We start from the raw sequence: 56,522 nt of genomic DNA, 5'->3' as shown, positions 1-56,522 counted from the left end.
CACAGCCCGAGCACGAAGTACGGCAGGAACTGCAACACCCGTTGCAGATCAAGGTCGTTGCCGATGGAGGGGGACAGCGTCGCCAGCATCGCGATCACCAGCGCCACCGGCAGAGGGTGGCGCACGTGCTTCCAGATCGGCGTGGTCAGCCGCCAGGCGAAGAGCGCCGCCAGGAACCACGTCAGGTACAGCGGGTCCAACAGGCTGATGGCGCGGTCGGGTTGGTGGTCCGTCCAGCGCGTGTACAGCGTGTACGCCGTCTCGAAGACGACGTACGGCACGACAACTCCCCCCAGCAGCCGCCGAATTTGCGGCGGAGTCGCGCGGAAGCTCCGCGAGAAGTACCCGGAGATCACGATGAACGCCGGCATGTGCACGGCGTACACGAGCGTGTACAACGCGGTGACGCTACGGCTGCCGGAGCGCAGCGGCTCCCAGGAGTGGCCGATCGCCACCAGCACGATCGCCAGGTACTTGGCGTTGTCGAAGAAGGGGTCGCGTTGCTTTCCGGGGCCGCGCACCGACGCGGTGGGCTCCGCCGTGGGGGCGGTGGTCGGGGTCGGCCGGGTGGAGCCGGGGGTCTCGGCGGAGGCGGTGGGAGAAGCACGCATTCGGCTCGCCTCACCGCTCCGCGGCGGTTCAAACATCTGGCGCACCACTTTTTTCTCACCCTCTTCTCGCCCTCTCCTTGCCTCCTGCGGGCAGCCTGGCCTGCCACAACACTGCCGGAGAACGCACAAGCGCCCGCCGCGTCGGCCGAGGCACCGTTCAGGGCATGACCGAAGTCGGTGAGGTGACCTGCCGTCCCGGGGCGCGCCGCGCCCTGTGGTTCTTCGTCGCGTTCGGGGCGGCTGGGGCGGTTGTCGCCGGGGCGTGGACGACGTACCGGGGCCCGGACCCGCCGGCGCTGGCCCTCGGCTCGTCGCTCGCGTTCATCGCCTTCGTGGCGCTCCACGCGGTCACCGCCCGGGTGGACGCCGACGCCCGCGGCCTGCGGTCCCGGACGTTGCTACGGCGCTGGAGCCTGCCCTGGTACGAGGTCGCCGACCTGCAGATCCGGCTGAGACACAGAAGCTCGCGGAGCAGTGAGTTCTGCCGGGTGAGTGTGCTGCTGCGGAACGGACACCGACGGACCCTGCCCCTGCCGGTCGGCCGGGCCGCCGAACTCGCCGAATTCCACGACCGGTTGACGGCCCTGCGCGCACTGCACCAGCGCTACGGAACCGACGTCCCGGAGCCCGCCCGCATCCGTGTCGTCTCGGACCGCACCGCCGGGAGCGTCCCGGTGTGGGCGGTCGCCTGGTGCGCGACGCTGCTGATCTGCGCGGGCATGGCGGCGGGGTTCGTGTCGGACGTCGCGGCGGACCAGCGGGCCTGGGAGGCGGCCGTTCCGTGCACGGCCGCGACACCGGTCGCACAGCGCTCGGAGTGCCTGACCTACACCTCGGCCGTGATCGCCCGGACCGACCCCAACCGGCCCAGGACCGACAGCTGGCTGTACTTCACCGACAACCGGCCGTTCGAGCGCCTGCGGGTCCCGGTCGAGGCCGCCGACGGGTTCCGCGCCGGTGACAAGGTCCAACTCACCTTCTGGCGCCACGAGGTGAGGACGATCACCGGTTCGCGCTACGTCTGGCACCAGCACGTCCAGTCCGCCGCGGTGCTGGCCGCCATCGCCGCCGTCGCCGCTCTCGCCGCGGGCTACCCCGGCGCCCAGATCCTGCAGAGCCTGCGCGGCCGCCGCCTCCCCGGCGACGAAGTCCTGCCCTCCGCCTTGCCGTTCACGCTGGTGCTGGCCGGTACGGCGGTGTGGCTGGTCCCCCTCTGCTACCTCCACCCCACGACCCTGTTCGCCTCCGCCACGACGATCACGTGGGCGGCGGCGGGCACGCTCGGCACGGCCGCACTCTTCGGCTGGGCCTGGCGCGCGACCCGCGTCCGCGCACCCCGACCGGCCGAAGTGACCGCGGAACTCCCCGAGTTGGACGGCGAGGTGTTCCTGCCCGCGCGCTTCCTGGAGCACACCGACTACAACCCGTACGGCTTCGGCACCCACATCGCCCTCGGCACCGGCCCGCCCGCGGTGACCCCGGGCCCGGGCCGGTTCGCGGCACGCCGGATACCGGTGGAACGGCTCACCGTGCGGACGGTACGGCGGGTGCGGGGCGGTGACGGAGAGACCGTGCCCAGCGGGTGGCACATCGCCGAACTCGACGACGGGGGGCGGCTGGTGAGGCTGGCTGCGGCGCCGGATGACTTGGCGGTGGTGCTGCGGGAGTTGGGGGTGGCTGTGCGTGAGCCGTCGTAGAGGAGGAGGACGGTCGTGCGTGAGCCGTCGTAGAAGAGGAGGACGTCGTGCACGATCCGTCGTGGACAAGGACGGTCGTGCACGAGCCGCTTCAGACGTGCAGACGCCCTAGCCCTCCTTGGGCCCCGCCTGCTGCACCACCTCGAACGTCCACAGCGTCGCGTCCGTGGCGGCGGGCCTCGGCCGCTCACCCTGAGGGGAACCCTCGGCGGATCCCTGCGCGCCGCCCTCCTGGGACGCACCCCGGTGGGCGGCCTGCCCCATCCCCGACATCCAGTTCTGGAAGTCCTCCTCGGCGCGCCAGCGCGTGTACACGAGGTAGGTGTCGGTGCCCTCGACGGGACGCAGCAGCTCGAACCACTCGAACCCGTCCGAGCTGTCCACCGTCCCGGCCCGGTTCGCGAACCGCTTCTCCAGCGTCTCGCGCTGCTCCTCGGGGACGGTGAGTACGTTGATCTTGACGATGCTCATGGGGTCATTCTCCCAGTCGGCGCCGGGCCGGTTCCGTCGTGGGTCACCCGGCGCACCAGGTCCGCCCAGGTGGCCTGGAGCCGGAGGGGCCGGATCAGGCGGGTGCCGGCCGACTGATCATCCGTAGGTGCCCTGCTCCCTGTTGAGGTGTCTACGGCTCCCGTCTTTTGACCATCCGCCAGAGGGACCGGGCCTGGGGGCACATGGCCTTCACGCACGCCTGGCACGACTGCCCGTGGTCAAGAAGCCTGCGGTACGCGGCAACGTCGTACGACGCCGACGACGTCACCTTGCCGACCGGCGCGCTCACAGCCCACTCCGGCTGCGGGCGTTGGCCACGGCCACGCCCGCCGACAGCCGCTCGGCATCGGTGGGCGGCCGGATCGGCCCTTCGGCGTCCCACTCGCGGCCCCCGCCGACCGGCCGCAGCTGCCAGTGCCGCCCCTCGTGTCCCATGGCCTGGCCGACCTTGCCGGTCGCCACGTCGTACACAAGATCTCCGATTTCCGGAATGAACACGTTCATGCGCACCCACTCCCCTGATGCGTCCGCATTTCGATGTTGAGGTCCGTGACCTTGGACAGGTCGCCGTCCCGACGTGCCGTCTCCCGGTTCCGCGCGAGCACCGCGCAGACGTCGCAGTCGTCGGCCGGCACCGGCTCAGGGTCTGGCAGTCCCAGGTGGACGGGGCCGGTCTCCGTCGTCTTCGTGATCATGATCTTTCGCTCCCCTCGCAGGTCACCCACCCTTACGGCGGACGCCGGCCGTTCCCATCCCGCGGCCCTATAGGAGCGCCCTATATTCGATCCATGGAGAACATGCGCCCCGATCTGTGGACGCATCCGCAGCTCATCGCAGCCGTCGCGGCCGGGGACTGGGGTGCTGTCCTCCGCACCTACCGGAAGCTGACCGGCCTGTCGCAGACCAAGATCGGGGAACGGATCGGCCTGGTGCAGCCGGACGTGTCCGAGATCGAGCGGGGCCGCCGCAGGGTGACGTCCGCCGAGGTGCGGCAGCGGATCGCAGCCGGGCTCGGAATTCCGGCCGACCTCATCCGTGCGGGGTCCATGGCCCCGGCTCAGGCGGTCGCCGGTCTGGTCCTCCCGGGGCCGGGCCCTGACGATGATCTGCTGACCCGGGTGACGACCGTTGTCGGCAACGGCAACAAGGTCGACGCCCCCACTCTCGACTGGCTGGACCGACTCCTGGCCGAACACCGCAGGGCGGAGGACGAGATCGGATCGCGCCCGCTCGTCGGGATCATGCGGCAGCAGCTCGGCACGGTGGTCGACCTGTACGCGAGCGCCCGTGGCCCACTGGCCGACCGAGTTGTCCGGCTGGCTTCCGAACACGCGCAGTTCCTCGCATGGATGGCGCAGGACCAGGGGCAGACGGCCGCCGCGCTGGCGTGGTACGACCGCAGCCACGAATGGGCGCTGGAGGCCGGGGACGCCAACATGGCCGCGACCACGCTGTCCATGAAGGCCCACATGGCGTGGTCCGGCGGTCGCGGAGACCGGGCCGTCCGGCTGGCCGACGCGGCGCGTTGGTCGGCCCCTGGCACGTCCCTGGGGATTCAGGGCATGGCCGCTCAGATGGCCGCCCGGGGGCACGCCCTCAACGGCGACGGCGACGACGCGGAACGCCTCCTGGACGAGGCGCAGGACATGATCAGCCGGGCGGCCGAACACCCGGAGGACGAACCGCCGTGGATGTACTTCTACGGCGAGACATGGTTCACGCTGCAACGCGGCATGGCCGCCATGCACTTGCGAGACTGGCAGACGGCCGTCGATCACCTGACGGTCGGTCTGGCCGCTCTGCCCGACGACTACCGGCGCGACCGGACCTGGTACAAAACGTGCCTCGCGCACGCCTTGGCCGGGGCAGGTGAAGCCGCTCAGGCCCTCGCGGTAGCCGCGGAAGCGGTGCCGGACGCCGACGCCATCGGCCGTCCTCACGCCTGGAACGAACTCCACACGACGGCCGCCGTGTTACTGCGCCGTGGGGCGCAGGAGGGGCGCCAACTCGTCACCATGCTCGGCGAGTTCGACTGACGCTCCACACGCCTGCCGGGATGGTTCAGGGCCATCGTGGTTTTCTGGACGCTGATCGACAAGGCGAATTCCAAGAGGTCGCCCAGTGCTACGGCGGGAGCAGGGCGATCCTCCATCCGGCCCTCGGCCGCATCACCGTCGACGCCCAGGTCCTGTTCACGGAGAACCGCACCCGAACTGCCTTGACCATTAAGCCCGTTGGCGCCCCGCCGACATCGCGGCCGCCCACGCCCACGCCAGCCGTCACGAACTGACATGACCCCATGGGCGGTTGTGCGTCGAACGGCCGCCTCCAAGCGCCCTCTTTCGGGTGATCTGCGAGCTACATAACAGACGTAACGTTTCCTCACTTCGTGCTCTGAGCTGCGCTTATGTCGAAAACGGGCCCGAACTGGTCACGCGTTCGAATCGCGTCACGCCCCCGCCCGGATCTTGATCCGATCTACAGTCGTGCACGCTCGTCCAAGATCACTTCCCCATCGAGGCGTGTGTGACCTTCCGACTGCCCAGCGCAGCCCCGCTCTTGAGAACGCCGCAGACGGCGGTCCTCGAGGGCATCGCCGGTTTCGTCCCCCCGGACGCGGTGCCGAACCACGCCCTGCCCGCCGCGTGGGACGTCGACGACGCCTGGGTCCGCCGCCGCACCGGCATCGGCGAACGCCGCCGCGCGGCACCGGGCGTGACCACCGGCGACCTCGCGCTGGAGGCGGCCGGCCGCGCGCTCGCGGTCGCCGGCGGCCCCCTGGTCGACGCCGTGATCGTCGCCACCTCGACCTCGGACCGACCGATGCCCGCCATGGCGCCCCGACTGGCCACCCGCCTCGGCCTCGGCGAGATCGCCGCGTGGGACGTCTCCGCCGCGTGCAGCGGTTTCGTCTACGGCCTTGCCGCCGCCGTCGGCGCTCTGACCTCGGGATGCGCCGACCGGGTCCTGCTGGTCGCGGCCGAGGTGTACTCGACGCTGCTGGACCCGCAGGATCGTTCCGCCGGAATCCTGTTCGGCGACGGCGCGGGGGCGGTGGTCCTACGGCGCGGTGAGCGCGACGAGCCGGGTGCCGTGCTGGCGCTGGACCTCGGCGGCGACGGTTCGGGCGAGGAGCTGATCCAGGTGCCCGGCGGTGGTGCGCGCGAGCGTTCCCGGCCCGGTGAATTCGGCCCGGACGACCGTTACTTCCGTATGCGGGGGCGTGAGGTGTACCAGCATGCGGTGACCCGTATGACCCAGTCCGCCCACGCCGTGCTCAAGCGCGCGGACTGGGCGGCCGAGGATGTGGACCGGTTCTGCGCCCATCAGGCCAACGCCCGCATCCTGTCCGCCGTCGGCGACCGCATCCCGGTCCCCGGCGAACGGCACGTCACCAACATCGCGCGCGTCGGCAACACCGGCGCCGCGTCCATCCCGCTGGCCCTGGCCGACGCCGCCGCGCGGGGTGAACTCCGCTCCGGGGAAAGGGTGTTGCTGACCGCCTTCGGCGCCGGACTCACCTGGGGCTCGGCGGCCCTGGTGTGGCCGGAACTGCCGCCCGTGCCGCACGTCGACACAGCCGGCGCGGATGCCGAGGTCGTACCCGTACCCGTACCCGTACCCGCTGCCGACCTGGCCGACCCGGCCACCGACCTGGCCGAAGATATCGACCCGGCTACCCAGGCGGCTACCGACCCGGCCGACCCGGTTACCGACGTGGCCGACCCCGCCACCGACCCGGCCCCGCGGACCCAGATCGCCTGAGACCAGCCTCACCCAACATCAACCTCGCCTCACATCAACCTCGTCTGACATCAGCCCCGTTCGAGACCGACCTCACCTCAGACCAACCCCGCCCGTCCCCGCGTACGCCCGCCGCTCGCCCCCCTCGGCGTCCGCACCGCAAAAAACAGGTCGGACGCCTCGGTTCCGGAACGCCTCTCGCCCTGGAACACCGCTCGCCCCACCGAAAGGACCCCCATGTCCCCCGCCCAGACCGCCGTGACCGCCGTACTCACCGAGAAGTTCGAGGTCAGCGCCGAGAGCATCCGGCCGGAGGCCACCCTGGAGAGCCTCGACCTAGACTCCCTCGCGCTGGCCGAACTCGCCCTCGCGCTCCAGGAGCAGCTCGGGGTTCCGGTCGCGGAGGAAGAGGCCGCCAAGCACAGCACCGTGGGTGAGCTCGTCGCCGCGCTGAACGCCAAGCGGGAGCGATGAAGGCGGCGTCCGCGCCCGTGTCCGTCACCGGCCTGGGGCTCATCACCCCGGCCGGGGTCGGCCGCGAGGAGACCTGGAAGGGGGTCCTGAGCGGGCGGTCAACCGGTGCCACCGACCCCGAACTCAAGGGCTGCGCCGTGGACTTGTCCTGCCGTATCCCGCTGATGACCCCGGAGCAGGCGCGGATCGGCGGCGGAAAGGCCTGGCGGATGGGCCGGTTCAGCCAACTCGCCCTGCTCGCGGCACGCGAGGCCGTCGCCGACGCCGGGCTCGACCCGGCCGGGTGGGACGGGACGCGGGTCGCCGTGGTGATCGGCTCGGGGCTGGCCGGGGCCGCGCATCTGGAGGACCAGACGATCCGCCATCACCAGGGCGGACCCGAGCTGGTGTCACCCGCGCTCGTGCCCATGCTGATCTCCAACATGGCCGCCGGGGAAGTGTCGTTGGACCTCGGCGCGCACGGCCCGTCCCTGGCGACCGAGACCGCGTGCGCGTCCGGGGCCAGTGCCCTGGCCGTCGCACGGGGGCTGCTGCTCGCCGGGTTGTGCGACATCGCGGTGGCGGGCGGCGCGGAGGCGGCCGTCACCCCGGTGATCGCCTCCGGCTTCCAGCGGATGGGCGCGCTGTCGTCCCGGGTCGACGAACCCGCCGCCGCCTCACGGCCGTTCGCGGTGGACCGGGACGGGTTCGTGATCTCCGAGGGCGCCGCGGTCCTCGTCCTCGAACGCGAGGCGGACGCGCGGGCGCGTGGAGTGCGGCGGTACGCCCGGCTCGCGGGCGCCGGTCAGACCTCCGACGCGCATCACCCGACTGCCCCCGCGCCGGGGGGAGTTCACGCCGAGGCCGCGCTGCGGGCGGCGCTCGCGGAGGCGGGGCTGCGCCCGGCCGACGTCGATCACGTCAACGCGCACGGGACCTCGACACCGCTGAACGACCTGACCGAGGCGGAGTTGATCGCGCGGGTGCTGCCGCACCGGCCAAGTGTCACCGCCGCCAAGGGAGTTCTGGGCCACAGCCTCGGCGCGGCCGGTGCGATCGAAGCGGCGCTCACCGCCCTCACCATCCACCGCTCCACCGTCCCGCCGATCGCCAACCTCACCCCGGACAACCTCCCCTTCGACCTGGACTGCGTCACGGGCGAGCCCCGCGGCCAGCGCGTCCGGGCCGCCGTCAGCCACTCCTTCGGGTTCGGCGGGCACAACGTCGTGCTCCTCCTCACCGCCGGGGACTGAGCCGGGGCCCGAGCCCAGACCGACGACCGAGGAGGGACCAATGACCGTTCACAGCACCATCGTTCACGCCACCGTCCACATCCCCGAGGGACGCCAGACCGTGGCCGCCGTCGAGGACCGGTTCCGGGCGGGCAGCCCCGCCGTACCGCTCTCGCGCGGGGTGCTCCAGCGCATGTACGGCCTGGCCGAGCGCACCGTGGCCGACGACCTGGAGCAGCCCTCCGACCTGGCCGCGCACGCGGCCCGGCGCCTGTTCGAGGACACCGGCACCGAACCTGGCGCCGTCGACCTGCTCCTCTACGCCGGGATCCTCGCCGACATGGAGGAGCCGGCCACCGCCCATGTCGTCGCCGACAAACTCGGCCTGGGCTGCCCGGTGTTCGACCTGAAGAACGCCTGCAACGGAGTCCTCAACGCCCTTGAGGTCGCCGACGCGTTCATCCGGAGCGGGCAGTACCGGCGGGTGATGGTGACCACCGCCGAGGTCAGCACCCGGGAGAGCCGGTGGCAACTGGACGACCCCGCCGACCTGTTGACCGCGCTACCCAGCCTCAGCACCGGCGACATGGGCTCGGCCCTGCTGGTGGAGGCGGGTGACCGGCCCGGCATCCTCGGCTCGCGCTTCTTCGCCAACTCCTGGGGCTGGCGCGCGGCGACCCTGCCCAACCCGTACGCGCAGCACCGCACACTCGGCCATCTCCGCATCGACTCCGCCGAGTTGGTGGGGTCGTTCGACGGGCTGCCCGACAAAGTGCGGGGCGCGCTGCGGGAGTTGGGCGTCACGGGCGACGACCTCGACCTCGTCTGTGTGCACCAGCCGTCGGTGCCGTTCACCAAGGTCGTCTGCGACTGGGTGGGCGTGGACCAGAGCCGCATCCTGGCGACCTTCCCCACCCATGGCAACGTCGCCACCAACACCATCCCCCTCCAACTCGCCGCTGCCCTCGACAGCGGCCGCCTCCAACGCGGCGACCTGGTCGGCATGTTCGGCTTCGCGAGCGGGGCGAGCGCGGGGGTGGTCGTGTGCCGCTGGTGAACGTCGCCGGCCCATCACGACAACTCCCCAGCCCCCGACACCGTACGAACGCGAAGGCACAAGGCGCCATGACCCCGACCCGCACCCCCCACACTCCCCGAATCCCACCCCTCCCGCCCGCCCAATGGCCCCCGGTCCTCCGGTCGTTGCTCGCCGACTCCCGGCAGGACGGCCCCGGCCGGGAGAACCTGTTCGGCACCCTCGCCCACCACCCGGTCCTCGCGCACGCCTGGCTCTCCCTCGCCCGGGTCCTCACCCACGAGGGCACACTCGGCCACCGCAGACGGGAGTTGATCGTGCTGCGGGTGGCCCACCGCCTCGACGCGCCCTACGTCCACGGTCGGCACCGCACCCGGGCCGAGGATGCCGGACTGACGGCCGTGGAGATCGACGCGACGGCTGCCGACCTGGCCGTCCACCCCTGGCAGCCCGAGGACCGCGCCCTCCTGGAGGCGGCCGACCTGCTGTCCGTCAACTCCTCCATCCCCGAGGGACTTTGGGACCGCCTCGCCCGCGCCCTCACCCCCGAGCAACTCGTCGAACTCCTGGTCCTGGCCGGTCAGACCGCCACCATGTGCACGACGCTCAACACCCTCCGCACCCCCTCCGACCGGCAGCCCTCGCTCACCGTGCTCCTGGAACGGAACCGCTGTTGCAGCGCGGGCCAGTGCGTGGGTGTGGCGCCCGAGGTGTTCGAGCAGGACGAGGCGGACGGCCGGGTGGCGCTGCTCGTGCCGGAGCCGGACGCGCGGTACGCCGACGAGGTGCGCTTCGCCGCCGACCTGTGCCCCAGCGGGGCCATCACGCTCGTCGACCACGAGGAGACAGCCCACCCATGACAGCGACCGCCACTGCCCTCAACCTCCCGGCCCCCTATGGCAGTTGCCCTTTCGACCCGCCGCCCGCCTACACCGCCGCCGCCCGCGAGGCCGCCGTCACCCGGGCCACGCTCCCGGACGGCACCGCGTGCTGGCTGGTCACCGGGTACGACGAGGTACGGGCCGTGCTGGCAGACGCCCGCTTCAGCGCGGACGCGCGCACACTGGGGTTCCCGTTCCTGTCCGCCGGGCAGCGTGAACTGGCCACCGCCAAGCCGAGTTTCATCCGCATGGACGACCCCGAGCACGCCCGCCTGCGCCGGATGGTCACCAAGGACTTTCTGGTCAAGCGGATCGAGGAACTGCGCCCGGGCATCCAGGACATCGTCGACCGGGCCGTGGACCGCATGACCGAGGACCGCACCGAGGCCGACCTGGTAGCGGACTTCGCGCTGCCGATCCCGTCGCTGGTCATCTGTCTGATGCTCGGGGTGCCGTACGAGGACCACGACCTGTTCCAGTCCCTCAGCCGTACCCTCCTCGACAACCGCACCACCCGCCCGGAGGCGGAGCGGGCGCACGCTCAACTCATGGGCTATCTGGCGGAGTTGGCGGAGCGCAAGCGTCGCGAGCCCGGTGACGACATCCTCAGCCGCCTCGCCGCCCGCGACGACCTGACCGACCAGGAGACCGCGTCACTCGGCTTCCTCCTCCTGGTCACCGGGCACGAGTCCACCGCCAACATGACCGCCGTCAGCGTGCTCGCCCTGCTGCGCCGCCCCGACCAGGCGGAACTCCTGCGCGAGCAACCGGAGTTGGTGCGAGGCGCCGTGGAAGAACTCCTGCGGCACCTCACGATCATCCACCTCGGCCTCGGCCGGGCGGCGACCGAGACCGTGCGGGTGGGCGAGGTGACGATCCCGGCGGGCGAGGGCGTGATCTGCATGCTGTCCACCGCCAACCGGGACGAGCAACTCTTCGCGTCCGGCGACGACTTCGACCTCACCCGCGACGCCCGCCGCCATGTCGCCTTCGGCTACGGCATCCACCAGTGCCTGGGCCAGACCCTGGCCCGCGTGGAACTCCAGATCATCCTCACGACGCTGCTACGCCGCCTGCCCACCCTGCGCCTCGCCGTCCCCGCCGACCAACTCACCTACAACCAGGACAACATCGTGTACGGCCTGCGGGAACTCCCGGTGACCTGGGCGCCGTAGCCCTGTGGTCAGAACACCCGCCCGAGGTCCTGCTGCACGATCGTCCGCATGCTGTGTTCCGCCAGCGCGGCGATCGTCATCGACGGGTTGCAGGCGCCGGTGGAGCCGGGGATGCGGGCGCCGTCGAGGACGTAGAGACCCTTGTGGCCCAGCACGCGGCCGGTGAGGTCGACGGCGTCGCCGAACGGGACTCCGCCCAACGAGTGCCAGGTGGAGGGGGCTTGGGCGTTGGTGTCGATCATCAGGCCGCCGCCCGCGGTGGCGATGTCCTGCATCTTGCCGGCGATCAGCGTCTGCAACTCGGCGTCCGTGTCCGTCGGCCAGGTGAGGACGGCGTCGTCGGTCGAGGCGTCGTAGGCCCAGGTGCCCGCGCCGTCGACGATGCCGAAGCCGACGACGGTCAGGGCCGTAACTCCCGTCTGCTGTATGGGAGATCCGGCGTGCACGACCGTCAGCGGGATCGCGCTGCTCGGGTCGCGGCCGCCGACGCAGGCCGGGCCGCCCTGTTGGGTGCCCGCGTCGCCGGTCGGGTTGATCCAGGCCCAGATGCGGTCGCCGTTGTTGCCCCAGCCGGTGCCGATGGCGTCGGGCAGGTCCGGAATCAGGTTCTTGGCACGGGACTTGACCAGGAGACGGGTGGTCCCGGGCGAGCCCGCGTTGAGGAAGACCGCGTCCGCCGTGATCCGGATCTGCTCCTGGACGGTGCCCGCCGTGTCGATGCGGTCGACGGACAGCACCCACTTCTTGTTCGCGTCCATCGCGAGGTCGCGGACGATGTGGAGGGGCGCCACCTGCACGAGTCCGGTCGACTCCGCCTGCGCGAGATAGGTGACGTCGATGGAGTGCTTGCCGCCGTTGTTGACGCCGAAGGCGATGTCGCTGGTGGTGTACGTCGGGTCGTACAGACCCGCCAACTCCCCCCGCGCGTAGGCCCAGTCGATGGGCAGCGGGACCTTGAACGGGGTCAGGCCCGCCTTAGGCGCGATGTCCTGGAAGAGCCGGGACGACTTGTAGGGGTCGGAGGCGAGCACGTCGTAGGGGATGGTGGAGATGCCCAGCATCCGGGCGACGGTCGGGTAGGCCCAGAGGTCGAGGTCGTCGTAGAGGCCGGCCGCCTGGGGGATGGACGTGGCGAAGTCGGCCTTCGTGGGCTGCAGGGTCATGCCGTGGTACATGATCGATCCGCCGCCGACGGCCGCGCCGCACATGGCGGTCATGCCGTTTCCTACGACGGCTTCGAGGACGCCCGTGTAGGGGGTCCAGGTCTGGGTGCCGCCGCCGACGATGGCGTGGTCGGTGAGCCAGGCGGAGCGGTTGTCCATGTTCGCGAAGCGGCAGAACGTCGTCGCGTTCGGGCCGGTCGGCCAGCGCCTTCCGCGCTCCAACACGAGGGTGGAGACGCCGGCTTGGGCCAGCCGTAACGCGGTGACTCCGCCGCCGAAACCGGTGCCGACGACGACGGCCCGTTCGCGGAGTTCGGTGACGGCGGGCGCGGTCGCCGCGTGTGCCTTGGTGGTGCCGGCCAGGGTGGCCGCCGCGCCGATCGCCGTCGCGGCGAGCAGGCTGCGGCGGCTGAGGGTGGGGTGGGGGGAGATGCGTTCGGGCATGGGGGGACTCCGGCAACCGTAGGGGGAGTGCGAGTCGCCGGGAGCGTAGCGCGATCGGACATGTCATTGTCAACAAACGGAAATGCAATTCTCTTGAGAGAGAGGGTAGTTGCCGTCGCGTGGTGTGGCGGTTCGGGGTGGGTCCGTCCGAAGTCCGGTGAATCCGATCACCCCCAAGTGCCCGGTCTGTACACTCCGTTACCCGTCAGAACCGTGAGTGAGTGCATACGTGCGTGAGGGCGAGGGGTGGGACGGTGTCGGTGACGCCAGCGGCCGGGGACAGGATCGACGGCCGGTATCTCCTGCACGAGCCCATCGGCACCGGCGGCATGGGCGTCGTCTGGCGGGCGTGGGACGAACGGCTGCAGCGCTGGGTCGCGGTCAAGTGCGCACGCCTGGACGACGATCGGGCCACCCGGCGGCTCATGGACGAGGCGCGCAACGCGGGACGGCTGCACCACCCGAACATCGTGGCCGTCTTCGACTACATCGACGAGGGCACCACCTGCTGGATCGTCATGGAGTACGTCCCCTCCCGCAGCCTCGCCCAACTCATGGCGGAACGCGGCCCGTTGGCGCCGGAGGAGGCCGGGTCGATCGGCTGCCAGATCGCGGACGCGCTGGTGAAGTCGCATCGCGCGGGCGTGGTGCACGGCGATGTGACCCCGGAGAACATCCTCGTCACCGACGAAGGCATCGCCAGACTCACCGACTTCGGGATCTCCCGGGCCCTGGGCAACGACGTCACCCAGAGTGCGACGGGCAGTGTGCGCGGCAAACCCCGGTATCTGGCCCCCGAGGTGGCCAAGGGGCAGCCGGTCGGCCAGAAGGCGGACGTGTTCTCCCTGGGCGCCTCGCTGTTCACGGCGGTCGAGGGGCAGTCGCCGTACGGCGAGGCCGAGCACCTGATGACGTATCTGGCCCGGGCGGTCGAGGGACGCATCGAGCCCACCACCCGGGCCGGCCAACTGACCGGACCACTCGGTGAGTTGCTGGAGGTGGAGCCCCGGGACAGGCCCGACGCCGCGCGGGCGCTCAAGCTGCTGCGGAGCGCCACCCCGCCACCCGCGGACGTCCAGGACCGGATCGACCGCGGCACCCTCGCGCTCACCTCCCCGACCATCCGGCTGGGCCAGGCCCTGCGCCGTACCCGGGACGCCGTCACGGTCCCGACCAGGCGCCCGCGCGCCCTGGTGATCACGGCCGCGGCGGTGGTCACGGCCGGTGCGCTCGCGGCCGGGCTGGTGTTCCTCGCCCCCTGGGACTCGAAGGGCTCGGACGGCACGGACACCGCCCGGACCGACGCGAAGCCCTCGGCCCCGGCGCGGGCCGGCACCATCGGCGACGAGCGCACGGCCGACCCCTGCGGGCTGATCGACGCCGCCTCGCTGAGCCGGTTCGGGGACACCGTGCTGGACCCGGACTACGGCGAGATCGACCGGTGCGACGTCATCGTGCTCAACAACAGCGGTGACGACAACGCGGATGTGCAGGTCGACCTCGACTCCGACCGCGACACCTTCGACAACATCCAGAGCACCCATCTGGTGCCCGGCACCCAGCTCACGGTCGTGACGCTCAAGCGGGACAAGGAGTTCTGTGAACGGGCCGTGCTGACCCCGGACGGCAGACAAGTCAAGGTCAGCGGGCACCAGTTGGGCGACCCGGCACCCGACCCCTGCCAATTGGCCGACACGGCCACCGATCACGTGGTCGGCGTGCTGGCCCACGGCCCGGTACCCCGGCGTACGGTGGCGCCGGCCGCGAAGTCCCTGGTCGGCCTCGACGCCTGCACGCTGCTCGACGCCGCCGAACTCAAGCGGCTGCCCGGCGTTCGATCCGCCAACCAGGACCGAGGTTTCGGCTCTTGGGAGTGCGACTGGTCCAGCGACGGGAACGGCGACCGCGAGGTGCAGATCCAGTTCAGCCGGGACAACTCGCTGGACGGCGACGACGGAACGCTGGTGAACGTCGCCGGCACCAAGAGCTACTACACCGCGAACGACGTCGAGGACGACAGCTGCACCGTACGCACCCCGCACCGCACCTACACGGACTCCGCCGGCGAACGCACCACGGAGATCGTCCAGTTGACGGTCTACGCCCCGGAGTCGACCCGCCAACTGTGCGACAGCGCGGCGGAGTTCGCGTCGGTCGTCGTGCACAACATCGCGAGGAGACTGGCGGACCGGTGACTGTCAGGGCTGTACCGGCATGGTCCAGCAGTTGGAGGCGGTGGGCCTGCCCGCGAGGCGGTCGGTGAGCCAGGAGATCGCGTCGCCCTGGTCGGTGAGCAGCGGCGCGAAGTGGTTGAGGAGCGCGCTGCCGACACTGGGCAGGACGACGGCCTTGTACGTGACGTCGCCGCCCAACGCGCACCAGTCGAGGGCGAGTCGGCGGGCCTGCGCGTGCGGGACGAGGTTGTCGCTGACGCCGGTGGCGAGGCGGACGGGCCCGGACGGTTTCAGCGTCCCGATGCGCTGCTCGTCAAGGAACTTCTGGAGCGCGGGAGTCGAGGCGATGATGTCGCTGACGGACTCCCCGTCGGTGGTCCAACTGCTGCTCCGGGTATAGCCGTAGCCGAGGAGCGCGTCCCCGACGCACATCGTCGACAGATCGGTGAGCGCGGCCTTCCCGCCGTCGTTGAGATGCGCTTCCGCAAGGGGCTTCAGGTCCGGGTCGGACTGGAGGAACCCGTTGAGCGACCAGCCGAGCGCGCCCGCGAGTTCGCTGCCGTCGATGGCCTTGGTGACGGAGGTCAGGTCGGCGGGCGGGGCACCGGCGTACGTTCCGGAGAGGGTGACGTCGGGGGCGTAGGAGGACTGGAGTTCGGCGGCGGCCGCGGTCGCCCCGCCGCCCTGGCTGTAGCCGTAGAGCCCAACTGGTGAGGCGGCGCCGACAGTTGCCCCGTCGAGGGAGCGCGCGGCGCGCACGGCGTCCAGCACCGCGTGTGCCTCGTCGATCCGGTTGACGTAGGTGTGCAGCCGGTCGGTGGCACCCAGCCCCACGTAGTCGGTGACGACGACGGCGACACCCTCGGCGAGGAGCCGGTAGATCGCCAGATCCTCGTAACCGACCGACACCGTCTGGCTGTTGAGGGACAGCGGGTGCTCCAGCCCCATGGACGCGGAGCACTGGTCGCCCTGTCCCAGGGTGCCGGGGGCGACGGCGACGAGGGGGCGCGGGCCGGTGCCGGACCAGTCGGCGGAGGGTTCGACGTAGGCGCCGGTGACGGCGACGGGCCGGCCGTTCGAGTCGGTGGACTTGTACATCAGGCGGGTCGCGGTGCCGGGCAGGGTGCTGCCGTCGAGGCCGGGCAGGCTCAGGGCGAGGGGGAGGGGCTCGCTGCGGACGACGGTGCCGTCGGCGGCGGGCAGGGTGGTGGGTGGGTTGTAGAACTCGGGGATGGTGACGCCTCTGGACACGACCTCGTCCGAGGCGCTGGCGGTGGTGAGGGCGAGGCACTGGGCGGTGAGGCAGGCGGCGGCGGTGATCGCGGCGGCGAGCAGGTCTCGTGTGCGGGCGGGCATGCGTGCGGGCATGGCGAACCTCCTGTGGAGCGGCCGTCCGGAGAATGGTTCGCCTGGAACTTACCTGTGGGTAAGTTACTCGTGATACCCGCCGGTAGGTTACGTTTCGGTAATGTGACTGACGGTCAGCTGTTTCTGTGAGCGGGTTACCGGCCGGCGGTCATGCCGCCGCCACCAGCTCCAGGAACCCGGCCACGGCCTGCGGTTCGCTCACCATCAGATCGTGACCGGTGTCGATGTCCCACAACCGCCCGGCGGCGCGCGCCGGTTGGAGATCCGCCGGGTCGCGGTACGGCAGCGTCGACGTGCATACGATCTGGGACTGCGGAAGCGCCCGCACGCCCGCCTCGTCGTGGAGCCGCAGCGGCTGGTCGAAGCACTTCCACGGATGCGGGGTGATCTTCGGCGCCAGCCAGGCGATGTCGTCCGGATCGGTCAACCCGTAGTGGGGCATGGGCCCTTCACCGGGGAAGTTGACGAGTTCCACCCCGTCGACCACCCGTCCCATGGCCCGCGAAGCGCCCATCAACTCCGGTGCCAGTTCGGCGAGGGACTGCCCGTTCGCCGGGGTGGCCGCGTCCAGGTAGACGAGGTGGCCGACGCGGTCGAGGGCGCGGTCGGCGACACCGGTGATGACCATGCTGCCATAACTGTGCCCGACGAGAATGGCGTCGAACAGCCCCTCATACACGAGGAGTTGAACGACATCGGTGATGTGGGTGTCGAGATCGACCCCGGACGTGAGCAGATGGGCCCGCTCGCCGAGCCCGGTGAGCGTCGGGGCGTAGACGTCGTGCCCGCTCGCCCGCAGGATCCGCGCGACGCGCTGATAGCACCAACCACCGTGACTGCCGCCGTGCACGAGAACGAACGTGGCCATGGGGGGACTCCTATCCAACAACTGTCGGATAACCAGCAGATGTTGGGGAGAATACTGTTACGGCATGCCAGCGCAACCCCCTGAACGCCACGGCCTCCCCGACCGCCGGGTCCTCCGCTCCCGCGCCGCCCTGGAATCCGCTCTCCGCGACCTGATCACCGAGCGCGAACTGCGCCAGATATCCGTCGCGGACCTCACCAAACGCGCCGGCGTCAACCGCTCGACGTTCTACGAGCACTACGCCGACGTCCACGACCTGGCGGTGGCGGCCTGCACGTCGACGTACGACGAGTTGGTGGCCGTAGCCCCGATCCCGCACGGCCAACTGACCCCGGACGGCGCGCCGTTGCCGAACCCCCTGCCGGCCCTGTTCACCCATGTCGCCACCAACGCCGCCCTGTACCGGGCCCTCCTCTGCGACGAGGGCAGCGCCCGCATGATCAACCACCTCCTCCACCGGATCACACTGGCGGCCCGCATCAGCCGCGGCCTGGACGCCGATGAGGAATCCGCCGCGGAAGACTTCCCGCACGACCCGGTCTCCGCCTTCCTGGCGGGCGCGGTACTGGGCACGATCATGGATTGGCTACGGCGGGACTGTCCGGGGACGCCGGAGGAGATCGGGGCGGCGATATGGCCTTATGCGGTGGCTTGTGCGGAGGTGTTGGCGGGGGTGGGGGGACCCGGGGGACGGGCGAGGTGAGCGGGAGCACTGGGAGCTGCCGCGCGAAGTCGCACTGGACGCGGTCACGGGCCCGCAGATGTTGCTCGTGGCTGGAATCGCAGTACTGCCGCGACCGCCTACCGCTCGAAGGCGCCTAGGTATTGGCCCCGGGTCGGGGTCGCTGTCCCGCGCCGTCCGCCGACAGCCGCCGCGTGATCCGGTCGAACAGCTCCGACAACGGCTCGCCGACCTCCCGGCCGAACTCGGTCAGCCCGTACGTGACTTGGGGCGGTGTCGTCGGTTCGACCTCGCGCCAGAGGAGGCCGTCCTGGACCAGGGTGCGGAGGGTCTGGGCGAGCATCTTCTCGCTGATGCCCTGGATGCTCTCGCGGAGTTCGTAGAAGCGGAGGCTGGTGCCGCGCAGGGCGATCAGCACCCAGACGCCCCATCTGCTGGTCACGTGGTCGACCAGGTCGCGGGCGAGGCAGTCGGTGTGAAACACCTCATACCGCGGACCCGGCTCGACCCTTCTCTCCTGCACGCCTTCCGTCATGTTATGAGCTTACCTCGGGGTATGTCCTTACCAAAAGTTAGCCCAGCTCCTAGCGTGACGGCCGTAGAAGTACAGGCGACAAGGGAGCTGAACATGATCGTGGTGACCGGGGCTACCGGGAACATTGGCCGGCCGTTGACGCGGGCGTTGGCGGCGGCGGGGCAGCAGGTGACGGCGGTGTCGCGGCACGCGCCGACGCCTACGGCGCCGTTGCCGGACGGCGTCCGCCATGTGGCCGCCGATCTCGCCCAACCGGCAGGCCTCAAGCCCGAGTTGACCGGAGCGAAGGCGCTGTTCCTGCTGCTCTCCGGCGACCTGCACGCCACCGGGGCCAACCCGGCCGACATCATCGGCGTGGCCGAGGCCGCCGGGGTCCGCAGGGTCGTCCTGCTCTCCACCCAGGGCGTCTCGACCAGGCCGTTCGGCGCGACGCGGGTCGCGATGCGCGCGCTGGAGGACGTACTGCGGGAGTCCGGCCTGGAGTGGGCGATCCTGCGGCCGGGCGGCTTCGCCTCCAACGCGCTGTGGTGGGCCGAGTCCATCCGCACGCGAGGGACCGTAGCCGCGCCCTTCGGTGACATCGGGCTGCCGATCGTCGACCCCGCGGACATCGCCGAGGTCGCGGCGGCCTGTCTGCTGGACGGCCAACACACCGGTGGGGTCTACGAGTTGACCGGCCCCGAGGTGATCACCCCGCGTGGGCAGGCGGAGGCCATCGCCGCCGCGCTGGGCTCGCCGGTACGGTTCCACGACCTCACCCGCGAGGAGGCCAAGGCCGCCATGTCCCAGAGCATGCCGGCGGAACTCGCCGAGGACACCCTGACCATCCTCGGTTCCCCCAGCCCGGCCGAACTGCGCATCAGCCCCGACGTCGAACGGGTCCTCGGCCGCGCCCCGCGCCCGTTCGCGGACTGGGCCGCGCGCCATGTGGACGCGTTCCGCTGATACGGGCCCGGGGCGTGCCCTGAGCGCGTTCATCGATCACGCTGGGGTCGGGTAGAGGGGGTGCCAAGGCGGCGCGGCGGTGCGGCGGCGAGGTCCGCCGGTTTGTCAGTGGCGTCCAATACGTTGTCGGACATGAGTAGTTGGATCCGCTACGGCGTCATGGCGTGGATGGACGAAGACTGGTCCGGAGACGACGAAACCGTCCTGGTCTACTTCAAGGGAATCGCCCCGGCCGCCCTCGCCGAAGGACTGTCCGCACAACACCGCCCGCCGTTCGCCTACGGCAAGGCCCCGGCACCCGGCGACTGGGGTGTGATCGTGCACCACATGTTCAACCCCGCCCGCAACGACTACGAGGGCGTCAACTACCGCGAACTGTGCTCTCAGGGCGTGGAGTTGACGGTGTTCGTCCCCAACCCGTCCATCGCCAAGGGCCACGGACCCCACGCGTACCACTACAAGGACGGCCAGGCCTCGTCCTGCGTCGACTACGAGGATCCCGACTACGCCGGGGCGTACTGGCCCAACAAGCTGGCCCCCCTCATCACGGCGGCCGGACTGGACCACAGGAGCGAGACCTACGAGGAGCAGTTGACCCAGCTGATCTGTGACCACCTGGGGCTGCCCGCGCTGGACCGCGCCACCATCACGGTGGACCGCGGCCTGAGGGACTCCTACCTCTAGCCCGGCCGGATCGGACCGTCACACGGCGAGCGCACACACCACCGACGCCACGGCGACCACCGCCGCCCCCGCCTCCACCAACGACCCGTCCCCCGCAACCCCCAACACCGCGACAGTCCCGCTGTGTTGGTTGGCCACCAGCAGACACCCCGGCGCCGCGGTCAGCCCCCGAGGCCAGCTACCCCCGCTCGGAACCTCACCGAGCGGCGCGAGCTCCGAACCCGTGATCCGGAACGCCGCCACCGTGTCCGCACCCCGATTGGTGACCCAGACGTATCGCCCGCAGTCCGAAGTTACGATCCCACCCGGCTGGTTGGGGATATCCTCTACGGCCGTCGCCGGCACCCGCGACAACTCGTGCAGGGTGCCCGTCTCGGCGTCGTAGCGGTGGCAGGTCACCGTCGAGGAGAGTTCGTCGGCGCTGAGGACCAGGTCGCCGCTCGGGGCGAAGGCGAGGTGGCGGGGGCCGGAACCCGGGCGGAGTTGGGAGGCGGACACCAGCTTCAACTTGCCCGCGTTGGTGTCCAGTTCGTACGTGAACACCGTGTCCGCGCCGAGGTCGGTCGCCAGGACGTAGCGGCCCGCCGGGTCGACGACGACCTGGTGGGCATGCGTGCCCTCCTGGCGGCCGGTCACCGGGCCCGAACCCTTGTGCTCGACCACGTCCGTCAGGTCCACGAGCCTGCCGTCGGCGTCCAGGCGGTGGACCGCCACCGTGCTGGGGAGCGTGTCCGTGCCGTAGTTGGCGGTGAGGAGGTACTCGCCGCCCGGGTGGACGGTCAGGTGGCACGGGTTCGCGCCGCCGCTGGTCAGGGGTGCTCCCAGCGGTACCGGTGCCGCGTCCTCCCGCAGACCGAACGCGCTCACCGCACCCGCCGTCGACTCGTGCGTCGTATAGACGACGGGCAGGGTCGGGTGCGCCGCCAGGTACGACGCACCGCTCGCCGCCACCGCGTCCACCACACTCAGAGCGCCGTCCCCTGGCGTGAAGCGCAGGGCCGTCACGCCGACGCCCTCACCACCCGTGTCGGGTGTGTACGAACCGGTCAGGACAACAACTACCCCTGTTCCAGCCATGATTGATGCATCGTCAACTGTCTCTCGTGACATATGAGTTCAGTCCCTCAGCGGAGTACGTCGTCGTGGTGATCCAGCAGAGCGAGTTCGGCCCGGCGCGGCAGACCCTCCCAGTCGCCCTCCGTGCCGACCGCGAACGCGCCCAGCCGGGCCGCCGTGTCCAGCCGGATTTCAGGACCGGCGCCCGCCAGCAGCTCGGCCAAGTAGCCCGCCACAAAGGCATCTCCGGCACCGACCGAGTCGTAGACCCGTGCAGGCAGCGCGGGTTGGCGGTACGGCCGGCCGTCGACGAGCGCGAAAGCTCCCTCCGCGCCCAGTTTGATCACCGCACCCGACGGGCCCAAGTCGCAGATCCCCTTGGCCAGTTCCTCGGGTTCGTGGCGGTCCGGTACCGCCAGCCGCGCCTCGTGCGGGCCCGCGAACACCAGGTCGCTGTCCCGGAGGAGGGGCAGGACCGCCTCCCTCGCCTCGGCCTCGTTCCAGAGCAGGGAACGGAAGTTGATGTCGAGCGACACCAACACCCCTGCGCCCCTTGCCACATCCACCGCACGGCGGACCGCCCGCGCCGGACCGTCCCCCAACGCCGGTGTGATGCCGGTGATGTGGAGGGCCGCCGCCCCCGCCACCACCTCCTCCGGGATGTCCTCGGGTGACAGGCGGACACCTGCCGTCGCGGTCCGGTAGTACCGCATCCGGTGCTGCGTACTCGTCCGTTTCTCCTTGAGGAGCAGGGAAGTTGGCGCCGGATCGCGGACCGCCAGCGCCGTGACGCCCTCGGCCCGCAGCTCTCGTAGGACCAGTTCACCCAGTTCGTCGTCGCTCACCCGGCCGATCCATGTCGCCCGGCCGCCCAGGCGGCTGACGCCGACCGCCACGTTCGACTCCGCGCCGGCGATGCCGAGGCGCAGGGTGGTGCCCAGGGCGAGCGGGCCGGGCCCGGCGGCGGACAGGACGCCCAGGGTCTCGCCCACGGTGACGAGGTAGGGCTCGTCACTCTCAACAGGCTTACGGGTGTTCACAGATGCTTCTCCTCGGCCCCGGTGTCGGGCCTGACCGTCTTCAGCAGTGCGCGTGCCCGTGCCGTGAGAGCGCTCAGCGCCTCGGGTGCGGGGTCCCGGTCGGCGCCGTGCAGCAGCGGGGAGCCGACGCCCACGGCGAGCGCCCCCGCGGCCATGTACCGACCCGCCGCTTCGAGGTCCACGCCGCCTACCGCCATGAGCGGTATCTCCGGTAGCGGGGCGCGGAGTTGGGCGAGGTGGGTCGGGCCGCCCGTGCATGCCGGGAAGAGTTTCACGGCCGCCGCGCCCGCCCGCCACGCGGTGATCACCTCGGTCGCCGTCCAAGCCCCTGGATAGAAGGGGACGTTGAGATCCGCGGCGGCCCGGATGACGTCCGGTTCGACGTTGGGCGCGACCAGGAACTCTGCGCCCGCCGCCAGCGCGTCCCGGGTGTCGGCCGCGGTGAGGACCGTACCGGCGCCCACCGAGACGGAGGCGCCGAGTTCGTCCTTGATACGGGCGATCGCGTCCAGCGCGCCCCCGGTGGTGAGGGTGACCTCCAGGCAGGTGACCCCGCCGGCCGCGAGCGCACGGGCCGCGGCGGGCAGCCCGGCCGCGTCGGTCGACCTGAGGATGGCCATGACGCGGGTGCCAGTCAACTGGGGTGTGACAACGGGCCGTTCGAGAATGTGATGCTCCGTCATTTCACTGCTCCCGCCGACATCCCGGCGACCATCTGGCGCTGGAAGAAGATGAAGATGACGAAGAGGGGCAGCACGCCCAACAGGGCCGCGGGGAAGAGGGTGGTCGGCTGCACGGTGTGCGGGTCGATGAAGGAGTACGCGTTCACCATGACCGTGCGCTTGCCCGGGTCCTGGAGGAATACGAGCGGGACCAGCAGGTCGTTCCAGATCTGGAGCGAGATGAACGTCAACAGGGTGCTGGTGACCGGCCGTAGCAGCGGCAGGATGATGACGAAGAACGTGCGCAGCGCGCCGCAGCCGTCGAGGGCCGCGGCCTCCTCCAGGTCGGTCGGGATCTGGCGGATGAAACTGGTGTAGAAGAACACGGCCAACGGCAGGTTGAGCGCGGTGTAGATGAAGACGACGCCCGCGTAGGTGTCCAGCAGGTTCAGGTCGCGCATCAGCAGGTACAGGGGGGCGACGACGACGAACACCGGGATCGACGTGCCGAGGATGAACAGCCGGTACACCGCCGTCGACCAGCCCGCGGTGATCCGAGCCAGCGGGTAGCCCGCGAGCGCGCCCAGCACCGTGATCAACGCGCACGAAAGCCCGGTGATCAGAAGGGTGTTGAGGGTGCTGGTGCCGTAGTGGATCTGGCTGAAGGCCTGCGTGAAGTTCTTCAGCGTGAAGGAGTGCGGCACGCCCAGCGGGGAGCGTGCCACGTCCGCCGCCGTGCGCAGCGAGGTGACGATCGTGAACACGAACGGCAGCACGAAGAGGACCGTGCCGAGACAGAGCACCGCGGTGCCGAGCCCGGCGGCGAGCCTGCGCGGGGTCCATGGCTCGGCGGTGCGGGGCCGGGGCGCGTCACGTTTCCCGGTGGGGCGGCCAACTTCGGTCGCGGGGACCGTGGTTGAGAGGGGTGAGGTCATGGGGTGATCCGTCCGATTCCAACGGTGCCGACGGGGTGCGTACGTCCTTGGAGGCGTCCGTACGGCGTCACACGCGCCGTTCGCGCAGTCTGAGCAGGGAGTTGGTCGCGCTGGACAGGACGACCACGGTCATGAGGAGCAGCACCGCGAGGGCGACGCCGTAGGCGAACTTCCCGCCGCCGAAGATGTTCCGGTACACGAGCAGGGTCAGGGTGTCGGTGGCGCCGGCCGGGCCGCCGTTGGTCAGGACGAGCGGGAACTCGAAGACCTTGAGCGAACCGATCAGGCTGAGCGTCACGTTGACCGTCAACGCCGGTGCCAGCAGCGGCCATTCGATGCTGCGGAAGCGCCGCCAGCCGCTCGCGCCGTCGAGGGCGGCGGCCTCCAGGAGTTCGGTCGGCATGCTCATATAGCTGGCGAGGAAGATCGCGCACGAGTAGCCGGTGAACATCCAGATGTTGACCGTCGCCACCGAGTACAGCGCGGTGGACGGGTCGCCGAGCCAGACGTGCTTGAGCACGCCGAGGCCGACCCCGTCGAGCAGCGCGTTGAGGCCGCCGTTCGGTGCGAAGAGGTACGACCAGATGAACGCGGCCATCAGCGGCGAGATCAGCGTCGGGGTCAACAGGACGACGTTCAGGGCCTTTCGGACCCTCGGGCGGCGGAACAGCATCGACGCGAAGAGCAGCCCGAGGCCGTTCTGCACGACGACGACCACGACGGCGTAGAGGACCGTGTGCCACAGGGCCGCGGAGACCTGTGAGTCGTCCGCCATCGCCTTGTACTGGTCCGTGCCGACGAAGTGGGAGATCGGGCCGCCGACGCTGTCGGTGAAGCTCAAGTACACGCCCTTGAACAGCGGATACAGGATGAAGAGTGCGTACACGGCGATCGCGGGGAGCAGGAAGGCGGCCATGGTGGCACGCCGTCGGTGGAACACGGGGGATCAACCTCCTTGGCCGACAGGCCCCTTGGGGGAGTGGGCGTAACGGGGGTGAGCGAGACGGGAGTTGGCGGGCCGCGGCGGTCCCGTACGACCGGCCGGTTCGATGACCCCGCCGGTCTGGCCACCCGGCCGTTGTTCGACTGGCCGGGCAGCCCAACGTCCGTACAGATGCGGCTACTTGGCGGACGCGGCGGTCTGGATGTCCTTCAGCGTCTTCGCCGCGTCGGACTGGCCCAGCAGGAACGACTGGATCTTGGAGCCGGTGTCGGTCTCCGCCTGGGTGCCGTACCAGGTGTTGGAGGGGAGGACGCGGTAACGGCCCTCGTTGAAGGCGGTGTTGAAGATCGTCGTCTCCGTCGAGTCGGGCGTGGTGCCGCCCGTGAACGGGGACTCGGCGTGCTCGGCGTCCAGGTACTTCGCCAGATTCGCGCTCTGCGACCAGAACTTGACGTACTCCTTCGCCGCGTCCGCGTGCTGCGACTGGGAGTTGACGCCCCACGCCGTACCGGAGAACAGCATCGCGTTCGGCTTGGTGCCCGCGGCGCCGCCCGGCCAGGGCGCGAACGAGACCGGGAAACCGGCCTTCTTGATGTTGGAGACCTGCCAGGCACCCTGGTACCAGAACGCGCTCTTGCCGGCGCTGAAGTCCTGTGGGCCCTGGGACCACTCGTCGACGCCGAGTTCGTTCTTCCAGTTCACATACCCCTTGTCACCAAGGGACTTGAGCTGGTCGAGCGGCTCCTTCCAGTCCGAGCCGAAGGACGCCTTGCCGGCCAGGAAGTCCGCGTCCCACTGCTTGTTCTTCTGGTAGACGGTCGTCGAACCGCTCGCCTGGAAGATGGAGCTGCCGGTCCAACCCGCCTTGTCCGGCAGCGAGATGGGCGTGATCCCGGCCTTCTTGAGCTTCGCGAGGTCGGCGAGGAACGTCGGCCAGTCGGCGGGGACCTCGGTGATCCCGGCCTTCTTCAGCAGGTCCATGTTGGCGTAGAGCCCGATGCCGATCAGCTCCATCGGCATGGCCAGCGTCTTGCCGTCGCTCCGCGTGAACGGCTTCGCCGCCGAGGATATGGAGCTGACCCACGACTCGTTCGAGAGGTCCGCGAGGTAGCCGGAGGCGCCCCACTTCTTCATCTTGTCCGCGTCGACCATGATGACGTCGCCGGCCTTGCCGCCCAGCAGCTCGGGCTGCAGCTTCTGTGTGTAGGTCGGGTCCGCGGTGGTGTACTTGAAGTCGATCTTGATCTTCGGGTGCGCCTTCTCGAAGGCCTTGTTGATCTCCGCGATGTTCGCCGGCTCCGCGCCGCCGCCCTTCCACGCCTCCACGTGGAGCGTGACCGTCCCGTCCGCCGAGGTCGAGCCCGACCCGCCGCCACAGGCGGCGAGCGACGTCGCCAGGGCGGCGACCGTGGTGGCGACCGCGAGCAGTCTCCCGGAGCGCTTCATTGCACACCTCACCCATCATCGGCGCATGCCGATTTCGTCGTGCTTGCAGGGGTTTGTGAAGAAAGTTGACGGTCCGCGATGCTCGCCGAGTCCCGTCGGCTGTGCGTGGACCGTGCTGTTTTGCCGGGCCTGAATGGATATATCACTGAAATCCATCCAAGGAAACCGGTTGACCAACGACTTCGGCGAACGCTAGGTTGCGGCGCCAGAAGGTGTCAAGAGGTCAAACGCAACACCGCATGCCGAACGCCACACCCCCGGCGAATACGGCAGCCGGGGACGATTCGCACAGCTGGCAGAGTGGTCGACAACGTCGTTGACAGGGAGGGTTCGCGTGGCTGAACAGCCCCTACGGGCACGGCTGGTGGACGTCGCACGGGAGGCGGGAGTCTCCAAGGCGACGGTGTCCAAGGTGCTCAACGGACGGCAGGACCTGTCCGTCCGCCCCGAGACCAGACAGCGCGTCCACGAGGTCGCCGAAGCCCTGGGCTACCGCCCGCACTCCGGGGCCCGCGCCCTGGCCGGGGCCAGCACCCACGCCCTGGCCCTGCTGGTGCCGGCCCTCAACAACCCTACGTACGTGACCATTTCGCGCGGTGCCTACCAACGCGCCCGTGAACTGGGCTATCTCTCCCTGCTCGCCGAGGACTTCGACGGCCAGGAGGCCGACGACACCTTCAACGACCTGGTCAAGGAGGGCCGGGTGGACGGCCTGCTGATCGCCTCCGCCCGCCCGAACCATCCCCTACTGGAGACCCTGAGCCGCAACCCGGTTCCGCACGTCTTCCTCAACCGCGCCGTCAAGGACTCGGGCCGCAACGTCACGATGGACGTGGCGCGTTCGAGCGTCACCGCGCTGGACCACCTCCACGCACTCGGTCACCGGGTGATCGGCCACATCGCCGGCCCCTCGGGGATCACCCCCAGCGAGGACCGCCGGGACGCGTTCCTACGGCACGCCGCCGTACTGGGACTCGTCGCGGCACCGGTCGCCTCCGGCGACTTCACCGAGGAGGGCGGCGCGGGTGCCGCCCGCGAACTCCTGACTCCGGTCGAGGGCCGACCGCAGGTCACCGCGCTGTACACCAGCTCGCTGGCCCAGGCCATCGGGGCGATGCGCGCCATCCACGAGCGCGGCCTGCGCATCCCCGAGGACATCTCCCTGGTCGGCAACGACGACCTCCCGGTCGCCGGTTACCTGACCCCGCCGCTGACGACGGTCGCGATGCCGCTGCACGAACTGGGCACGGCGGCGGTCGACGCGCTGGTCGCGGAGATCCGGGGGGAGTCGCCGGGGGATGTGGTGGTGCCGACCGAGCCGCGGTTGGTGTTGCGGGGGTCCACGGCGGGGCCGATGGCCGCCGGGGGGAGCTGACCCGTAGTACCCGTAGTACCCGTACGACCTGGGTGCGCGACTGCGGCCTGACCCGTACGACCCGTAGTACCCGCACGACCTGACCGGACCGGTCGGCCCGAGCCGTAGGCCGACCCGGAAGGGCACGCCCGTAGGACGTACGACGGATGACCGGACGGGCCGGTCACGCCGAGAGGAACGCCATGAGCCGCACCATCCCCGAGAGCCACGCCGACAGTCACCCCGGCCACCGCCCCGCCCGCTTCACCGGCCGTACCGCTCTCCTCACCGCCGCCGCCTCCGGCATCGGTGCCGCCACCGTCCGCCGTCTCGCCGAGGAGGGCGCGTCCGTGCTGGTCACGGACGTGGACGCGGCCGGTGCGGAGAAGGTGGCCGACGAGGTCCGCGCGAAGGGCGGCCGAGCCCGTCACCTAGGGCTCGACGTCACGAACCCCGAGGCCTGGCCCGAGGCGATCCGGACGGTCGAGGAGTGGACCGGCCGCCTCGACCTCCTCCACCTCAACGCCGGCCGCAACCTCCCCGGCGCGATCCACGAACTCGACGACACCTCCTGGCACGACCACCTCCGCCTCGCCCTCGACTCCGTCTTCTACGGCGTCCGGGCGGCCGTACCACTGCTCACCGCATCCGGGGCCGGCGCGGTCGTCGTCACCGGCTCCGTGCACGCGGTGCTCGGGTTCAGCGGCTTCCCGGCGTACGCGGCTGCGAAGGGCGGAGTCAGCGCGCTGGTACGGCAGTTGGCGGTCGAGTACGCGGGCCGGATCAGGTTCAACGCGGTGGTGCCAGGTGCCGTGGAGACCGGTCTGTGGATCGACGCGCCGGACGAGTACCGCGCCCAGACGGCGGCCCGTACCCCGGTCGGGCGGCTCGGCGAACCCGAGGACATCGCCGCCGCCGTCGCCTTCCTCGGCTCCGACGACGCGTCGTTCATCACCGGCCAGAACCTGGTCGTGGACGGCGGGCGCAGCATCAGCTCGCAGGAGTGACACCGGGTCCGCTGCCAGGGAGAGCCGCTCCCCGGACCCGTAGGACCCGTAGGACCCGTAGGACCCGTAAGACCCGTAAGGGCGCGGCCAGTTCGCCGTGCCCGCAGGTCCGGTACCCGTAGACCCCGTACCCGTAGACCCCGTACCCATAGGCCCCGTAGGACCCGGAGGTCCGCAGCATGAAAATCACCGGATACGAGCTGTTCCTCGTCGAACCGCGCTGGCTCTTCCTGCGCGTCGACACCGACGAGGGCATATCCGGCTGGGGCGAGCCCATTGTGGAGGGCAAGGCCCACACCACGGCCCGGGCGGTCGAGGAGATGTTCGACTACCTGACCGGCCAGGACCCCGCCCGCATCGAGGAACACTGGCAGATGCTCGCCAAGGGCGGTTTCTACCGCGGCGGCCCGGTCCTCAGCAGCGCCCTCGCCGGTATCGACCAGGCCCTGTGGGACATCGCGGGCAAGACCCACGGCGTCCCCGTGCACCAACTCCTCGGCGGCCACGTCCGCGACCGCGTCCGCATCTACGGCTGGCTCTACGGCGAGAGTCCCGAGGAACTCGCGGAATCGGCGGCAGGCCAGGTCGCCAAGGGCCTGACCGCCGTGAAGATGAACCCCTGCGCGCAACTTGAGCCGCTCGCCACCCCCGCGGCGATCGACGCGATCGTGGCCCGGGTGAGCGCCGTACGCGAAGCCATCGGCCCCGACCGCGACCTGGCGCTGGACTTCCACGGCCGCTTCAGCGGAGCGATGTCGAGGCGCGTACTCCCTTACCTGGAACCGCTGTTGCCGATGTTCGTGGAGGAACCGGTCCTCCCGGAGTTCACCCGCGACCTCGGCGACGTCGTCCGCGCCACCTCCATCCCCATCGCGACCGGCGAACGCCTCTTCTCCCGCTGGGACTTCAGGGAGGTCCTCGGCGCCGGCATCGCGGTGGCGCAGCCCGACATCAGCCACGCGGGCGGCATCTCGGAGACCCGCCGCATCGCCGCGATGGCCGAGGCCTACGACGTACTCGTCGCCCCGCACTGCCCGCTCGGCCCCATCGCACTCGCCGCCAGCCTCCAACTCGACTTCGCCGTACCGAACTTCCTCATCCAGGAACAGTCCCTCGGCATCGGCTACGGCGACAGCAGCGGCCTGCTCGGCTACCTCGCGGACGCCTCGCCGTTCGAGGTCCAGGACGGTTACATCCACCGCCTGACGGCACCCGGCCTCGGCATCACCGTCGACGAGGACAAGGTCCGCTCCGCCGCCGAACGCGGCCACCGCTGGCGCAATCCGGTGTGGCGCAACGCGGACGGCTCACTGGCGAGTTGGTAGCCGAAGGCCGGTAAAGGGCCTGATTTCAGGGGGACTTGGCACAGCGCTGCCCCGACGCCGTCGAATCCGGCGTCGGGACAGCACCACACGCTCCAGGCGCACCGGCGGCAACCGGTCAACGCGCCTGGTGAAGAGGGGAATCTCGCCGCACGCAGCGGCAAGGGACACATCCACCCATCCAAGGAGCGCGCAATGAAGCGTCGCAGATTCGGTTCTCCCGACAGACCACTTCCCGCCAACCCCCGCACAAGGCGGCGGACTTCAAAGATCCTGGCCCTGCTGGCCGCAGTGACGGGCGCCCTGCTCGTCCCGGTCACCGCGACCAACGCGGCGGCAGCGGGCACGAGTTACTACGTCGACTGCTCGGCCTCGTCCAACGGCACCGGCACCAGCGCCAGCCCCTGGAACTCGGTGACGGCGGTCAACAGCACGACCTTCACCGCAGGCGACAACATCCTCTTCAAGGCCGGCACCACCTGCACCGGCCAACTCGCCCCAGGCGGTTCAGGCTCCTCCGGCAGCAACATCTCGATGGCGTCGTACGGTTCGGGCGCGAAGCCGGTCATCGACGCGGCGGGCGCGACGGGCGCGGTCATCCACCTCCTCAACCAGCAGTACTGGGACATCGGCGGCCTGGAGCTGATCGACAACTCCTCGTCCCCCGCGTACCGTTCGGGCGTCCTGGCCGAGAACAGCTCCGGCGGCGTCCTGAACCACATCCGCGTCCACGACATGTACATCCACAACATCGCGGGCTACGGCGGCGGTTGGTACGCGACGAACGCCGGCGTCGGCGTCCAGACCGACCACACCACCCCCGTCTCCACCTGGAACGACGTGGTGGTCGAGAACAACACGTTCGACCACGTGGACCGCATAGCGGTGGCGGTGACACCGGACGCGGACGGCCAGGGCACGGGCCTCACCACCGGCACCGTCATCCGCAACAACACGATGACGTACGACGGCGCGGACGACATCCTCGTCGTCAAGAACGACGGCGCCCTGATCGACGGCAACAAGGCGGGCTACGGCGGCGCCAAGTCGACCTGCCCGCCGTCCGGTCAGTACTGCAACGGCGCCTCCGCCGGCATCTGGATGTCCGGCAGCAGCAACACCGTCGTCCAGAACAACGAGGTCTACTGCCACGTCAACGGCGCCGACGGCACCGGCTTCGACGTGGACTGGGGCAACCACAACACCACGTTCCAGTACAACTACAGCCACCAGAACCTCGGCGGCTTCCTCCTGGTGATGCCCCCCTTCACCATCGCCAACGAGCCCACGTCGACGGTCCCCAGCGACGGCACGGTCGTCCGCTACAACATCAGCGAGAACGACGGCAGCAACTCGGGCTGCCCGACGTCGGGCACCCAGACCCACGGCGGCGGAGTCCTCCACTTCGTGGGCGGAGTCCCGAACCAGAGCGGCAGTTCGTCCGCGATCCCGCTCTTCTACAACAACACGTTCTCGGTGCGGGACGGCCTGAGCACGCCGATCCTGTACTCCCGCGCGGGCACCTCGATCAGCGGCGCGCTCTCCTTCCAGAACAACGCGATCTTCAACTACGGCTCCGGCAATTACTTCACCACCACCGGCAGTTCGACGTTCTCCAACAACCTCTTCTACGGCAACCACCCGTCCCGCGAACCCGCGGACGCGGCCAAGGTGACGTCGGACCCGGAGTTCCGCAACGCGGGCAACACGAACACGTCGTCGTCGTACACGGGCAAGAACGCGTACCAGGTCCACCCGTCGTCCCCGGTGATCCGGGCGGGCGCGGTCATCGCGTCAAACGGCGGCTACGACGCCTACGGCAACGCGGTGTCGGCTACGGCGGCCCCCAACATCGGCGCGTACAACGGCACCGGCGGCAACCTGCTCTCCAACGCGGGCTTCGAGACAGGCGCGTTGTCCCCGTGGACCCAGGCGAGCGGCACGGCGTCCTCGGTGACGGCGTCCAACTCCCGTACGGGAGCTGACGCGTTGACCACAGCGGCAAGCGGCAGCGGCGCGAACCAGTCCCTGACCGGCCTCTCGCCTTCCACCACGTACCTGCTGACGGGCTGGGGCAAGGTGGCGACGGCGGGCGAAACCCTGGCGATCGGAGTGAAGAGCTTCGGCGGCACGGAGACGTACACCAACGTGGCCTCGACGTCGTACTCCCAGGCGGCGATCGTCTTCACCACGGGCTCGTCGTCGACCTCGGCGACGGTCTACTGCTGGAAGAACGCGGGCGGCACGGGGGCGGGTTACTGCGACGACCTGGCCGTAGAACCACTGTCGTCGGCTACGAACGCGGTCACCAACCCGGGTTTCGAAACAGGCGCGTTGACCCCGTGGACCCAGAGCACGGGCACGGCGTCGAGTGTCGTCGCGTCCAACTCCCGTACCGGAACGTACGCGTTGCAGACGGCGGCGAGCGCGAGCGGAGCCATCCAGACGGTCACCGGTCTTACGTCCGGGGGCAGTTACCTGCTGGCGGCGTGGGCGAAGGTGGGCACCGCGGGTGAGGAAGTCGCGGTCGGCGTCAAGAGCTTCGGCGGCACGGAGACGTACCTGCGGGGCTCGACAACGACGTACGCACAGGAGCCGATCTTCTTCACGACGGGCGTCTCCAGCACCTCGGCGTCGGTGTACTGCTACAAGAACTCCGGTTCGGCGGCGGGGTATTGCGACGACTTCACGGTGGTGAAGCTGCCCTGATCAAGCCCTTTTGATCGCCACCCGCACGACGCACCCCCAGGTCTGTGATCCGGGGGTGCGTCGCACGGCGGGGGAGGCGTTCACTCGTACCAAAGTCCCGGAAGGGGACCGCGCTTGGTCCTCGCCGGGACTCCGGGTATGACGTCGCCCTGGTCGAGGTCGCCCCGGATGTGCAGGTACAGACTGGGAGTTGGCAGGCCGATGGTCTGGATCCACCCTTTGCCGTGCACGTGCCCCGCCGCGGTCAACTCGGCTTCCTGGCCGTCCGGGGCGATCGTCTTCGCGTAGCTCTGGCAGAGCGTCTCGCCACTGTCGGCGAAGGCGTAGCGAGCTGCGTAGGCGTAGCCCTCGTGGAGCCAGACGTACAGCACGATCGGCTTGTCGAGGACGGTGCGGAACCAGTCGGCTGCTGCCTGGGCGAGTTGGTCCGTCGTTCCGGTGGCGTCAAGTGCCCATGCGTGGGGCCGATCCGGCAGCGTGTACAACTGATTGTGCAGACGATCGCCCCGGACACGGTCACCGACCAGGCGCACACCCAGATCGACCAGGCTCAGGTGCTGAGGGTGTGCCTGGTCGGACAGGCTGACCCAGGCGAGCAGCGCCTCCCAGTCCTCGGGACGCCCGACTTCCCCGGTCACATCGGCCGGCGCCCAGGCCGCGCAGTGCCCGCTCAGCGCCGAGGCGAAGGCTCTCTCGTCGTCGGTGAACTCGCATTCGTCGTCCGGGTCGTCGACCTCGAACCAGGGATGTCTCGGCATGGGATGGACCCTATGACGGCGACCGGGCGTGCCCTCAACGAGTTTCGGGCGAGGGTGAGTTGCAACCGACCCAGGATTCCCTGACTCGGATTCCCCGGCCGACCTGGTGCCGTGCTGGCCTTCGGCCAGGCGAGGTTGGGGATCCCCTGCCGTGCGCTGATCCGGTACCTGCTGCTCCTCGCCGCTTCCCGCGCAACCTGCTACGACTCATTCGTCGTCGCACCTTTCCAGAACGAGGCTCGCGGACCCGGCTTCGAGGCCGTTGTGCTCCTCCAGGTGGAGATGCGCGCCGTCCGGTGTGCCGTCCTGGGCGAGCGTGAGGAGGTGGCCGGCCAGGGTCTTCAGCCCGGCGGAGTTGGCCTCGATGACGATCTCCCGGCCGAGGTTGCGGACCTCGATGCGGGCGCCTTCCTCCCACGTGAAGACTGTGGCGACTCCGTCGGTGAACGCGGTGACTTGAGTGCTGGTCGAGGGAGCGGGGCTGGGTCCGGGGGGCATGCTCAAGGGTCGCTCACCCCAAGGGGCCATGTGGCGTTGGGGGCGCACATTTTCCAAAGGCGCCGTCCTTGTTGAACGGACGTGAACGGGGCTGGATGAGACGGAAACTGAGACGGCGGCGCGGGCCGCCTACGGGCACGACAGGTCGTGAGGCAGGTCGCAGGCGTCGTCGCGGATGTGCAGCCTGCGGAGGTCCTGGACGAGTGCGACGGGGTAGGGATGCATGGCCCACTTGCCGAGATAGCCGGCCTCGCCGTGCTCCTTCAGCACAGTGTGGGCCGCTTCCAAAACGGCGTGGGCGAAGGCCGAACGCGGATAGGTCGCCTGCCACATCACCGTGCCGTGGGAGTCCGGAAGGTCGAGGCTGACGGAGATGTCGGGGAACTGGTGGATGGTCACGTTGACCGCGTCATCCGTCGTGCGGAGCACCCAGCGAAGCTCCTGCGGCTCGGCGTCGAAGAAGAACCGGGCTGAGCGCTGCTGCCCGTACAACTCGCCTGCTCCCGCTACAAGGTCCGCCAACGCGTCAGTGCAGTAGCTGGCGATCACCGATGCCGTACGGGAGTCATCGGACAGGTGGCACCTCGCCCAACCATGCCCCGAGAGTTCCCACTTCAGCTGAAGGGCACCGGCTGACCCTTGATCCATCGACACGGGTTCAGGCTAGTGGCATCGACTGGCCCTGGGGTTGGGGAGCTGAGGGTATCTGCGGCTCGTTCTGGGGCTGACCTGCGGTGAAGCAGCATAGGGGTTTGGTGGGCGGTCGGCTGGTGCCCGGCGTTCCCCGTGATTCTCCGCGCGATCTGGCACACGTCTGGCACGTGGCCTGTCACCGACCACATCGTGATGTCACTGCTGTCGGACACAACGCGCGCCACGAGCGACCACTACGAAGTTGTCTTCTCCTCCTTCCTGCGCGACGACACACCGGCCCCGGTTCTGGCAGCCCTGCGCTGGCATCTGGGCTCTGCGGGTTCGTCCTGGAGGGCCGCCTCGAACGCTCGAAGAGCCGCTAGTAGTAACTGCTGTGTACGGCCCAGACATCGATGACAACCATCGTCAGGACCCACAGGGCCGCGACACCGAAGACGGAGCGTTTGACCAGCCGGGTCCGGTGCCGCACCACGGTGGTGAGCTGTTCTGTGTCCCTGCCGTCAGGTCGTGGGTAATCCCGCCATCGGCCTGTTCCTATCCAGACTGCCGCCAAGGCCAGGGCGATCCAGACGGTCCACTCTCCCAGCCGTTCACCGAGTTGGTACAGCGTCATCGGTAGACCCCCCTATCCCCAGGACAGAAGGACCCTACTGCGGCCGCGGGACAACAATTCGGCGGGGGTCGACAGCCGAAGAGGACGTAGGCAGTGGCCTGTGGTGTGGGTCGGCGTTGGGCGCTGCCGGTTGCTGGACTTCGTCGGTGTACAGCAGGATCGAAGGATGTCCCGATCAGCAGGCGCGCACACTGCCGATCCGTGCCCGCGCTGCCGCGTTGAAGCGGTCCGTCCGGGCAAGCCGATGACTGTTGGGGGACGCGATGCGGTTGGCTACCACTGCGATCACTGTGCGCATGCGTGGACTCGGCAGGTCGAGGATGACCTGGACGTCTACGACATCGTCAGGGTGGACCTCCCCGACACCACGCTCTACGGCATCGTCTGGCAGGTGGACGCCGATCGCGTCCAGGTGCGCGGTGCGGGCGGTGATTGGCTGCATGGACGGCCGTCTCGCGGGGGGAGCCTGGCTGGTCCTCGCGGGGCGGGGGAGGCGTCTCAATTCTCCCCAGGTGGGCTGAGGCGGTCAGCGCTCCCGGGATCGTCCACGTGGTTGTGGGCGTCGACGGTGATCGGGGTTGCTCGTCCCTTGGATGTGACCAGCCAGGCAAGCACTTGCTCGGTCAGTGGGCCGTTGTCCGGTCCCTCGTCCTTCCAGTACGCGTGCCATCCACCTCCTGAGATGGTGCCGCGCTTGGGGGTCGACGACAGGTGCTACGTGACGCACGCGGTCGTCGTCCATGACAGCGGTCGGCCTCGATGAGGCCTTGACCAACTTCGGCGCGCTGACGGGACCTCGCCTTGGGAGGCTCAGGCGTTGTGTCATGACCGAGTTGTTGCTCGGCTCGTCCAGTTTGTGGTGCGCCCCGCCCCGTGGCCCAGACATCAAAGAATCTCCAGGCCAACGACCCGGGGGGTTTCTCCTGGAGCGGGTGGCGAGAATCGAACTCGCGCTCTCAGCTTGGGAAGTGAGGACGAGTTCCGGGCTGTACGGCTTCGAAAAACGCTGGGCAGGCCCTGTGCGCGAACGGAGCTCGCGCATCGTTCGGGTGGTGGGACGTTCCGCTCGAGGAATCCTTCGCGCGACGCGATGTGGAAGGTGTTGCCTTGTCCGCGGTCGGCTGCCGTCAGCGGAGAGGGCGGCGACTGCGCCGGGACAGCCGTACGGCTGCGAAGGCCACGTCGGCCGCCAGGACCGCGATGCCGATGGCCAGCAGATAGCCCAGGCCTTCGGCTGCCGTGCCGATGATTCCCAGGACGACGGCCACGAGGACCAGCAGCAGGAAAAGCACCACGACTCCGACACCTCCCTTGGGCCCGACCTGGTCGTTCAGTGGCGCGCGAGGTGCTGCTCGCCGCCGGCGCCCGGTTCGTAGGCCATACTGCCGTGCCCCAGTCCGAGGGCCGCTTCGAGCGTGTCGACTCTGCGCCCCCTCCGGATCGGCGACGTAGTCGCCCGCGCAGACGGCCCCGCAACGACTCCGGCGTGTACAGGCCGGAGTCGCCCTTCCGGGACGTTGCACGTGAGAGCGCACCAATCCGCGATCAATATTACAAGGGTCGAGGCCATTCAGCCCATTATGTATTTCTATGCATTTTGCGAATTGCTTGCCGATTCCAGTGAAGTCACTCGAATGAATCGTGACTCGATTCTATTCCTGCGTAATATGCCAGTGACAGATAGCAGGAGATTCCTCGCGACCGAGAACCACCAAACAGGCACCATCCCCTGATAGGAATTGGCCCCTCGATGACGCTGAATATCCCTGACGCTCCACTACGGCGCACCATGTCGGTCTGGCTCGCGGCGCTGACGGCCGTGGTGATCGCCGCTGTCGTGCTCGCGATGACGCCGACACGCGCAAGTGCCGTTGCCACACCCGTACCTCTCGGTACGGCGACCAGCTTCGCCGTACTGGCCGGTTCGCAGGTCACCAACACCGGGCCCTCGTCGATCACCGGTGATCTCGGTGTGTCGCCGGGAACGGCCATCACCGGATTTCCGCCCGGCACCGTGATCGGGGCCCAGCACTCCGCGGACGCGGTGGCGCTCCAGGCCAAGAGCGACCTGGTCACGGGGTACAACAACGCCGCCGGTCAGGCGCCGGACGTCACCTACCCCACCGCTCCCGACCCCGTGGAGCTCGGTGGCAGGACGCTGGATCCGGGCGTCTACAAGGCACCCATCTCCGCGGGCATCACCGGCACGCTGACGCTCGACGCGCATGGGGACCCCAATGCCGTATGGGTCTTCCAGATCGGTTCGACCCTGACGACGGCGTCCGGCAGCAACGTGTCGCTCGTCAACGGCGCCTCGCCGTGCAACGTGTACTGGCAGATCGGCAGTTCGGCCACGCTCGGCACCAACTCCACGTTCGTGGGCACCATCATGGCCCAGGAGTCGATCACCGTCACGACGGGAACGACCATCGCCGGCCGGGCGCTGGCCCGTACCGGCGCCGTGACGCTGGACAACAACACGATCAACCGCGGTACGTGTGCCGCAGGCGGAACCACCGGTGGTCTGATCACGGGCGGCGTCGTGGCCGGTGCCACGTCGGGCGGTGCCACAGCGGGCACGACGGGAAGCGCGACGGTCGGCGTCATCGGCGGCGTGCCGACGGGCGGCGGAACCGGTGGTCTTCTCGGCGGTGTCCTGACCTCGGGTGGAACCACCGGCGGCGCCCTGGGCGGTGTCATCGCGGGCGCGACCACCAGCGGCACCACGGGCGCTACCACGGCCGGTACGACCGGCGGTGCGACAGCCGGTTCGACAGGCGGCTCGACCGGTGGAAACGGCCATCACGATCACGGCCACAAGCCCAACGGCCATGACCACGGACACAAGCCCAACGGTCACGACCACGGTGGGAAGCCCGAAGAGCACGGCGGCTACGGCCAGGATCACGGCAAGCCCGACAAGCCCGAGGGCTATGGCAGGGCTCACGAAGGCCACCACAAGAAATCTGCCTAGCTCCGGCATCCCTTGAGCGGGCAGGACGAGCGGCGCGCGACGGATCGTTGTCGATTCCGTCGCGCGCCGTTGGCGAAATCTCAGGAGAGACAGTGAGAGAAGCCAGGACGGAAAGGCCGGGTGGGGGCATGCCGGGCGGCATCGAAACGGTGGACGTCGACGCACCGGACCGGGGTGGAACAACCCTTTCCCGCCAAGGGAGTTCGAAGCCTCCGCCGCTCCTGCTGAGGGCGGGGCTGAGGGTGGGGACGAACGCCGCCGTGGCCCTGTGTCTGGCGATGGCCCTGGTCCACGTACTCCTCGTGTTTCTGCACGTGGCGCCCCCGAACCCGCTCTCCCGGCAGTACAGCCGCCAGGTCAACGCGTGGGTCTTCCCCCTGTTCGAGCAGAACTGGCGCCTCTTCGCACCGGATCCGGAGTCGGTCAACCGGCAGATCTCGGCACGGACCATGCACACCGCCCCGGACGGCAGGGTGCGCGTGAGCGGCTGGTTCGATCTGAGCGGCGTCGACAACGCGGCGGTGAAGCACGACGTCTTCCCGAGCCACACCGCGCAGAACATGCTGCGGCGGGCCTGGAGTTCGTACCTCGAAACCCATGGCGGTGACGACCGGCCCCGCTCGGAGCGGGCGCTGATGATGCAGAAGTACCTGACCGACATCGCGGCGGACCGCATCACCGACCATCGCGGCGGCACGTTCGAGTCCGTCCAGCTGCGGGTGATCACCATCCCCATCGCCGCGCCGGCCGAGGGGCCCGGCCCCGGCTCGGCCGCTGCCACGCCGAAGTCTGTCGAGACGCGGTATCTGCCCTGGTGGAAGGTGACCTCCGATGGAAACTGAGCAGGCGCGGCAGGCACAGCAGGCACAGCAGGCACTCGCTCCGCACCGAGGTGTCCCCCCTGTCCCCGACGGGGCGGACGCGGGCCCGCCGCGCCGCGGACCGGAGCGGGTCGGTGCGTTCCTCACCGTCCTGACCGAGCGGCCGGTCTCCCTCTACGCCGCGGCCGTTCTGCGCATCGGCTACGGCCTCCTCTACCTCGTCTTCCTGCTGCGCGAGTTTCCGCACCGCGACGAGATCTGGGGGCCCGGGTCACCGTGGACACCCGAGCTGGCCAGGGAGTTGTTCGGTCAGACCGGGTGGGCCAGCATCCTCACCCTGTCCGACAGCCGGCCCTACTTCGAGACCTGCTACGCCCTGGCCCTCGTCACGTCCGCGCTGTTCCTGCTGGGCTGGCGGACGCGGGCGGTGTCCGTGCTGTTCGCGGTCGTGGTGGCGTCGTTCCACGCCAGGGCGATCTTCATGACCGACGGAGGAGACAACCTCATCCTCCTGATGGCTCTCTACCTCACCCTCACCGCATGCGGCCGACGCTGGTCCCTGGACGCGCGCAGAGCCCGTCGCCGGGCCTCCGCGGGGAAGGGGGAGAGCGGCTCGACAGACTCAGGAGCAGACGGGCTACGGCACCAACTGGGCGTCTCCCGACGGACCTTGACGGCCGTGCTCCACAACTGCGGCATGTTCGTCATCGCGGCCCAGGTCTGCTTCCTCTACGGATCCGCGGGCCTCTACAAGGTGCAGGGCGGCTCCTGGGGCAACGGCACAGCCCTCCACTACGTCCTGAACCTCGACCTGTTCCGGCCCTGGCCCGAGCTCTCCCTCCTGGCGGACGAGCACGACGTGCTGATCGCCGTCGCCTGCTACGTGACCGTGCTGGTGCAGGTCGCCTTCCCGTTCGTCCTGTTCGGACGGCTCAAGTACCCGGTCCTGACCGTGTTGTTGGGCATGCACCTGGGCATCGCCGTCCTCATGGGACTGCCGCTCTTCTCCTCCGCGATGATCATCGCGGACGCCGCGTTCCTGCCGGACCGCTTCTACCGAGCACTGGGACGACTCTGGCAGCGCACCGGCCGGTGGACACCCGCCGGCGAGGCCGGGGCTCCGTCTGGCGCGGCAAGGGTGCGCGTGCCCCCACAGTCCGCACCGGCAGGTCAGGGCTCCTCGGCGGGGTGATACGGCAATTCCTTCTTCGTGATGACTGCGAACCCGGGACCGTCCGAGGGCCGGACGCGGGGTTCTGCCTCATCGGTGCGTCATCGGTGTGCCGTCGATACGGTCAAGGTCCGGGCCGGCGCCGACTCCGGCCCGGACCTTCTCTGGTGTCGAGCAGTACACCGCGGCGGGGTCCAGGCCCGCGTGTGCGCTGCCGACCCGCCCGTAGCTGTCGGGGGGCGCCGACGGGCGGCGACCGGCCCGAAGGGGTGGATATGGGCCGGCCGATGTCCGCGCGGCGGACCGAAGGGGCGGACGCGCGAACACCATGAATCTAGGGCGTGGTTGCCGCCGCGCACGATCCGCTGAGCGCGGCTGTTGTCCGCGGAACGCGGGGCGATGGTGTGGGCCGTGGTCACCCGGAACGCAGTGTCTGCGAGGGCAACTCGCCGAAGCGCGCCCGGTAGCGGGACGCGAAGCGGCCCAGGTGGTCGAAGCTCCAGCGATGGGCGACCTCGCTCACGTTCACTTCGCCCGGTGTGCCGCGGCGCAGCTCGTCGTGGGCGCGGGTGAGGCGGACGTCGGTGAGGTAGGCCAGCGGGGTCATGCCGACGTACTGCTGGAAGGCTTCCTGGAGTCGCCGCACGCTCACCCCGGCGAGCACGGCCAACTCTCCTACCGTGAACGGGTGTTGCGGCATGCTGTGCATCGCCTCGACAGCCCGTTTGACGGGGCCCGGGCGCAGGGCGGGTTTTGGCCGGTCGAGCTCGTCGCGGTAGCGGTGGCCGGTGGCGAGGAGGAGCCCGGTCAGCAGGGCCTCCTGGAGCGGGCGGGCGACCATCGGCCGGGCGAGCAGGCCGCCGGCCCGCATCTCGTCGAACACCCCGCGGATCATCCGGACCCAGCTCAGGCCCGCGCCGTGCGCGACGTCGAGTTCGGGCGTGAGGACGACGGGGGTGCGCAGCGGTCGGCCGAGAAGGCGTTCGAGTTGATCGTTGAGGGCCTTGGGGTCGATCTTCACGGCCAGCATGGAACAGTCGGTGCTCACCCGATCCAAGGCCGTGTCGCCGTGCGGCTGGAAGACGGCGGCGTTCGCGGTGGTCGCCACCGCGTTGGTGTGCCGTCCTTGCCGCCAGGCCAGATGGCCGCCCAGGGGGATGTCCACGTGGTAGGAGCCGAGTTCCCCGAACCGTATGCGTACCTCCGCGCCGAAGGAGAGTCGTCCGACTGTGAACGGACCGAGTGCGGCGATGTCGTACCGGGCCGTGAACTGGGCGCTGCCGTCGGGCACGTCGATGAAGTTGGCGTAGAAGCGGTCTCGGAGGACCTGCCTGGCCTCGTCCACATCCGTCGTCCGGAACTTCAGCACATCCTGGCCCTGGTCGGGCGAGTGGTGCATACCGCGACCTCCTGCGCCTTTGGACCGTACGAGGGACGGGGCACATTATCGCCACCCAATGCCCGCTGCCGTGCCCCTGTTTTTCCATCTCACGGTGGATCTGGCCGGAACGAGACGTCGCCTCGGGCCGACTTCGCCGGAGATCCTGGAGCGTCTGTGGTGCACGGGCCTTGTCAGTGACTGCCCGTACGCTGCGGAGTGCCGGGGTGCGGGCGGGCGTTCACCTGGGTTCATGGGCGGTGCCTGGGGAAGGGGTTGACCGCAGTTCGTCAGGTACGACAACCAGGGCCCAGGTCACTGACCCGGGCCCCGGCCGCGCATACGGGCTGGAGCAGCCTCAGTCGGTCTCCCCCGGCTTCACCACCGTGCTCACGAAGTTGCCGATCGCGCCCAGCGTCGCGCCCAGCGCCTCGATCTGGGGGAAGTGGGCCGCGTCGGCGATCGGGGCGAAGTGGCCGTTGGGGAAGGAGTCGGCGTAGCCGCGGCCGTACTTGAGGGGGGCTATGCCGTCTTCCTCGCCCCAGACGACCAGGACCGGGACCGTCACGCGGTGGAGGCGGGCGCGGAGCTTCGGGTCGTAGGTGAAGTGGTCGCCGCCGTAGACCGCGAGGGTCTTCTGGTTGGCGCCGGCGGCAGCGCGCTGTTCGTCGGTGAAGGAGGCGAAGTCGGGGCGGAACTTGGCGTTGGCGAAGGAGAGTTGGCTGACGTCGGCGGGGGCCAGGGTGCGCGGGTCGACGACGCGGTTCTCGACCATGTGGGCGTGGATGCCGACCGCGTTGAGGAGGGTGAGCGCGCCGATGCGGCCCTGGTTGTCGCGGAGGGCCATCTCCGCCGCGATCCAGCCGCCGATCGAGTTGCCGATCACCATGACGCCCTTGAGGTCCAGCGTGTCGAGCAGGTCCAGGTAGGCGATGGCCAGGTCGGCGACCGTGTCGAAGCGCTCCGGGCGGGGCGTGCCGTCGAAGCCGGGGTGGGTCGGCGTCACTACGTACACGTGCTCGGAGAGGGCGGCGGAGATGCCGGCGACCGTGCGCGGGCCCGCGCCGCCGTGGAGGACCAGCACGCCGGTGCCCTCGGTGTTCTCGCCGAACTCCTGGATGGTGACGGTGAGTCCGCCGGGGAGGGAGACGGTGCGGGGGGCGGTGGGGGCGGGGGTGGAGGCAGGGGTGGTCATGGTGAGGTCCTTGTCCTTGTGCGTGCTGGTGCTTGTTTTCGCTTGCTGAGAGCTGGCTCTCATTAAGGTAGGGGGTGGACTCTCTTTATGCAAGCCCACTCTCATGATGGGGGTTGCGTATTGGTGGGGGTGGGGGCGCGAACGCTCTTGGGGTCCGATGACAAGTACGGGGTGAGACCGTCGTCCGGCGGTCGGAAACGGAGACTCGGTGAAACCGGATGAACCGGGAAGCGAAGCCCAGTTGACGCGGTCGGCGCAGGGCGACTCGGCGGCCTTCACCCACCTCGTGAAGGCCCACTCCTCCGCCCTGCACGGCTACTTCGCCCGGCGCATGCCCGCCGCGTCGGAGGATCTGCTCGCCGAGACCTGGCTGCAGGCGTTCGCCGCCCGGCGCACGTTCGACCCGGCGCGCGGTTCGGCGCGGGGCTGGCTGTTCGGGGTGGCCCACAACGTGCTCAACCAGCACCTGCGGCGGGCGGGACGGCAAGAGCCCGCGCCGGGACCGGATGTCACCGACCCCTGGCAGGTGGTGGACCAGCGGCTGGACGCCGCCGCGATGGCTCCCGCGCTACGCCGGGCACTCGCCGAACTCCCAGCGGACGAGCGGGAGTTGCTGCTTCTCATCAGCTGGGAGCAGCTCAGCCCGACCGAGGCCGCCGCCGTCGTGGGGATCCCGGCCGGCACCGCCCGTTCGCGGCTGCACCGGGCCCGCGGCCGACTGCGCGACCGCCTCACACCGCCCCGCCCGGCGGGACGGAACCTGACCGCGACGGGAGACCTCGCATGACCATGTACGACGACACGGAGGCGAACGGTATGAACGAGCGAGGCGCACTGCTGGACTTCCCCGGCGCCGATGAACTGGCGGCGGCGGGCCACGTCGAGCCGCTGTCGGAACGGGCGTTGGCCAGGGTGCTGGCCGAGGTCGAGGCGGCCGTGGCGACGGAAGGGGCGACCGTAACCGCCAAGGGGGCGACCGGCGTTGTCGTCGCGATGCCGGAACGGCGGCTGCTCGGGCGGCAGTTCGGGCGGCGCCGGGTCCTCATCGGGCTGCTGACCACGGCCGCGGTGGCGACCGGCGTGGTGACGTACGCGAACAACGGCACGACCTCGGCGGGCACCGGCACGCACAGCGAGGCCCGGGCGAACACCGCGACCGTCTTCCTGGACGACATCTCCACGGTGGCCGCCAGTCAGTCGGTGTCCTCGGGGAAGTACTGGAAGACGCGGACGACGGTCGGGACCACGTACATCTCGCAGTCCATGGACTACTACGTCATCAACGGCGGCAAGGCGTACCGGAAGGGGCTGCGGCCCGACTGGCAGGTCGGGCCGAAGGACCTCGACTGGAAGGGGCTGGAGCAACTGACCACGGATTCGGGGAAGTTGCTCGGCCTGCTGCAGTCCCCGCCGCGGCCCAAGAGCATCTCGCCCTTCGACCAGGCGGTCACCCTGCTCACCGACTCCCCGGCGAGCCCGAAACTGCGGGCCGGGGTCTTCAAGGCGATGGGCGGCCTGAAGGGCGTCAAGCTGCTCGGCCAGGTCAAGGACAGTACGGGGCGCGGTGGTACGGCAGTTGAGTTCGCGGAGGCCAAGAGCCTCGGCCAGGTGATCGTCGACCCGAAGACCAGCGCGATCCTGGAGTACACCTTCACGTGGACGGCCGGGCCCAGCAAGGGCAAGGTCACCCATCAGACGTTCCTGTCGACGGGCTTCACGGACAAGATCGGCTGACCTGGGGACGGGTGGTGGGTGGGGGAGCCATCCCCCACCCCCTCCTCGCAGTCAGGCGTCCGGCAGCGAAGCCGCCAGGTCCTCCCACGCCCCGTGCACGTCCTCCCCGACCATCCCGAACTGCGTGACGACAGCGACGCATCGACCGCCCTCGTCGTCGAGTTCGAGCGCCGAGGTCGGACCGTGCGCCGCCGCGGAACGCACGAGACGGCACGCCCGCACGGCCGCCAGATCGATCTCCACCGAGCTCTCCGCGAGCGCCGCGAACACCCGTCCGCCCACGGTCCGATCGGTGACGTGGACCCGTCCGGCGCACGCCTGCATGACCGCCGGGGCGAACACCGCCACCCCGATGGGCAGTCCGACGGAGCAGACGTGGTCGAGCACCGACGCCACTACGTCGATCTCGATCGCCCGGTGTTCACCGCCGCGATAGCGGTGGAACGCGGCGCGCCGGGCGGCCCCGCCGTCCGCCAACACCGCGTCCAGCTGGGCGAGTTGGTCGCCGGTCTCCCAGGCTGGGACCTCGGGAGGCGCCGACGCCACGGCGGCCCGCGCGCCGGCGTTGACCGTGGGAGCCAGACCGACCAACAGCCGGTCACCCTCGGACAGCAACCGCCCCTGGTGCACGGTCCGCCCCGCCACGTCGAGCAGGCGCAACGCGACCGCGCCGGTGTCCGCGTCCCGCGCGACCACCGCCGTGTCGATCCCGTCGCCGTCGAGGCGCAGCGCGATCGAACCGGGCCGGACGGCGAACGCCTCGCCGCGCAGACTCGGTTGGGCGTAACTGCCCGCCTGGTCGATCCGGGCGACCGGACCTCCGGTCACCGCCTGGACGTACTGGAAGAGCGTCAGGCATCGCGCCAGCTCCGGCATCCGCGCGTCGATCAGCCGCACGCTCCCGCCCCGCCGCGCGCCGCAGCACCCCTCGAACGCGCAGGGCCGGTAAGGGTTGTTGTGGTCCGCCATGCTCAATACACGTCCCGTACATAGCGCTTGGCCCGCCGCAGGTCCGCGAGGTACTCCGCCGCGTCGTCGTCCCCGCGCCCGCGCTGCTCGGCCACGACACCCAGCAGCGCCGCCTCCACGTCCTTCGCCATGCGCGAGGCGTCGCCGCAGACGTACACGTGCGCGCCGTCCTCCAGCCAGCCGTACAACTCCCTTGAGCGTTCCCGCATCCGCGTCTGCACGTAGACCTTCTCGGCCTGGTCGCGGGAGAAGGCGAGGTCGAGTTCGGTGAGGACGCCGCGCGCTCGCAGCTCGGTCAGCTCGTCCTCGTAGACGAAGTCCGTCTCGCGGTGACGGTCGCCGAAGAACAGCCAGTTGCGACCGGACGCGCCCCGAGCGGCCCGCTCGTGCAGGAAGCCGCGGAACGGTGCGATGCCGGTGCCCGGGCCGATCATGACCATCGGGGCGTCGTCGTCCGCCGGGATGCCGAAGGAGGCGTTGGGCTGTACGTACACGTCAACGGCCGTTCCCTCGCTGCCCGTTCGGTCCGCGAGGTATGTCGACGCGACGCCCTCGTACCGGCGGTCCCCGCTGCCGTACCGCACCGACGCGACCGTGAGGTGGATGCGGTCCGGGTGGGCGAGCGGGCTGGACGAGATCGAGTACTGGCGGGCCTGCAACGGCCGTAGGAGGGGGAGGAGTTCGGGGAGGGTGGGGGCGGTGGACGGGTCGGTGGCCCGGAGGAGGTCCAGGACGTCCCGGCCCCAGAGCCAGGAGTCGAGGTCGGAGCGGGTGCCTTGTGCTACGACCGCCGCCAGTTCGCCGGAGGGGGCTCGCTGGGCCAGGTCGGCGATCAACTCCTTGGACGGGGTGCGGATTTCGCGTTCCGTGCGCAGGAGGTGAGCCGCTTCCCCGTCGTCGCTCGCGCCGAGGTGCTCCAGCAGGGCGGCGACCAACCGCTCGTCGTTCAGCGGTACGACGGCCAGCGCGTCGCCCGCCTCGTAGGTGATGCCGCTGTCGCCGAGGTCGAACTCGTAGTGGCGGATCTCCTTCGCGCTGTGCGGGGCGGAGAGCAGCTTGTTCACCGCGAGGCGGGAGGGGTACGGGGTGCGCTTGTTCCAGGGGGAGCGGGGCGGGGCGGCGGACGTAGGCGCCTCCGCGCCTGCGCCTGTGCCCGTCGCGCCGGTCTCGGCCGCCAACTGGTCCAGGACCGTCGTCGTCCAGTCCGCCGCCGGTTCCTCGAAGTCGACGTCGCAGTCGACGCGTTCGTGGAGGCGGGCCGCGCCGAGTTGTTCGAGGCGGGTGTCGATGAGTTTCGCGGCCTGGCAGAAGTCGTCGTAGCCGCGGTCGCCGAGGCCGAGGACGGCGTAGCGGACGCTTTCGAGGCGCGGTGCCGTGTCGGACTGGAGGGCTTCCCAGAACAGGCCCGCGTTGTCGGGGAGTTCGCCCTCGCCGTAGGTCGAGGTCACCACCAACACGTGCGACATCGCGGCGAGTTGGTCGGGAGTCACGGCGTCGAGGGCGGTCGCGGTGCCTGCGAGGCCTCGGGCTCGTGCTCGGGCGACCAGTTCGTCGGCGAGGAACTCCGCGTTGCCGGTCTGGGTGCCGAAGAGCACGTCGACCGTGGCCGTGGGGGCGTCGCCCGAAGCGTCCTTCCGGCGTCCGGCGGCGGCGATGCCGGCGATGAACCCGGCCAGCCAGGACTCCTGTTGGGCGGAGAACGGGGCGTCGGCCGGGATGAGGGCGCCGGTCGGGGGCATGAGGGTCACGCGGTCACCGTCTCGGTCGGGGCCTGCGGGATGTGTGCGTGGCGGGCGGCGATGTCGTCGAGGGCCGCTGTCGCGAGCAGCTCGTCGAAGCGGGCGGCGCGGACCCGGTCGGCGTTCTTCGTGGTCTGGTGGACGATCCAGCCGTAGGTGCCGGGGGCGTCCACGCTGAGGTTGTTGCGCTGCCGTAGGGCGCGCTTGTAGTCGTCGAGGCGCTTGCTCGCGATGAGGGTCGCCAACTCGCCGTCGTCGAACCGCTCCAGCGTCCCGCGCAGGTACTTCACCACCCGCTGCTTCACGAAGAAGTCCTCGGTGAGGACGAGGTTGCGGACGGCCTCGGTGACCCGCGGATCGTCCGGGCCGCTCGCACCCGGCACCCGTTGCAGCGCCAGGTCCTGCGCGACGCCGAGCACCGTGTACGAGGACAGGAGCGAGAACATGTCGTCGCTGCCCTGGTCGCCGAACGCCGGTGCACGGCCGCCCAGTACGGTGCGGCGGTCGCGGTAATCGACCTTGAACGCGCGGAGTTTGTCGGTGGCGATCGAGGTGGCCAGCTCGTCGAGCAACTCGTTCCGGGTCGCGGCGGCGAGGATCTCGCCCGCGTCCTGGTAGAGGAGCAGCGAGCGGGGCATCCCGCAGTACACGTACTGCCGTTGGGCCTCCCAGTCCTCCAACAGGCGTGCCGCGAGCGGGGAGTTGGTCGCCTCCACGTGCCAGGCCAGCAGCAGGCGTACGGCCTCCTCGTGGAAGGCGCCGTGCGCGGTGTCGGTGACGGAGAAGACGAGGAGGGAGTCGGCGCTCACCTGGCGGCCCAACTCGCCCGAGGGGTCGTACTGGTAGAGGAAACCGCCGCTCATCCCGTTGCCGAGGCCCTTGCCGAAGCCGCCGAGGTTGAGGACCGTGCCGCCGGTCATGTACTCGCAGCCGAAGTCGCCGAGGCCCTCAACCACCGCTGTGGCGCCGGAGTTTCGTACGGCGAAGCGGTCGCCGGCCTCGCCCTGGACGAAGGTCCGCCCGCCCGTCGCGCCGAACAGCGCGAAGTTGCCGACGAGGACGTTGCCGCCGCGCTCGGTGCTCCCGCCGCCCGGGGCGCGGACCACGATCCGGCCGCCGCTCTGGCTCTTGCCGACGCCGTCGTTCGCGGTGCCGGTGTGTTCGAGGGTGATGCCGTCGTTGCAGAAGACGCCGTAGGACTGTCCGGCGGAGCCGGTGGTGCGGATGCGGACCGCGTCGTCGACCAGGCGGCGTCGGCCCCGGTCGTCGGTGGTGACGGCCGGGATGTCCATCCCTGGTTGGTAGTTGAGGAGCCGCTCGACGTCGATCGAGAGCTGGCCGCCGACCGACTTGTCGCTGTTGCGGAGGTGGATGGCCTCGACGAGGAGGGCCGGTTCGCGTCGGTCCACGAGTGCGGCGTGGACGCGTTCGATCAGGGCGTCGTCGGTGGTGAAGTCCTTCTCCAGGTACTCCGGTTCGGCTACGACCTTCTCCGGCACGTGGGCGAGGAGGCGCCGTACGTCCAGGCGGCCCACGCTCGCCGGGTGGTCGAGGAGCTGGAGCAGGTCCGTGCGGCCCCGGGCCTCGCGCAGGGAGCGCAGGCCGAGGCGGGCGAGGATCTGGCGGACGTCGTGCGCGATGTTGAGGAGGTACTGGGCCAGGGCGCGCGGATCGCCCTCGAACGCCTCGGAGTTGGTGGTGAGTCCGGCCGGGCACTTCACGTTGCAGTTCTTCGCCATGACGCAGCCGAGCATCATGAGGGCCGTCGTACCGAACTCGAAGCTGTCTCCGCCGAGCAGCGCTGACGTCACGACGTCGCTGCCCGTCTGGTGCGCGCCGGAGCAGCGCAGGACGACCTTCTGCCGCAACCCGTTTGCTACGAGGGCCTGGTGGACCTCGGCGACGCCGATCTCGGCCGAACGGCCCGCGTACTTGAGGCTGGTGACCGCCGCCGCACCCGTACCGCCGGTGTTTCCGGCGACGTTGATGACGTCCGCACCCGCCTTCGCGACGCCGACCGCGATCGTGCCGATGCCCTCCGAGGACACGAGCTTCACGATCACGCGGACCCGCGCGGCCTTGCAGTCGTGGATGAGCTGGGCCAAGTCCTCGATGGAGTAGGTGTCGTGGTGCGGGGGCGGGGAGATCAGCTCGATGCCGGGGGTTCCGCCGCGCGCCGCCGCGATGTCGACGGTGACCTTCGGCGCGGGCAACTGGCCGCCCTCACCGGGCTTCGCGCCCTGCCCGATCTTGATCTCCAGTTCCTGGAGCATCGGGTCGGCGAGGTAGCCCGCCCAGATGCCGAAGCGTCCGGACGCGAACTGCTTGATCCGGGAGCCCCGGATGGTGCCGTAGCGGGAGCGGTGTTCGCCGCCCTCACCGCTGTTGGACATCGCGCCGACCATGTTGGTGCCGTGCGCGACGGCCTCGTGCGCGGTGGCGACGAGCGCGCCGTGGCTCATCGCGCCGGAGGCGAGGGCGCGGGTGATCTCGTGCGCCGGTTGGACGTCGGGGAGTTGGAGGCTGTCGGGGGCGCTGCGGAGGAGGGTGAGGAGGCGGGCGGCGGTGCCGATGGCGGTGACGAGGACGCCGGTCTCGTGCAGCTCCAGGGTCTTGACCTCGCCGGGGTGCGCGAGGGCCAGGCCGTCGGCGAGGGCGGTGTGCAACTCGGCTGCGGGGGAGGCGAGTTGGAGGCGGGCCGTCACCGCGTCGTCCGTCGGCCGCTCGGTGACGGTCGCGACGACGCCCCTGACCGTGACGCTCGCGTTGCCGTCCGTCGAGAAGCGGCCCAGTTCGCGGGCGAAGTCCTCCGCCGTGCGCAGGCCGGTGACGTCGGCCGGGAGTGCCAGCACGTCACGGAGTGCGGACGGGCGACGGGAGCGTTCCTCGTGCGTGGTGCGGAGGAAGGCGCGGTAGCCGGGGGTGATCCGGAACGCGTCGATCTCGTCGTCGCTGAGCTGGTCGTAGCCGGTGTTGCGGTAGGCCGCGTCGGTGATGCCGAAGGCGTCGTCGAGCTGGCCGAGGGTGAGGAGGCGGAGGGCATCCGGGTCGCTCTCGCGCCCGAACTCCGGCTGTTCTTCGGCCATGTCACCGAAGCCGCGCACGGCCGAGACACCGAAGGAGTGCCCGGCGCCGTCCGACCGTTCCTTGAACAGGCCCAGCAGCGGCACTTGTTGCTCGGTTTCGACGGCTCGGGCGCGCTCGTGCCACTCGGTCGCCGCCTGCGCGATGCGCGCGAAGCCGACCCCGCCGACCGGCGCCTCCATGTGCGGGAAGGCCCGTGCGAAGACGTCGTCGCGGGTGTCGAGGTAGTTCGGCTCGAAGAACGCGCCGCCGATGTAGCTCTCGGCGGTGCAGAGTCCGACCCGGCCCATGGTCTTGGCGAGGGCCTTCTCGGCGGCCTTGCGGAAACGCGCCAACGCCCGGTCGGTCTCGGTGACTTCACCCGCCGGGGCCGGTGCGCTCGGGTGCTTCTCCTCGGCGCGCAGGCGGGCGCTGAGGCTGTAGACGGCGGAGGCGCCGAAGCCGAGCGCGGTGGCGACGTGGTGCGAGGACGGCAGCTGGCCGCTCTCCGCAACGATCGAGACGCGCAGCCGCAGCCCGGTCTCGATGAGGCGCTGGTTCACGGCGGCGACGGCGAGGACGACGGGGAGGGGAGCGCGGGTGGAGGAGATCGCGCGGTCGGTGAGGACGGCGATGCCGCCCTGCCGGGTGGCGAACTGCTCCACGTCGTCGCAGAGTTGGGTGAGCGCGGTGCGCAACGCGTCGGCGTTGGCGGTCTCGTCGCCGACCACCGGGTCGTAGAGCATGTCGAAGCGTTCCAGCGGGACGATGCGCTGGTCGCGCAGGCGGACCATGTCCAGGTGGCCCAACACGGGGGAGGAGACCACCAGTTGGCGTCCGGCGGCGCTGCCCGTGCCGTCCGGCTTGGGGCCGAGGGCGACGCGCATGCTCATGCCGTCGGCCTCGCGGATGCTGTCCAGGGGCGGGTTGGTGACCTGGGCGAAGCGCTGCGAGAAGTACTTCGCCATGCCGCCCTCGGTGTCGCTGAGCGCGTTGATGGCATTGCCGTAGCCCATCGCGGAGATGCGTTCCGAGCCGTTGGCGAGCATCGGGTCGAGGAGGAAGCGGAAGCTCTCCTGGTTCAGGGAGTACGCCACATACCGTCCGGCTAGGGCGAGATCGCCGTCGTAGCCGAGGGTGGTCGTGCCGCGGTAGTAGTCGGGCGCGGGCAGGTCGTCGAGGTTCACCCGGGCCGCGTCGAGGAGTTGGGAGTACGGGCGGCGGGAGGCGAGGGCGTCGAGGACCTCGCGGGTGCGCAGGCGGCGACCGGTGCGGTGGTCGACGACGAGCATGCCGCCGGCCTCGATGCGGCCGCGGTGCACAACTTCACTGTCCGGGAAGGCGACTTGACCGGCCTCCGACGCCACCATCAGGTACTCGGCGGTCTCGACGGTACGCAGCGGCCGTAGCCCGAGCCGGTCGAGGCGGGCGCCGATGACGTCGCCGTCGCTGAAGATGACGGCGGCGGGGCCGTCGTTCTTCTCCTCGTAGAGGGAGAAGTACTCGAGCATGTCGCGGACGGTGGTGGGGAGGCTGCGGTCGTTCTCCCAGGCGGGCGGCATGAGCGATACGACGGCTTCGACCAGGTCCAGGCCGTCGTCGAACACCCGGCTCTGCAGGGTCTGGTCGAGGCGGCTGGAGTCGGACTGGCCGGGCGGGCGCACGATGCTGCGGGTCCGGGCGCGGGCGAGGGCCTCGTCGCTGAGCCTGTTCTTGCGGTCGGTGTTCAACTCGCCGTTGTGCGCCATGAGGCGGAACGGCTGCGCCATGGTGGGGTGCGGTTCGGTGTTGGTGGAGAACCGGGTGTGGAAGTAGAGGGAGCGGACGGAGTGGCGGGGGTCGAGCAGGTCGCGGAAGTACCCGATGACCTCACCGGAGTTGAGGCGGCCCTTGAGCACCTGGGTGCGGGCGCTGAGCGAGAGCGGGTACAGCCCGGCGTAGGTGTCGTCGGCGTACGCGACGGCCTCGATCGCGAGCAGGGCGCGGTGGGCGGCGGCGTCGACGTCCGTGCGGGACCAGGTCTCCGGGGCGCGGAACACCCACTGCACGATGGGGAGTTGGTGGGGTTCGGCGGCGGGGCGGGTGACGCGGTGGTCCACGGGGACGTCGCGGACGAGGAGGACGTCGAAGCCCTGGTCGGTGATGCTGCGGCCGACGAGGTGCAGGGCGGCTTCGGGGCGGGCGGCGTCGGTGGGCATGAAGCAGTTGGCGACGCCGAAGTGGCCTGCGCGCAGCGCCTCCCCGGTGATCGCGGAGAAGAACTCGACCGACAGGTCTACGCTCACGCCCGCGCCGTCGCCGACGCCCTCGGCGGACTTGCCGCCCCGGTGGGGGATGGCGCGGAGCGCCTCGTCGCCCTTGATGATGACGTGGTGGCTCGGCACCCCGTCGAGGCGGGTGAGGAAGCCGACGCCGCAGTCACTGTGGTCGAGGGCAGGGTCGTAGAGACCGAGGGTGGAGTGATTCACGGGCCCGTCCTGTGAGCGGCTGGTGCGGCTGGGGGTACCTCCCGGGCCCTTGGGGCGTTGGGGGAGGACGGCCAGGCTGCGTCGGTGGAGCGCTCGCCGCGGGCGGACCGGGGGACGGTCGGACCCTGGATGGTGCGAAGAGTAATAGTAAGGGTTGCCTAACTTGGATGGCAAGGGTGGGTGGCGCGCGTCGATAGCACCCCGCGCACGGCTCTGACCAGCGGTTCGGCGGTCCTGTTCAGGTTGCTTTCAGGTCCGCGCGGGTCTTGGGCAACTCATGCACCGTAAGCGCAAAAGCTCTGGCAAAGAGGGCTGGGGCGGGGGTCGGGCGCCGTGTCAGGGTGCCGCCATGACGACAGATCACCTCACCCACGCCCGGCCTCCGCGCCGTATCCCGTACGCGGCGAGCAAGGTGCCGGAGGTGACCGTCTACTTCTGGATCATCAAGGTGCTGACCACCGGCATGGGCGAGACGGCCTCCGATTTCCTCGCCCATCTGTTCGGCCCGATCCCCGCGGTCGGGCTCGGCGGGGTCGCCCTCGTGGTGGCGCTGGCGGTCCAGTTCGCGGCCCGTCGGTACGTCGCGTGGATCTACTGGACGGCGATCGTCATGGTCAGCGTCTTCGGCACGATGGCGGCGGACGTGCTGCATGTCGGGCTCGGGGTGCCGTATGCCCTGTCGACGCCGTTCTTTGTGATCGTGCTGGCGGCCGTGTTCGCGCTGTGGTTCGCGAGTGAGCGCACGTTGTCCATTCACAGCATTACGACCCGTCGGCGTGAGGGCTTCTACTGGGCCGCCGTTCTGGCCACGTTCGCCCTCGGCACGGCGGCGGGTGACCTGACGGCCACGATCGGTCTCGGGTATCTCGGCTCCGCCGTCGTCTACGGCGCCGCCATCGCCGTGCCTGCTGTCGCTCATCGCGCGGGACGGATGGGCGCGGTGCTCGCCTTCTGGTCGGCGTATGTCATCACCCGGCCGCTCGGCGCGTCCGTCGCCGACTGGATGGCTGTCGGGCATGCGCGGGGTGGGCTGGCGTTGGGGCTCGGGCCGGTTACGGCGGCCTGGACGGTGGCGATTCTCGGGTTCGTGGGGTATCTGGCGGTGTCGGGTAAGGACGTTCGGCGGGATGTCGCTGTGTGACGGGGTGGTGCGTTGTTGGCTTTCCCGCCGTACGGAGCAAGGGAGTTCGGGGCGCTACGGCGTGACGCCGCCCGGCGGGAGCGTGATCACGAACCGGGCTCCGAGGGCGTGTCCTTCGTCGTACGACACCTCGCCGCCCGCCGACCGGGCCAGTCGGCGGGCCAGCGGGAGGCCCAGGCCCGCGCCGCTGTGTCCGTCGTCGGGGTTCGCGCGGCGGCCGGGTTCGAAGAGGTGGCCGGCGATGCGTTCGAGGCGGGCGGGTGGGATCCCGGTTGTCAGGTGGGGTCCTTCGACGGTGATCGTCAAGTGGGCTGGTACGTCGAGGAGTTCGGCTAGTCGGCGCAGGGTGGGTACGACCTCGGCGATTCCCGGAGCGGTCGGGGTGTGTTCGCGGGCGTCGGCCAGGAGGGTGTCGCAGATGGTGCGCATGGACTCGGCGGCGTCCCCGATGACCTGATGGGTGGCGCGGGTCTGGGCGGCGGTGCGCGGTCGCGTCTGCCACCAGTCGAGTTCGGCGATGATGCGGCTCAGCGGGGTGCGGAGTTCGTGCGAGAGCTCTCCGGTGAGCTGTTGCTCGTGGCGCAGGAGGGAGCGGATGCGGTCCAGTATGGAGTCCAACGACGCCCCGAGCGCGGCGAGTTCGGCCGGGTGCCGGGTGCTGCCGAACCGTTCGCCGGAGGCTACGGCGCTCCACTGGGCGGCCTGGTCGGTCATCGCGCGGACGGGGCGCAGCGCGCGGCCGACCGCGAGGCGGGTCAGGGCGTAGGCGCAGGCGAGCATGACCGCGTCCAGGGCGAGTGAGCCGACGAGCAGGGTGTGGGCGGAACTCCGGTAGGGGGTCAGGTCCAGCGTGGTGACCACGGTGGCGGTGCTGCGGCCGCCGGGTACGGGCTGGGAGCACAGCTGGAGGGGGCGGTCGAGGTCGGCGGTGACGCAGTGCCGTCCGCGCTGGGCGGCGAGTCGGCCGGCGATCGGGTTGAGGGGGCCGGTGCCCGGCGGGCCCTCCAGCAGTCGGTGTCCGGCGTAGATCCAGACGTTGGCGTCGAGGAGGTCGTCGTGGGAGGTCTCCAGGACGCGGGCGGTCGGGCCGCTGGTGTCGACGGTGGTGGCGACCGCGAAGGGTGTGCGGCGGGGTCGGGGTCGTGGCGGTACGGCCGGCCCGCCGCCTTCGGGGCCCCTCGCGTGTTGTCAGAGGTGAACGGGTTGGTGCCGGGTGCGCGGCGGGCTGCGCCGTACCGCCACGACCCACTCCCGGTTCGTCGGCGGCTGCGGGCTCGTGGGGGTGGGGGTGGGGGGCGGCCTGGAGTGCGGTGCTCGGGGCAGGTGGTGGCTGATCCGGCGGTTCGTGGCGGTCGCCGCTCATGAAAGGTGGTGGCCGATTCCGCGGGCCGTGCCGATCGTACGGTCGCTGCCTGCTTCGCGGAGTTTGCGGCGGAGGCGGGTCAGGTACTGGTCGAGGGTGTTGTCGTGGACGCGGGCGCCTTCGGGCCAGCCTGCGCGGATCAGGTCGCGGCGGCCCACGATTCCGCCGGAGGCCGCCATGAGCGCGGCCAGCAGCCGGAACTCGGTCGGGGTCAGTGCGACCCGGGTGTCCCGGACGCCGACCGAGTGGCGGACCGCGTCGAGGACGAGGTCTCCGTCCGGGGCGGCGGGCGGTGGTGCGGTGCGCTGCAGCGCTGCCCGCAGGCGGGCCGCGAGTTCGGCCAGGTGGAACGGCTTGGTCAGGTAGTCGTCGCCGCCCGCCGAGAACCCGGACAGCCGGTCGTGCAGCCGGTGTTGGGCGGTCAGGAAGACGACGGGTGAGCGGAAGCCGTTCGCCCGCATCGCCTGGCACACGTCCCGTCCGTCGGCGTCGGGCAGCCCGATGTCGAGTACGGCGGCGGAGATGTCGCCCCCGGCCAGCCGCAGGGCGGTCGCCCCGTCCGGCGCGGGCACGGTGTCGAAGTCCTCGTCGCGCAGCCCGCGCATCAGCACGTCACGCAGGGTGTGGTCGTCCTCGACGACCAGGATGGTCGGGCGCATGGTCCTCCCCGGGCTGACTGGTGCGACTGCGACCAAGGTGACTACAGCCATGTAGACGGTCTACTGAACTGTAGACGAAGGTGCCGTCACGCGGCAGTCAGGATGCGTTCAGGTACCCGCTGGCACCGTCGGGCCCCATGAAGGCGGGCCTGGGCCTGACCGGGGTGTCGCTGCTGATGAGCGCCCTGCTCGCGGTCGTCCTGGTCGTCCAGTTCCGTACGGCCGCCTACCGCGCGGGCGTGTACTGGCTCGCCGCGACCCTCTTCGCCCTGGCCATCGGCGCGGTCGCGATCGCCCACCGCGCGCTGGGCCTGGGCGCGGTGGTGAGCTTCTGGATCGCCTACGTCCTCACCCGCCCGCTCGGCGCCTCGATCGACGACTACCTCTCCCAGCCGACCGGCGACGGGGGTATCGGCCTCCTGGCGGTGACCCGCAAGGACGTCATCGAGCCGGTGGCAGAGGGGAGTTGAGCGGGGGAGGGGGTGTCTGTCCGGGCCAAGCGGCTCGTGCCTTTTCTTGGTGGCTGGGCAACGGCTGGTCCACGTCGATCTTTTCGCGGTGCTGCGGGGTCGGTACTGTCCCTCTGGCGTCTATCCGATCGGTAGGGGGACATGTCGGGAGAGCTGTTCACTCTGGTGGGAGTGCTCGTCGGCGCGGCTGCCTCCT

At 70.2% G+C, this 56,522-nt stretch carries 49 protein-coding genes and 2 pseudogenes (2 of these 51 only partly in view); 24 read left to right on the top strand and 27 right to left on the bottom strand.

The annotated features are described in order from the left end of the window. Nucleotides 1-611, bottom strand: partial view of an acyltransferase family protein gene (locus OO69_RS30730; RefSeq protein ID WP_033284083.1) — the 5' portion only. Its footprint begins 514 nt before the window's first position; 611 of the gene's 1,125 nt are visible here — the first part of the coding sequence; its start codon is at nt 609-611; the stop codon falls past the left edge of the window. 164 nt (nt 612-775) lie between these two features. Here OO69_RS30730 and OO69_RS30725 point away from each other — a divergent pair, with 164 nt between their 5' ends. Beyond that, nucleotides 776-2,308, top strand: coding sequence for a membrane protein (locus OO69_RS30725; RefSeq protein WP_033284082.1), 1,533 nt, complete (start codon nt 776-778; stop codon nt 2,306-2,308). Between the two features lie 108 nt (nt 2,309-2,416). Here OO69_RS30725 and OO69_RS30720 read toward each other — a convergent pair whose 3' ends face one another. The 3 genes from OO69_RS30720 to OO69_RS30710 all read right to left on the bottom strand — a co-directional run bounded on the left by OO69_RS30720 (nt 2,417) and on the right by OO69_RS30710 (nt 3,495). Next, the gene (locus OO69_RS30720) at nt 2,417-2,779 is read right to left on the bottom strand and encodes an antibiotic biosynthesis monooxygenase family protein (RefSeq protein ID WP_033284081.1); all 363 of its coding nucleotides are present in this window, start codon (nt 2,777-2,779) and stop codon (nt 2,417-2,419) included. A gap of 306 nt (nt 2,780-3,085) precedes the next feature. Continuing rightward, a complete protein-coding gene (locus OO69_RS30715; RefSeq protein WP_033284080.1) occupies nt 3,086-3,304 on the bottom strand; it encodes a hypothetical protein in 219 nt (72 codons plus the stop codon). Further along, nucleotides 3,301-3,495, bottom strand: coding sequence for a hypothetical protein (locus OO69_RS30710; RefSeq protein ID WP_033284079.1), 195 nt, complete (start codon nt 3,493-3,495; stop codon nt 3,301-3,303). Before OO69_RS30710 ends, OO69_RS30715 begins: the two co-directional genes overlap by 4 nt. A 102-nt stretch (nt 3,496-3,597) precedes the next feature. On the opposite strand from OO69_RS30710, the gene OO69_RS30705 reads away from it, so the two are divergent. From OO69_RS30705 to OO69_RS30675, 7 genes are all read left to right on the top strand, one after another. Continuing rightward, a complete protein-coding gene (locus tag OO69_RS30705; RefSeq protein WP_033284143.1) occupies nt 3,598-4,836 on the top strand; it encodes a helix-turn-helix domain-containing protein in 1,239 nt (412 codons plus the stop codon). Between the two features lie 490 nt (nt 4,837-5,326). Continuing rightward, entirely contained in the window at nt 5,327-6,565 is a 1,239-nt protein-coding gene (locus OO69_RS30700) for a beta-ketoacyl-ACP synthase III (RefSeq protein WP_234444573.1), read from the top strand. Between the two features lie 216 nt (nt 6,566-6,781). Beyond that, nucleotides 6,782-7,018 (top strand): phosphopantetheine-binding protein, encoded by a 237-nt coding sequence (locus tag OO69_RS30695; RefSeq protein ID WP_033284078.1) that lies wholly within the window; start codon nt 6,782-6,784, stop codon nt 7,016-7,018. After that, entirely contained in the window at nt 7,015-8,250 is a 1,236-nt protein-coding gene (locus OO69_RS30690) for a beta-ketoacyl-[acyl-carrier-protein] synthase family protein (protein WP_033284077.1), read from the top strand. The genes OO69_RS30695 and OO69_RS30690 overlap by 4 nt, the downstream gene beginning before the upstream one ends. 40 nt (nt 8,251-8,290) lie before the next feature. Next, entirely contained in the window at nt 8,291-9,286 is a 996-nt protein-coding gene (locus tag OO69_RS30685; protein WP_033284076.1) for a 3-oxoacyl-ACP synthase III family protein, read from the top strand. A 68-nt stretch (nt 9,287-9,354) separates the two neighbouring features. Beyond that, nucleotides 9,355-10,125, top strand: a complete 771-nt coding sequence (locus tag OO69_RS30680; RefSeq protein ID WP_033284075.1) for a carboxymuconolactone decarboxylase family protein — start codon at nt 9,355-9,357, stop codon at nt 10,123-10,125. Next, nucleotides 10,122-11,321, top strand: a complete 1,200-nt coding sequence (locus OO69_RS30675) for a cytochrome P450 (RefSeq protein WP_033284074.1) — start codon at nt 10,122-10,124, stop codon at nt 11,319-11,321. The genes OO69_RS30680 and OO69_RS30675 overlap by 4 nt, the downstream gene beginning before the upstream one ends. Nucleotides 11,322-11,329: 8 nt before the next feature. Here OO69_RS30675 and OO69_RS30670 read toward each other — a convergent pair whose 3' ends face one another. Beyond that, the gene (locus tag OO69_RS30670; RefSeq protein WP_033284073.1) at nt 11,330-12,928 is read right to left on the bottom strand and encodes a GMC oxidoreductase; all 1,599 of its coding nucleotides are present in this window, start codon (nt 12,926-12,928) and stop codon (nt 11,330-11,332) included. Nucleotides 12,929-13,182: 254 nt separating this feature from the next. On the opposite strand from OO69_RS30670, the gene OO69_RS30665 reads away from it, so the two are divergent. Continuing rightward, nucleotides 13,183-15,123, top strand: a complete 1,941-nt coding sequence (locus tag OO69_RS30665) for a serine/threonine-protein kinase (RefSeq protein ID WP_033284072.1) — start codon at nt 13,183-13,185, stop codon at nt 15,121-15,123. A 3-nt stretch (nt 15,124-15,126) separates the two neighbouring features. Here the strand turns inward: OO69_RS30665 and OO69_RS30660 are convergent, their stop codons facing one another. Together OO69_RS30660 and OO69_RS30655 are read right to left on the bottom strand one after the other, a co-directional pair. After that, on the bottom strand, nt 15,127-16,458 hold the full coding sequence (locus OO69_RS30660) for a lipase family protein (protein ID WP_033284141.1): 1,332 nt from the start codon (nt 16,456-16,458) through the stop codon (nt 15,127-15,129). Nucleotides 16,459-16,618: 160 nt separating this feature from the next. Then, complete coding sequence (locus OO69_RS30655) at nt 16,619-17,338, bottom strand: alpha/beta hydrolase (protein ID WP_033284071.1); 720 nt, start codon at nt 17,336-17,338, stop codon at nt 16,619-16,621. A gap of 64 nt (nt 17,339-17,402) precedes the next feature. Here OO69_RS30655 and OO69_RS30650 point away from each other — a divergent pair, with 64 nt between their 5' ends. Then, nucleotides 17,403-18,041, top strand: a complete 639-nt coding sequence (locus OO69_RS30650; RefSeq protein ID WP_051801288.1) for a TetR/AcrR family transcriptional regulator — start codon at nt 17,403-17,405, stop codon at nt 18,039-18,041. Between the two features lie 115 nt (nt 18,042-18,156). Here OO69_RS30650 and OO69_RS30645 read toward each other — a convergent pair whose 3' ends face one another. After that, on the bottom strand, nt 18,157-18,555 hold the full coding sequence (locus OO69_RS30645) for a winged helix-turn-helix transcriptional regulator (protein WP_033284070.1): 399 nt from the start codon (nt 18,553-18,555) through the stop codon (nt 18,157-18,159). 93 nt (nt 18,556-18,648) lie between these two features. On the opposite strand from OO69_RS30645, the gene OO69_RS30640 reads away from it, so the two are divergent. Together OO69_RS30640 and OO69_RS30635 are read left to right on the top strand one after the other, a co-directional pair. Next, entirely contained in the window at nt 18,649-19,500 is an 852-nt protein-coding gene (locus OO69_RS30640) for an SDR family oxidoreductase (RefSeq protein WP_033284069.1), read from the top strand. A 132-nt stretch (nt 19,501-19,632) separates the two neighbouring features. Continuing rightward, on the top strand, nt 19,633-20,184 hold the full coding sequence (locus OO69_RS30635) for a hypothetical protein (protein ID WP_234444572.1): 552 nt from the start codon (nt 19,633-19,635) through the stop codon (nt 20,182-20,184). Between the two features lie 18 nt (nt 20,185-20,202). On the opposite strand, the gene OO69_RS30630 is transcribed toward OO69_RS30635, so the two are convergent. The 6 genes from OO69_RS30630 to OO69_RS30605 form a co-directional block, all read right to left on the bottom strand. Continuing rightward, the gene (locus OO69_RS30630) at nt 20,203-21,261 is read right to left on the bottom strand and encodes a lactonase family protein (RefSeq protein WP_033284067.1); all 1,059 of its coding nucleotides are present in this window, start codon (nt 21,259-21,261) and stop codon (nt 20,203-20,205) included. Between the two features lie 47 nt (nt 21,262-21,308). After that, complete coding sequence (locus tag OO69_RS30625) at nt 21,309-22,280, bottom strand: sugar kinase (protein ID WP_051801287.1); 972 nt, start codon at nt 22,278-22,280, stop codon at nt 21,309-21,311. Further along, nucleotides 22,277-22,963 carry a bifunctional 4-hydroxy-2-oxoglutarate aldolase/2-dehydro-3-deoxy-phosphogluconate aldolase gene (locus tag OO69_RS30620; protein WP_051801286.1) on the bottom strand — a complete coding sequence of 229 codons (687 nt, stop codon included), beginning with the start codon at nt 22,961-22,963 and terminating at the stop codon, nt 22,277-22,279. The genes OO69_RS30625 and OO69_RS30620 overlap by 4 nt, the downstream gene beginning before the upstream one ends. Next, nucleotides 22,960-23,877: a carbohydrate ABC transporter permease gene (locus OO69_RS30615; RefSeq protein WP_033284066.1), complete on the bottom strand. Its 918-nt coding sequence runs from the start codon at nt 23,875-23,877 to the stop codon at nt 22,960-22,962. Before OO69_RS30615 ends, OO69_RS30620 begins: the two co-directional genes overlap by 4 nt. Nucleotides 23,878-23,944: 67 nt before the next feature. Further along, the gene (locus tag OO69_RS30610) at nt 23,945-24,817 is read right to left on the bottom strand and encodes a carbohydrate ABC transporter permease (protein WP_033284065.1); all 873 of its coding nucleotides are present in this window, start codon (nt 24,815-24,817) and stop codon (nt 23,945-23,947) included. A gap of 180 nt (nt 24,818-24,997) precedes the next feature. After that, the gene (locus OO69_RS30605; protein WP_033284064.1) at nt 24,998-26,266 is read right to left on the bottom strand and encodes an ABC transporter substrate-binding protein; all 1,269 of its coding nucleotides are present in this window, start codon (nt 26,264-26,266) and stop codon (nt 24,998-25,000) included. Between the two features lie 334 nt (nt 26,267-26,600). Here OO69_RS30605 and OO69_RS30600 point away from each other — a divergent pair, with 334 nt between their 5' ends. From OO69_RS30600 to OO69_RS30585, 4 genes are all read left to right on the top strand, one after another. Beyond that, complete coding sequence (locus OO69_RS30600) at nt 26,601-27,641, top strand: LacI family DNA-binding transcriptional regulator (RefSeq protein WP_033284063.1); 1,041 nt, start codon at nt 26,601-26,603, stop codon at nt 27,639-27,641. 182 nt (nt 27,642-27,823) lie between these two features. After that, nucleotides 27,824-28,627 (top strand): SDR family NAD(P)-dependent oxidoreductase, encoded by an 804-nt coding sequence (locus tag OO69_RS30595; protein WP_051801300.1) that lies wholly within the window; start codon nt 27,824-27,826, stop codon nt 28,625-28,627. A 179-nt stretch (nt 28,628-28,806) separates the two neighbouring features. Then, nucleotides 28,807-29,952: a galactonate dehydratase gene (dgoD, locus tag OO69_RS30590; protein ID WP_033284061.1), complete on the top strand. Its 1,146-nt coding sequence runs from the start codon at nt 28,807-28,809 to the stop codon at nt 29,950-29,952. Between the two features lie 192 nt (nt 29,953-30,144). Next, nucleotides 30,145-32,658 carry a right-handed parallel beta-helix repeat-containing protein gene (locus OO69_RS30585; RefSeq protein WP_033284060.1) on the top strand — a complete coding sequence of 838 codons (2,514 nt, stop codon included), beginning with the start codon at nt 30,145-30,147 and terminating at the stop codon, nt 32,656-32,658. A gap of 80 nt (nt 32,659-32,738) precedes the next feature. Here OO69_RS30585 and OO69_RS30580 read toward each other — a convergent pair whose 3' ends face one another. The 6 genes from OO69_RS30580 to OO69_RS52585 form a co-directional block, all read right to left on the bottom strand. Then, nucleotides 32,739-33,416, bottom strand: coding sequence for a hypothetical protein (locus OO69_RS30580; RefSeq protein WP_033284059.1), 678 nt, complete (start codon nt 33,414-33,416; stop codon nt 32,739-32,741). A gap of 207 nt (nt 33,417-33,623) precedes the next feature. Next, nucleotides 33,624-33,914, bottom strand: coding sequence for an Imm32 family immunity protein (locus OO69_RS30575; protein ID WP_033284058.1), 291 nt, complete (start codon nt 33,912-33,914; stop codon nt 33,624-33,626). A gap of 129 nt (nt 33,915-34,043) precedes the next feature. Further along, the gene (locus OO69_RS30570; protein WP_234444571.1) at nt 34,044-34,436 is read right to left on the bottom strand and encodes a hypothetical protein; all 393 of its coding nucleotides are present in this window, start codon (nt 34,434-34,436) and stop codon (nt 34,044-34,046) included. A 490-nt stretch (nt 34,437-34,926) separates the two neighbouring features. Then, nucleotides 34,927-35,181: a hypothetical protein gene (locus tag OO69_RS52075; protein ID WP_033284056.1), complete on the bottom strand. Its 255-nt coding sequence runs from the start codon at nt 35,179-35,181 to the stop codon at nt 34,927-34,929. A gap of 175 nt (nt 35,182-35,356) precedes the next feature. Then, complete coding sequence (locus OO69_RS52590) at nt 35,357-35,623, bottom strand: hypothetical protein (protein ID WP_033284055.1); 267 nt, start codon at nt 35,621-35,623, stop codon at nt 35,357-35,359. 685 nt (nt 35,624-36,308) lie between these two features. Next, nucleotides 36,309-36,476, bottom strand: coding sequence for a hypothetical protein (locus OO69_RS52585; RefSeq protein WP_199811063.1), 168 nt, complete (start codon nt 36,474-36,476; stop codon nt 36,309-36,311). A 455-nt stretch (nt 36,477-36,931) separates the two neighbouring features. On the opposite strand from OO69_RS52585, the gene OO69_RS30555 reads away from it, so the two are divergent. The 3 genes from OO69_RS30555 to OO69_RS30545 all read left to right on the top strand — a co-directional run bounded on the left by OO69_RS30555 (nt 36,932) and on the right by OO69_RS30545 (nt 40,168). Then, a complete protein-coding gene (locus OO69_RS30555; protein ID WP_033284054.1) occupies nt 36,932-38,155 on the top strand; it encodes an ice-binding family protein in 1,224 nt (407 codons plus the stop codon). Between the two features lie 242 nt (nt 38,156-38,397). Then, nucleotides 38,398-38,997 (top strand): DUF5819 family protein, encoded by a 600-nt coding sequence (locus OO69_RS30550; RefSeq protein ID WP_324604570.1) that lies wholly within the window; start codon nt 38,398-38,400, stop codon nt 38,995-38,997. Then, nucleotides 38,987-40,168: an HTTM domain-containing protein gene (locus tag OO69_RS30545; protein WP_033284053.1), complete on the top strand. Its 1,182-nt coding sequence runs from the start codon at nt 38,987-38,989 to the stop codon at nt 40,166-40,168. Before OO69_RS30550 ends, OO69_RS30545 begins: the two co-directional genes overlap by 11 nt. A 394-nt stretch (nt 40,169-40,562) precedes the next feature. Here the strand turns inward: OO69_RS30545 and OO69_RS30540 are convergent, their stop codons facing one another. Together OO69_RS30540 and OO69_RS30535 are read right to left on the bottom strand one after the other, a co-directional pair. Next, nucleotides 40,563-41,546: an AraC family transcriptional regulator gene (locus tag OO69_RS30540; protein WP_051801285.1), complete on the bottom strand. Its 984-nt coding sequence runs from the start codon at nt 41,544-41,546 to the stop codon at nt 40,563-40,565. 337 nt (nt 41,547-41,883) lie between these two features. Continuing rightward, on the bottom strand, nt 41,884-42,720 hold the full coding sequence (locus tag OO69_RS30535; RefSeq protein WP_051801284.1) for an alpha/beta fold hydrolase: 837 nt from the start codon (nt 42,718-42,720) through the stop codon (nt 41,884-41,886). A 208-nt stretch (nt 42,721-42,928) separates the two neighbouring features. Between OO69_RS30535 and OO69_RS30530 the strand changes: the two genes are divergently transcribed. Together OO69_RS30530 and OO69_RS30525 are read left to right on the top strand one after the other, a co-directional pair. Further along, entirely contained in the window at nt 42,929-43,507 is a 579-nt protein-coding gene (locus OO69_RS30530; RefSeq protein WP_033284052.1) for an RNA polymerase sigma factor, read from the top strand. Beyond that, nucleotides 43,504-44,454, top strand: coding sequence for a hypothetical protein (locus OO69_RS30525; protein WP_033284051.1), 951 nt, complete (start codon nt 43,504-43,506; stop codon nt 44,452-44,454). The genes OO69_RS30530 and OO69_RS30525 overlap by 4 nt, the downstream gene beginning before the upstream one ends. 51 nt (nt 44,455-44,505) lie before the next feature. Here the strand turns inward: OO69_RS30525 and OO69_RS30520 are convergent, their stop codons facing one another. Genes OO69_RS30520 through OO69_RS30510 form a run of 3 tightly spaced genes read right to left on the bottom strand, consistent with a single transcriptional unit; the run spans nt 44,506 to nt 52,693 of the window. Next, nucleotides 44,506-45,423 carry a hypothetical protein gene (locus OO69_RS30520; RefSeq protein WP_033284050.1) on the bottom strand — a complete coding sequence of 306 codons (918 nt, stop codon included), beginning with the start codon at nt 45,421-45,423 and terminating at the stop codon, nt 44,506-44,508. A 2-nt stretch (nt 45,424-45,425) separates the two neighbouring features. Beyond that, a complete protein-coding gene (locus tag OO69_RS30515) occupies nt 45,426-47,162 on the bottom strand; it encodes a diflavin oxidoreductase (RefSeq protein ID WP_033284134.1) in 1,737 nt (578 codons plus the stop codon). 5 nt (nt 47,163-47,167) lie between these two features. Further along, the gene (locus OO69_RS30510) at nt 47,168-52,693 is read right to left on the bottom strand and encodes a glutamate synthase-related protein (RefSeq protein WP_033284049.1); all 5,526 of its coding nucleotides are present in this window, start codon (nt 52,691-52,693) and stop codon (nt 47,168-47,170) included. 349 nt (nt 52,694-53,042) lie between these two features. On the opposite strand from OO69_RS30510, the gene OO69_RS30505 reads away from it, so the two are divergent. Next, nucleotides 53,043-53,834 (top strand): membrane protein, encoded by a 792-nt coding sequence (locus OO69_RS30505; RefSeq protein ID WP_033284048.1) that lies wholly within the window; start codon nt 53,043-53,045, stop codon nt 53,832-53,834. Between the two features lie 54 nt (nt 53,835-53,888). Here OO69_RS30505 and OO69_RS30500 read toward each other — a convergent pair. Together OO69_RS30500 and OO69_RS30495 are read right to left on the bottom strand one after the other, a co-directional pair. Next, nucleotides 53,889-54,950 (bottom strand): annotated as a pseudogene (locus OO69_RS30500) (sensor histidine kinase); the annotation flags it as partial. Nucleotides 54,951-55,193: 243 nt separating this feature from the next. Continuing rightward, a complete protein-coding gene (locus tag OO69_RS30495) occupies nt 55,194-55,856 on the bottom strand; it encodes a response regulator transcription factor (RefSeq protein ID WP_033284047.1) in 663 nt (220 codons plus the stop codon). Nucleotides 55,857-55,996: 140 nt separating this feature from the next. Here OO69_RS30495 and OO69_RS30490 point away from each other — a divergent pair. Both OO69_RS30490 and OO69_RS30485 read left to right on the top strand, forming a co-directional pair. Beyond that, nucleotides 55,997-56,326, top strand: a pseudogene (locus OO69_RS30490) (hypothetical protein); the annotation flags it as partial. Between the two features lie 141 nt (nt 56,327-56,467). Continuing rightward, nucleotides 56,468-56,522, top strand: partial view of a hypothetical protein gene (locus OO69_RS30485; protein WP_051801281.1) — the start only. Its footprint extends 491 nt past the window's final position; the window shows 55 of its 546 coding nt (coding positions 1-55); the start codon lies at nt 56,468-56,470; its stop codon lies beyond the right edge, outside the window.

Source organism: Streptomyces sp. NRRL F-525 (genome assembly GCF_000716605.1).
GTDB lineage: Bacteria > Actinomycetota > Actinomycetes > Streptomycetales > Streptomycetaceae > Streptomyces.
Note: the sequence above shows the minus strand (reverse complement) of the source record. Positions and strands in the feature narration are given on the sequence as shown.

What these genes read in the sequence shown, in the direction of transcription:
- OO69_RS30725 (WP_033284082.1), top strand. Translation starts at nt 776, where the DNA reads ATGACCGAAGTCGGTGAGGTGACCTGCCGTCCCGGGGCGCGCCGCGCC.
- OO69_RS30720 (WP_033284081.1), bottom strand. Translation starts at nt 2,779, where the DNA reads ATGAGCATCGTCAAGATCAACGTACTCACCGTCCCCGAGGAGCAGCGC.
- OO69_RS30715 (WP_033284080.1), bottom strand. Translation starts at nt 3,304, where the DNA reads ATGAACGTGTTCATTCCGGAAATCGGAGATCTTGTGTACGACGTGGCG.
- OO69_RS30710 (WP_033284079.1), bottom strand. Translation starts at nt 3,495, where the DNA reads ATGATCACGAAGACGACGGAGACCGGCCCCGTCCACCTGGGACTGCCA.
- OO69_RS30705 (WP_033284143.1), top strand. Translation starts at nt 3,598, where the DNA reads ATGCGCCCCGATCTGTGGACGCATCCGCAGCTCATCGCAGCCGTCGCG.
- OO69_RS30695 (WP_033284078.1), top strand. Translation starts at nt 6,782, where the DNA reads ATGTCCCCCGCCCAGACCGCCGTGACCGCCGTACTCACCGAGAAGTTC.
- OO69_RS30690 (WP_033284077.1), top strand. Translation starts at nt 7,015, where the DNA reads ATGAAGGCGGCGTCCGCGCCCGTGTCCGTCACCGGCCTGGGGCTCATC.
- OO69_RS30685 (WP_033284076.1), top strand. Translation starts at nt 8,291, where the DNA reads ATGACCGTTCACAGCACCATCGTTCACGCCACCGTCCACATCCCCGAG.
- OO69_RS30680 (WP_033284075.1), top strand. Translation starts at nt 9,355, where the DNA reads ATGACCCCGACCCGCACCCCCCACACTCCCCGAATCCCACCCCTCCCG.
- OO69_RS30675 (WP_033284074.1), top strand. Translation starts at nt 10,122, where the DNA reads ATGACAGCGACCGCCACTGCCCTCAACCTCCCGGCCCCCTATGGCAGT.
- OO69_RS30670 (WP_033284073.1), bottom strand. Translation starts at nt 12,928, where the DNA reads ATGCCCGAACGCATCTCCCCCCACCCCACCCTCAGCCGCCGCAGCCTG.
- OO69_RS30660 (WP_033284141.1), bottom strand. Translation starts at nt 16,458, where the DNA reads ATGCCCGCCCGCACACGAGACCTGCTCGCCGCCGCGATCACCGCCGCC.
- OO69_RS30655 (WP_033284071.1), bottom strand. Translation starts at nt 17,338, where the DNA reads ATGGCCACGTTCGTTCTCGTGCACGGCGGCAGTCACGGTGGTTGGTGC.
- OO69_RS30650 (WP_051801288.1), top strand. Translation starts at nt 17,403, where the DNA reads ATGCCAGCGCAACCCCCTGAACGCCACGGCCTCCCCGACCGCCGGGTC.
- OO69_RS30645 (WP_033284070.1), bottom strand. Translation starts at nt 18,555, where the DNA reads ATGACGGAAGGCGTGCAGGAGAGAAGGGTCGAGCCGGGTCCGCGGTAT.
- OO69_RS30640 (WP_033284069.1), top strand. Translation starts at nt 18,649, where the DNA reads ATGATCGTGGTGACCGGGGCTACCGGGAACATTGGCCGGCCGTTGACG.
- OO69_RS30635 (WP_234444572.1), top strand. Translation starts at nt 19,633, where the DNA reads ATGAGTAGTTGGATCCGCTACGGCGTCATGGCGTGGATGGACGAAGAC.
- OO69_RS30630 (WP_033284067.1), bottom strand. Translation starts at nt 21,261, where the DNA reads ATGGCTGGAACAGGGGTAGTTGTTGTCCTGACCGGTTCGTACACACCC.
- OO69_RS30620 (WP_051801286.1), bottom strand. Translation starts at nt 22,963, where the DNA reads ATGACGGAGCATCACATTCTCGAACGGCCCGTTGTCACACCCCAGTTG.
- OO69_RS30615 (WP_033284066.1), bottom strand. Translation starts at nt 23,877, where the DNA reads ATGACCTCACCCCTCTCAACCACGGTCCCCGCGACCGAAGTTGGCCGC.
- OO69_RS30605 (WP_033284064.1), bottom strand. Translation starts at nt 26,266, where the DNA reads ATGAAGCGCTCCGGGAGACTGCTCGCGGTCGCCACCACGGTCGCCGCC.
- OO69_RS30595 (WP_051801300.1), top strand. Translation starts at nt 27,824, where the DNA reads ATGAGCCGCACCATCCCCGAGAGCCACGCCGACAGTCACCCCGGCCAC.
- dgoD (WP_033284061.1), top strand. Translation starts at nt 28,807, where the DNA reads ATGAAAATCACCGGATACGAGCTGTTCCTCGTCGAACCGCGCTGGCTC.
- OO69_RS30585 (WP_033284060.1), top strand. Translation starts at nt 30,145, where the DNA reads ATGAAGCGTCGCAGATTCGGTTCTCCCGACAGACCACTTCCCGCCAAC.
- OO69_RS30580 (WP_033284059.1), bottom strand. Translation starts at nt 33,416, where the DNA reads ATGCCGAGACATCCCTGGTTCGAGGTCGACGACCCGGACGACGAATGC.
- OO69_RS30575 (WP_033284058.1), bottom strand. Translation starts at nt 33,914, where the DNA reads ATGCCCCCCGGACCCAGCCCCGCTCCCTCGACCAGCACTCAAGTCACC.
- OO69_RS52075 (WP_033284056.1), bottom strand. Translation starts at nt 35,181, where the DNA reads ATGACGCTGTACCAACTCGGTGAACGGCTGGGAGAGTGGACCGTCTGG.
- OO69_RS52590 (WP_033284055.1), bottom strand. Translation starts at nt 35,623, where the DNA reads ATGCAGCCAATCACCGCCCGCACCGCGCACCTGGACGCGATCGGCGTC.
- OO69_RS30555 (WP_033284054.1), top strand. Translation starts at nt 36,932, where the DNA reads ATGACGCTGAATATCCCTGACGCTCCACTACGGCGCACCATGTCGGTC.
- OO69_RS30545 (WP_033284053.1), top strand. Translation starts at nt 38,987, where the DNA reads ATGGAAACTGAGCAGGCGCGGCAGGCACAGCAGGCACAGCAGGCACTC.
- OO69_RS30540 (WP_051801285.1), bottom strand. Translation starts at nt 41,546, where the DNA reads ATGCACCACTCGCCCGACCAGGGCCAGGATGTGCTGAAGTTCCGGACG.
- OO69_RS30535 (WP_051801284.1), bottom strand. Translation starts at nt 42,720, where the DNA reads ATGACCACCCCTGCCTCCACCCCCGCCCCCACCGCCCCCCGCACCGTC.
- OO69_RS30525 (WP_033284051.1), top strand. Translation starts at nt 43,504, where the DNA reads ATGACCATGTACGACGACACGGAGGCGAACGGTATGAACGAGCGAGGC.
- OO69_RS30520 (WP_033284050.1), bottom strand. Translation starts at nt 45,423, where the DNA reads ATGGCGGACCACAACAACCCTTACCGGCCCTGCGCGTTCGAGGGGTGC.
- OO69_RS30515 (WP_033284134.1), bottom strand. Translation starts at nt 47,162, where the DNA reads ATGCCCCCGACCGGCGCCCTCATCCCGGCCGACGCCCCGTTCTCCGCC.
- OO69_RS30505 (WP_033284048.1), top strand. Translation starts at nt 53,043, where the DNA reads ATGACGACAGATCACCTCACCCACGCCCGGCCTCCGCGCCGTATCCCG.
- OO69_RS30495 (WP_033284047.1), bottom strand. Translation starts at nt 55,856, where the DNA reads ATGCGCCCGACCATCCTGGTCGTCGAGGACGACCACACCCTGCGTGAC.